We start from the raw sequence: 55915 nt of genomic DNA, 5'->3' as shown, positions 1-55915 counted from the left end.
TCAACTACATGTTTCAGCAGGATCCCTTTTCCGGCCACGTGGTGATCCGCTCCACCGACGCCGAGACGCCGGGGAGCAAGTACCGGCTGTGGACCACGCTCAAGGTTCCGCAGGGCTTTTCGCTGCGCAAGCACGCGGAGTACCTGCGCGACAAGGTGGGCGCGCACTCGTTCCGGCTCATGCCCGCCAACGCCGTCTTCACCCTGGGCGTGGGCCACGTGCGGCGCCGCGGCATGGAGCCTGGCGCCCGCAGCGAGGAACTGGGCCGCGTGCAGAACACGGCCGTGGTGGAGCTCAGCGACCTGGAGTGGCAGGTGCTGGGGCCGCTGAAGCGCGAGTTCGGCCTCGAGGAGATCGTGGATCACCCGTGGGAGGCGCGCGCGGCCGAGGCGGGCGTGCCGCTGGAGGAGTTCCTGGCCGTGGCGCGCGGGCTGAACGAGCGCGGGGTCGTGGGCCGCTTCAGCACCTTTCTGGAGCACGTCAAGCCGTCCGCGGCGGGCACGCGGGTGACGCGCTACAACGCGCTCTTCCACTGGCGGGTTCCGGTAGGGCGCGAGATGGAAGCCGGCCGCGAGGTGGGCCGCCACTACATCATGACCCATGCGTACTGGCGCGAGGGCGGGCCGGAGTTCGCCGGCGTGAACATCATGGGCGTGGCGCACGGGACGGAAAAGGAACTGGTGCTGGCCCACAAGGCCGCCATCGACGAGCACCTGCGCGAAGCCGGGATCGACGTGGACTACACCAACGTGTTCTGGGGCGGCCGCAGCGAAATCAAGCCGTCGGAGATCCTGCCGTCCGCGTACCTGGAATGGTGCGCGCGCGAGGGCGTGGACCCGGCCGCCATGCACGCGGAGTGAGCATCCGTCCGTCTGTTCCGCGGCCCCGCGCTCGCCGGGGGCCGCGGAACAGACAGGCTTCTCCCTGGAAAACTGTTTGCGATGACTATCTCGATCGATACAATTTGTCGCGTCCGTGTCGGCAAATAGATCTATTTGGATTATTTTCATCCCGAGTTACAGAAACTTGTGCAGAAACCCTTGCGGCGGCGTGCCGCGAAGCACAATCTTGATGTCCATGTCACAGCCTCTGAATGAAAAACAAGTCGATCTCCTTCGCTACCTGACCCGCCAGAGCGGGCCGGTTTCATCCGCCGACCTGGACGGCCGCATCATCCGCGCGCTCAAGTCGCGCGACTGCATCACCGAACACAACGGGCACGTGGTGGTGACGGATGCGGGGCGCGAAACGCTGCAGGGCGCGGTTGCACCCAAGGTGCGCAAGCGGAGGGTCGCCGCGCAGCAGACGGCCACGCACGCACGCGCCAAGGCCGTGCAGCGCGCCATCCAGATCCTGGAACTCGCGCTGCCGCGCGACTCCGAGGTCGCGGTGGGAAACATCTTTGCCGCCGCAGACGACGTGGTGGACGGCTTTCGCCGGTACGCCCGCGCGCTGGAAAAGAAAAAGGCCTGAGCGGATGAAAGGCGAAAAGGGGGGACGGGCGATTGCCCGTCCCCCCTTTTCTTTTTCCGCCAGCGATGTGATGTGCATGTTGCCACGCACATGCACCGTCATTCGGAATACCCGGCCCACGCGCGGGCGGCGGCCAGCGCGCGCCGCCAGCCGGCCAGCAGCGCCGCGCGCCCGCCCTCGTCGGCCGCGGGGACGAACTCCGACTCCGCGGGCCGGGCCTCCTGGAACGCTTCGGGGGACGGCCAGAAGCCCGTCGCCAGCCCCGCCAGCCCGGCCGCGCCACGGGCCGTCATCTCCACCATCGCCGGACGGCGGACGGGAATGCCCAGCACGTCCGCCTGAAACTGCATCATCCAGTCGTTGGCCGCCGCGCCGCCGTCCACGCGCAGCGCGGGAAGTGTTACGCCCGCATCGGCTTCCATCGCCTGCACCACATCGCGGGTGGAGAACGCCATCGCCTCCAGCGCGGCGCGCACCAGATGCGCCCGCGTGGTGCCGCGCGTCAGCCCCAGCAGCGTGCCGCGCGCCTCGGGCTCCCAGTGGGGCGCGCCCAGCCCGGTGAAGGCGGGGACGAAAAAGACGCCGTCGTTGCTGGCCAGCGAGGCCGCCAGTTCGCCCGTCTGCGCGGCGTCGTCCACGATCCCCAAGCCGTCACGCAGCCACTGCACCGCCGCCCCGGCGATGAAGATGGAGCCCTCCAGCGCGAACGCCCGCTCCCCGCGCGGCCCGCACGCCGCCGTGGTGAGCAGCCCGTGGCGCGAAGGGACGGGCCGGTCGCCCGTGTGCACGAGCAGAAAGGCACCCGTTCCGTACGTGTTCTTTCCCTCCCCCGCCGTGCAGCATCCATGGCCGTACAGCGCGGACTGCTGATCCCCCGCGATTCCCGCCACGGGAAGTTCGATTCCGAACGCGTCCCCGTCCGTCGTTCCGTAGACCTCGGAGCTGGCGCGGATCTCGGGGAGCACCGCCGCGGGCACGCCGAACAGCGACAGCATCTCCGCATCCCACGCGCCGGATTCCAGCCCGTACAGCAGCGTGCGCGAGGCGTTGGTGGGGTCGGTCAGGTGCAGCCGGCCGCCTGTAAGGTTCCAGACCAGCCAGCTGTCGATCGTCCCCGCCGCCAGCTCGCCCGCCTCGGCGCGACGGCGCGCGCCGGGCACGTGGTCCAGCAGCCACGACAGCTTGGTGCCGCTGAAGTACGGGTCGATGACCAGCCCGGTGCGGGCGCGGACGGCGTCCTGGTGCCCGGCATCCCGCAGCGCGCGGCAGGCCTCCGCCGTGCGCCCGTCCTGCCAGACCAGCGCGTTGTGGATGGGCTCGCCCGTCTCGCGGTCCCAGACGACGATGGTCTCGCGCTGGTTGGTGATGCCGATGCCGGTGATCCCCTCCAGACCCGCGCCGGAGTGCGCCGCGGCCACGTGCGCCACGCGCTTCGTCACCGTCCAGATCTCGCGCGCGTCGTGCTCCACCCACCCCGGCCGCGGAAAGTGCTGCGTAAACTCGCTGTACGCGCGCCCCTGCACCCGGCCCTCCCGGTCCAGCACGAGGCAGGTGGTGCCGGTGGTACCCTGGTCGATGGAGAGGATCATGGGACACGGTCGCGGGTGGCGGGAATCGTCGGAGCGCGCACGCTAACTGCGCGCTACACGATCCGCCAGACGTGCGCTCCCATCCATCGAAAACAGCCCCCGCGCGGAGGACACGGCGGAGGCGGAGGAACGCGCGGAAAACACCGAATTTCGTCACCTTTCACGCCTCCACCGTCCATCTGCCGAAATTTCGTTGCCGTTCCTATTCCCTATTCCCCATTCCCTATTCCCTGCCGCCGCCGTATCTTCGCCGCCGCACCGAAACCCCGGCCACACTTCATGCGCATCGTTCTTCAGCGCGTTCGCCGCGCCCGCGTCACCGTGCAGGACCGCGTCACCGGCCAGATCGGCGCCGGGCTGCTGCTGCTCGCCGGCTTCAAGGAGGGCGACAGCGAAGAGACGCTGGCGTGGATGGCGGAAAAGGTCACCTCCCTGCGCATCTTTACGGATGAGGAGGGAAAGATGAACCGCTCCCTGGACGACACCGGTGGTGCGCTCCTCGTGGTTTCGCAGTTCACGCTGTACGGCGACGCGCGCAAGGGACGCCGGCCCAGCTTCGTGGAGGCCGCGCGCCCGGAGATCGCCATTCCCCTGTACGAGTGGTTCGTGGAACTGCTGCGGACCGGAGGACGGACGGTGGAAACCGGGGAGTTCGGGGCGATGATGGAGGTGGAACTGGTGAACGACGGCCCCGTCACCCTCGTGCTGGAGCGCTGACCGCATGCCGGACAGGGCCTCGGCCATGCTCCGCGCGCTGGCGGGAAACTGGCGGCTGGACCCCGCGCGCCCGGAGCTGGAAGCCGTGTTCGGCGACGTGGCCCTTACCATCACCCCCGGCGGCGAGGTGCTGTACGCCATGCGCGACGGGAGCGCCGCGGTGGAGCTGCACGCCGTTGTCGTGATCGAGAACGGACGCGCGTGGATGGATGCCGGCGGGGGTGAAATGTCTCCGCTGGTGCTTACGGATGATGGATTTCTGCTGATGGACGAGGGCGAAGCGCAGGCCGCCTTTGTTCGTGCCCGCTGACCGAAAAAGACTGATGACCGAATCGCCGACTCCGCCCCCGCTGGTGCTCGCCTCGCAGTCCCCCCGCCGCGCCGAGCTCATCGGCCGCCTGGGGCTGCAGTTCGAGACGCTGCCGGCCGACATCGACGAAAGCTATTTCTCCGGCGAAACGCCGTCGCAGCACGCGGAACGCCTGTCGCGCGAAAAGGCGCAGAAGATCGCGGGCGAGCGCCCGGATGCGCTCGTGGTCGGCTCCGACACCATCGTCGTCGTGGACGGCGACGTGCTCGGCAAGCCGCGCGACGTGGAGCACGCGGTGCAGATGCTGATGCGCCTTTCCGGCCGCGAACACGAGGTGCACACGGGCGTGGCCGTGGCGCTGGGCAAGCGCGTGGAAAGCAGCCTGGAACGGGTGAAGGTGCGCTTTCGCGCGCTGGACGAGGCGGCGTGCCGCGAGTACGTGGCCACGGGTGAGCCCATGGACAAGGCCGGCGCGTACGGCATCCAGGGCTTCGGCTCGGCGCTGGTGGAGGGGATCGAGGGCGACTACTTCGCGGTGATGGGCCTGCCCGTGGTGCGCATGCTGGACATGATCGCCCGCTTCGGCTGGCGCTACGGCTTCGGCACGCTGGTGCGCGCGGAGCCGTAGCTTCGTCCGCTCCCTGACGGGAACAGGGCGGCGCTGAGGAGATGCCGCCCGTTGTGCGGGGGATGGCCTTCAGGGCACCGCCACGCCGGAATGCGCCATCGCCCGCATCACGGTGCCAGGAACCGCCGCGCGACGCGGACGTAGCGAAGATCCTGTTCGTGCTCCGGGAGCGCCTCCGCCGCGGCCAGCAGGCGGCGGACGTGCCGATGCAGCCGCGGCTCGCCCCAGCGGTAGCCGGTGGCGGATTCCGCGCTGGGCGTGTTGCCGTGGCGCGCCGCCTCCAGCAGGGCGCGCGCGGCCGCCGCGTCGAACCCGGGATCATCCCGGGGCGGCAGGCCGAAGTGACCGGGCGGCACAAAGCCGGAATCTTCTCGTACGAACGCGCGCGACATCCTCTCCTCCGCTCCGCCGTTTCTCATCCATCCCGCGACTCATCCGGGCAAGACCGCGGCCCGCGGCGCCGGAATCCCGCTTCCCGTCATCCCATGCACCCGTCTGATTCTCGCTACGCGGAAGCCGACACCCTGCGGCGGCGTATCCGCATCCTGCTATGGCTGTTCATCATCGGGCTGGTGCTGAGCGGCGTGACGGCGTTTCCGGTGCAGACGGAACTGGCGTGGCTCACCCGCCTGCTGGGCGCCGCGCCGGGAGACGCACCGGAGGCGCACGGCGTGCTGCTGCGCTGGCTCATCACCGTCCGGGAAGGTGTGGAGCAGACCAACCGCGCCTACCCCTTTCTGGCGTACGGCACCGACTGGCTGGCCTTTGCGCACCTGGTGATCGCGCTGCTGTTCGTGGGGCCGCTGCGCGATCCGGTACGCAACGAGTGGGTGGTCACGTGGGGGATGATGGCGTGCGTGGCCGTCGTGCCGCTGGCGCTCATCGCCGGACCCATCCGCGAGATCCCGTTCTGGTGGCGGTTGATCGACTGCTCCTTTGGCGTGTTCGGAATCATTCCGCTGTGGATCGCGCGCCGCTGGATCCGCGAACTGGCGCGATTGGAGTCGCGACCGGCGTGACGGGGCGATCGATGGACGCGCCTCCGTTCATCCATCATCCCGCCCGACCACCGCTGGCGGAAAACGCAAAAGCCCGCTCCGGCAGAACACCGGGGCGGGCTTTCAGCGATCCGTGGCCGAGAACGGTCAGGCGGCGCGCGGGTGCGCCACGAACAGGTGCGCGGGCAGAATGTTCAGCGGCTCGAAGCTGCGGTCCACCTTGCCGAAGAACTTCTCCAGATGCCCGCCGATGGACGGCGCGAACTGGTAGACCAGGAAGGCGCCGCCGGGGTTGAGCACGGCGTTCGTCTTCTTGAGGATTTCTGCGCGCACTTCCGGCGGCATGGTGCTGAACGGAATGCCGGAGATGGCGTAATCCATACGGTCGTGCCCCAGCTTGCGCAGCTCCGCATCCACGTCCGCCGCGGAGCCGTGCACCACGTGCAGCCGGGGATCGGGAATGTTCTCGCGCAGGTACGTCACGAAGTCGTCGTTCATCTCGATGACGATCAGCGTGGCGTCGGGCCGCATCCGCTTGAGCACGTGATGGGTGAACGTCCCCACGCCGGGGCCGTACTCCACCACCACGCGGGCGCGGTTCCAGTCCACGTGCTTGAGCAGTCCTTCAATCGTAAAGCGCGAGCTGGGGATGACGCTGCCCAGCATGCGCGGATGCTTCAGAAAGTTGCGCGCGAACAGCGCGAGTTGGCCGCGGCGCGAGCCCGACGTTTTCTGCACTCGATTCATCCTCCGGGTTGGGGAACAGGGCCCGACGTCGCTCCTGAACGCGAAGCTCCGGGACGGGCGTACTGCAAATCTGAGACTTGTTGCGCGTCAGCACCAGAACCCCCCTGTGCCCACACACCGATTCAGCCCTTCTGTTACCAGTTTGGACGCCGGAAGGTCCTTGACGCGCCGCTGGCGGGGAATGATCATCATGGCCGCTCCGCCGATCTCCCGCCGCCGCCCCGCAACGCTCCCGCCCGCCCATGACCGACCTCGCCCCTTCACGCACCCACGGCCCGCTGGGCCCGCTCGCCATCTCGCTTTCCGGTGGCGGATACCGTGCCGCCGCGTTCCACCTGGGCATGCTTCGGCTGCTGCACCGGGCGGGGCTGCTGGATGACGTCGTGGGGCTCTCCACCGTGTCCGGCGGTACGCTGGTGGGAATGAGCTGGACCGTTAGCCTGCTGGACGGAGAATCCTTTCCGGACTTTCATACGCGATTTGCGGATTGGATGCAGCGCACCAACGTGATCGCGGATGCGCTCGACAGCCTGACGGAACGGCGGTCCGAGTCGCGCGATGCATGGCCCAGCCTGATCCGCGGCGCCGCCGGCGTGTACGACCGCCCCGATCTGCTCAACGGCCGCCGCTTCGGCGAGCTGCTGGCCGCGCGGGGACTGCCGCTCCGGCAGATCATCTTCAACTCCACGGAGTTCCACACCGGCGTCGACTTCCGCTTCCGCGTGGCGGAAAGCCCGCTGGCGCGCATCGGCAACGGCAACTACCGCGTGCCGCGCACGGTGGCGGAGCACCTGCGGCTGGCCGACATCGCCGCCGCGTCGTCGTGCTTTCCCGGCGGATTCGAGCCGATCGTCTTTCCGCAGCACTTCTCGTGGCCGAAAGAGTTTCCGCTGGCCGATGCGCTCCGGGAGCTGGGCCCGTCGTACGCGTCCGGGCTTCCGCTCATGGATGGCGGGATCTACGACAACCAGGGCATCGACGCTCTGGTGCTGGCCCTGGCGCGGTCCGACGCCGAAACGCTGCTCATTTCCGACGTGAGCGCACAGCAGACGGACATCTACAACGTCCCCCCGCCTTCCCACAGCCGCGGGTACCTGACGCTGCAGTGGGTGGCGCGTCTGGGATGGGTGCTGTTTCTGCTCGCGCTGGTTTCCGCGGTCCTGCTCGGGCTGGACGCGCTGCGTGCGATCGGTGACGGAAGCTGGAGGTGGACGGACAACTTCGTCTACCTCTTCCCCGGCTTTCTGGCGGCCGGCGTGGTGGCGGGACTGGTGTGGCTGCGCCAACGGTTGCAGACAGGCGCGGCACTCGTGCAGCGGGACGTGAGTGTCAACGTGTGGGACGCGGTGCGCGGGCTCACGGTGCCGGAAGTGCAGGAGCTGGTGGCGCTCCGCGTGAGTTCGCTGCTGAGCCTGACCTCGTCCATCTTCATGAAGCGCGTGCGCGGGCTGGTGTACAAGGGCGTGTACCGGGACGACAAGTACAAGGGCCGGCGCATGGCCAGCCTGATCTACAGCCTTACGCTGGACTGGCCGCGTCTGTACGGCCAGCACCCGTGGCTGCGGCCGTCCGCGGACCTGGTCGCGCTCGCGCGGTCGGTGTCGGCAATGGGCACCACGCTGTGGTTCGACAGGGATGTGCGGTTCGAGCCGCTGGACCGCGCCGGTCAGGCGACCACGTGCTTCATCCTGCTCAAGCACATCATCGAGGATCGTCCGGAATACGACACACCCGGCACACCGCTGAACGCGCTCTTCGAGCGGCTGCGCGCCATGTGGATCGAGTACAACGGCCCCGCGCAGCCCTGAGCGATTCTGTTGGCGGTGTCGGCATCTAGATGGTCGGCTGAGCCGTTCCGAGAGGATGATACACGAACGCCGGACCGATCACGGTCCGGCGTTCACTGCATCGTCGATGACGTGAACCGTCTGCGATGGCCGCTGCATCGCGGTCCGGTACACATCCAGCGTCCGCTCGGCGGTGGTGCGCCAGGTGAGGGGCGCGACAGTCTCGGCCGCGTGGTCGCCCAGCCGGCGGCGCAGGGCGGAGTCGGCCATCAGGCGGCGGACGGCGGAGGCGACCGCGTCCGGCGAGCGCGGCGGCACAATGACACCGTTCTCGCCATCGCGGATGAGCATCGGCGCGCACCCGACCGGCGTGGCGACCACGGGGAGGCGCTGGCTCATGGCCTCCACCGTCACCATCCCGAACCCCTCGTACGTGGACGGCATCACCAGCAGGTCGTGCCGGCGATACTGCCGCATCACCTCGTCCTCCCCCGCGCGCGGGATCACGCGGACGAACGGGCGCGCCTGTGGCGGGAAAGAGCCGACGACGGCCTCCTCCGCCAGCCCGGGGCCGAGCACCGTCAGCGGCGGCGCATGACCCGCATCCGCCAGCAGTCCCCACGCGCGGGCGAGGTACGGCGAGCCCTTCACCATATCCCACGATCCGCAGAACAGCACCCCGGCTCCGCGCGGCGCGTCCCATTCCGGCACGTCGGCGAGGAAACGGGTGGATACGCCGTGCGGAACCACGTGCACGCCGGCTGGCGGCTTCCATCCCTGCTGGACCGCGAAGTCGCGGTCGCCGGGGTTGAGAACGATCAGCGCGTCCGCGAGCCGCGCGGCGGCGGCCACCTGTGGCAGGCGGACTGTTGGATAGTAAAGGCGGCGCGTCCACGGCTTCGCGATCAATCCATCCGCCGCGTCGGCAACCGTGCGGGCGTAGTTCAGGTGCTCCAGCCCGTGCGAGCGGCTGACGATGGCGGGAACCGATCCGCCGGACAGCTTTCTGCGCAACGCGAACCGCCACCCTTCCCCGCTCGCGACATCCACCACGTCGTACGGGCCGCGTTCCTGGAACGCCCGGCGGATGGCCGCATCCGTAAGCCACGCCGAAACGGTCTGCCGCACGCGCCAGTTCTCCGGCCGCGCGCCGATCTCCGGCGCCATCAGCAGGTCGCACGCGTGCCCGAGCGCGGCAAACTCTTCGCGCAGCTTGTAGTAGACCTTGGCCGACCCCAGCCGCGGGTCCGCCGGATAGTCCCCGACCAGAAGGATTCTCACGGCGCCGCCTCTCCGTCTGCCAGCAGCCGGTCCACCGTGAGCCGCATGGAGAAGTTCGCCTCGTAAAACGCCTTCGTCCGCTCGCCCATGTCGTCTCTGGGTTGCGCCAGAAGCCGGTCCAGCGCGGCGCCCGCCATGTCCTCCGGGCGCGCGGCGTCCACCAGAGCGATTGGCCCTTCCCGCCACGTCTGATCCGTAAAGCGCCCGTCCGCCGTCGCCGTGGGCACACCGTTGGCGACACAGGCCATGAGCGTCGTCCGGCGCGTGTCCGCACCGTCGGGATAGGGCTGCAGCGCGGCGTCGGCGGCCTGCAGGTGGATGGAGATCTGCTCCGCGCTCAGCCTGTCACCGGCGGTCACCACGTCCGTGGAGGCGTCCAGAGCACGCAGACGCTGGGCGAACGCAGGCGCGCCGCGCCCCAGCAGCAGGACGCGGGCGGATGGACGCCGCCGCGCGACTTCGCGCAGCGCGGCGATGAGCATCGGCGCGATCAGCTCGCCGTACGTGCCGAAATGGACGAGCAGCGGTCCCTCCCTTCCCGCCAGCAGGCGCTCGCGCGTGCGACGCACGGCGTCCGGCTGAGGAACGAACGGGATTGTGGAGGGAATCGGGAGCGTGGTGATGCGCAGGTGCCGCGGCCCGAGCGGGCGCAGCAGTGGAATCCACGCCTCCGTGGAGACGTACGCGCGTGTGCTGGCGAGAAGCAGCAGGCTCGCCATCGTACGGTTGATGGCGGCAAGCAGGTTCCGTTGCGGCCGCTGCCATCCGAAGGGAAAGTACGGCTCGTGGAACATTGCGCGAACGTCGTCCCCGGCACGGCGGCGGGCGAGGGCCCACGCGCAGAACGCCACGTTCAGACCGCGCATTCCCATCGCCTGTGGCGCGTACTGGATGAGCAGGCGTCTTGGAGCGGGCGCCGCATCCAGCCCGGCGGAGAGCAGCCGCAGCCCGGCACGGTTGAACGCGGGAATCCGGTGCACGCGTGGCGCCTTCCGGTTGCCCGCCCCACCGTTATCCGCCAGCGCGGGCGCAGGGCCGCCGTCCGGCGCGCGCCCGGAGGTCCACACATCCACCGCTTCGCCACGCTCAGCCAGCGCGGCGGCGAGAAGGCGCGTGTAGTCACCGATGCCGCCACCGCCGGGCGGATACTCGCCCGTGATCAGGTGCCAGCGGCTCACGCGCCCGCCGCCACCGCGCGGGAAAGCACGCCCTCGAGCGCCGAGACGTGCCGGTCCAGCGACATCCGTTCGGCGACAGCGCGCGCACCGGCGCGCATCCGCCGCAGCTCGTCCGGATGCTGCACGGCGTGAACGAGTCCGTCCGCCAGCTTGTCCGCGGTGGGCGGATCGCCATCGGCCAGAAACCCGTTTACGCCATCGGTGAGCCAGTCGCCGATCCCGCCGACGTCGAATGCCAGCGACGGTACCCCGAATACGCCGGCCTCCAGTCCCGTCAATCCGAACGGTTCCGGCCACACGCTCGGCACGACAACAAGGGACGCCTGCCGGAACAGGTCACCGCGCGCGTCATCCGCCACCCAGCCCGTGAACGTCGCATCCACGTCTCGGGTGATCGCAAGCCGTTCCCACGCGGCCCGCTGCGGCCCGTCGCCCGCCATCAGCAGGGGGATGCGGATGCCGGCGCGGCTCCCCGCATCCGCCACGGCGCGGATCAGCACGTCGCCGCCCTTGATCGCCGTCATCCGCCCCAGGAACAGAACGCGGAACTCCGGAGGCGGTTCCGCGGGAACGCCTTCCACGGTCGGGAAAAGCGGGATGGCGTGCACCTGGTCGGGGCGCGCGCCGTTGCGGATGTATTCGTCCCGCAGGTGGCGGCTCGGGGTGACCATCGCGGCGTACCGGGCGAACAGATCGTTCTGCTCGTGCGCCCAGGCCCACTGTTTCGCGACATAGCCGGGCCGAAGCTGGCCGCAGCGCCGCGGCCCGTAGTGCGCCAGGCAGCCCACGCCGAGTGCGCGGTTGCACGTTACCGGGCGGGGCCAGAGGTGCGCCTTCTGTCCGCTTATGCACGTGCCAAAGTACCCGTGCATCATCTTGACGACGGGCACCGCCTCGGCGAGCCGCGCGTCGATCTCCAGCGGCCGCATGTTGTGGATGAATGCCAGCGATGGCTTCCACGCCAGCGCCGCGGCGATCGCGGCGTCCGCGCCTAGTTCATCGATGCAGAAATGCGGCGTTCCCGCGGGCGCGGGAGAGGGCTCGCCCGGGCGAAGGCGGTCCAGGTGCAGGAGCGCGAGTTCATGCCCTCGCGCCGCCATCGCGGGCATGACGGCGGCCAAGTAGTTCTGCACGCCGCCCGCGTCGCCGATGCCATCGTTTGCAAAGAGAATCCGCACGATCAGCGACCCGTGCCCGTGACGCGCGGGCCCACCATTCCCGTCCACCGTGGCACGAGGAGAAGCGACGGCACGCCGGGACCATCGCTGTCGTGAAGCGTGCGATACATCACGAGACGCGGACCAGGCGCAGGCACTCGCCTTCCAGCGCCCATGCGTCGGGAACCGTGCGAAGGGGCTCGGCGCGCAGACCCTGGATCCGCAGTTCCTCCATCAAGTCGGCGGGGGCCATGCCGCGCTCGCGCCACACCGTGGGGTGCATCTCCACGAAGAGTTCGAGCGGGTCCATGCGCGCGATCGTTTCGCGGGCACCGCGCAGCACCTCCAGTTCAAAGCCCTCGACATCGATCTTGATGAGCGTCGGCGATATGCGCTGCGTAGCGCAGAAAGAATCGATGGTCACCGTATCCACCGTCTCCGTCCCCCGCTCCCCCGCGGCGGCCAGGCGGCTGGTGCCGTGGTGCCCCGCCCCGATCAGCGCCGCCGTTCCGCCCTGGTCCGAAGCGGCTGCGCGCACGGGAGTTACCACATCGGACAAGCCGTTCAGCGCCACGTGCCGGCTGAGCCCGTCGAACGCCGCGGGCGACGGCTCGAACGCGAACACGCGCCCGCCGGGACGCATCCACTGCCCCATCAGCAGCGCGTATGCACCGGCGTTCGCGCCCACGTCCAGCGCCACGCCACCAGGGCGCGCGGCGGCGCGAAAGGCGGAGTATTCCACCGCGTTCCACGTCACGAAGCGGTACTCCGGCAGCACGCGCACCACCTCGCCGCCGGGGAGCGTGGACGACACGCCCCGCGATCCGCCCAGCGCCGCGTGGTAGGCGGAGCGTAGCCAGCGGCGCGGCCCGCTTTCGGGAACGAGCCGCGCCAGCGCCGCCCCGACCGCCTCCAGGGGCGAGCGGCGCCGGTATGCGCTGGATTCCGCGGTGTCGATCTCGGTCATAAGGGCAGTGCGAAAGTGCGAAAGTGCGAAAGTGCGAAAGTGCGAAAGTGCGAAAGTGCGAAAGTGCGAGAGTGGCTCTGTGACGGGAGACGGTGGAGGCGACTATCCCTTGGCGTCAGCGGACGCGCTTTCCGGGACCTGCTTCGCGGCTTCGTGCAGGATCGCGGAGAGGCGGGATGCGTATGTCTCCATCGACCCCACGCGCTGGATCCGGGCGCGCGCCGCCGTCCCCAGCCGCTGCCGGAGCGCCGCGTCGCCGATCAACCGGTCCAGCGACTGCACGAGCGCGCGGCCGTCCTCCGGATCCACCAGGAGCCCCGTTGCGGCGTGCTGCACCAGTTCCGGGATCGCGTTGATGCGCGTGCCGATGGCCGGAAGGCCCGCGGCCGCCGCCTCCTGATAGACCATTCCGAACGCCTCGCCGCGCGTAGGCATCACGAACACATCCGCGTCCCGCCACCGCTGGAACCACTCCGGCGTGTAGGCACGCACGCCGCGATGCACCCGCACCCCGCCCGCGTCCAGCGCGGAAACACCGGGCCAGTCCGTTACCAGGTCCAGCACGGCGCGCTCGGCGAAACCGCCCGCGCGCCACGCATCGAGCAGTTCCGGACCGCCCTTGCGCACCCAGTCCCCGCCGATGAACAGCACGCGCACCGCTGCGTTCGCTGGCCGGGCCGCGCGCTCGGCAGTCCATCCCGCGTCAAAGCCATCCAGCGGAACGGGATACGGCATCACGTGCACGCGACTGGCAAGCGCCGGCTGCGCACGGATTACGTCATCCGCGGCCCAGCGCGAAGTGGCGATCACGGCCGACGAGGCGCGAAAGACGGCCCGGTCCCATGCGGCGTTCGGCGCGTAATCCATCCGCGCGATGCCGGCCGGAACTTCGGCGCTCGCGAGGCGCTGGGTGATGTCGATGGACACCACCGACGGCGTGCGGCGCATCCGTCGCAGGCTGGCGTACGCGGCGGCCTGCGTGTGGAAGTGCATCACATCCCACCCCGCTCCCGCCACCTCGCGTGCACGGATGCGGCGCGCCGCGAGTACGCCCGCGTGCAGTTCGTGCCTCAGGCGCGCGCCGGTGAGCGCCCCCGCCGCGGACCCGGGTGCCGGTCCCACGCACATGACGCGACGGATGATCCGTTCGCGCGGCGTGAGGTCCGCGCTCAGGTCAAGGTGCTCCGCGGTGAGGGACTCGTCGCGCGCCGCGGCCTCGCGAATGAGCCGCGCGACCGAGGCGTGGCCAAGGATTCCGGAGTTGACGAAGAGGGCGCGGAGGGGCGGCATGGAGGGAAGATCGTGCGGGAACAGGGAATAGGGAATAGGGAATGGGGAATAGAGGGATTACAGGAGACTGTCGGAGCGGCGTTGGGAGCGGCGTAGCGTGTTGTGCGCGTTGGGGTTGAGACGCCGGACCCGATCCGCGGGAGACGCGTTCGGCACATCCGATTGTTTCGATGCGCGTCCGCGGCGGGGGCCCTCACCCCGCGTGCTGCGCACGACGACCCTCTCCCACGAACGGATGTGGGAGAGGGAGCACACACCCGTGTCGTGTGGGCCCCGAATGCAGTTGAAGCCCCAAACGGCGCCTGTGGGCGTCGTGTCGGGGGTTCCCGCTGTTTGAGCGGCGGATTCATTCGCTCAACAGACTGTGCCTCGGCCGATACTTTGCACGCCGCGCGGAACTCTCTTCCGCCCTGATCGTTCCCATTTCTACAGATCCGCCTTCGACAATGAAAAAAGGGCCGACACTCTCGTGTCAGCCCTTTCCCTTCCCGCCTCCGTTGTTCCCGCGCTCCCTGGGCCCCTTCTCCTGCCCGCGCCCCCGGCTGCGTCCATTTCCGTTTCCGTTGCCGCGGCCGTTTCCGTGGAGTGCGGGCGGGCGCGCGATGGGAACGTTGGGCCGGGGAACCACCAGCGGTTCGCGCGGCGCCGATGCGGGCATCGAGGGCAGCCGCGCGACCGGCACGTTCGCTGGGGACGGAGAAGGCGCGGCGGACGTGGACGGCGCCGACGTGGACGGCGCCGACGTGGACGGCGCCGAGGTAGACTGCCCCAGCGAGGAGGTGCGGCTTTCTCCACCGCCCCCGTCCTCCTCCGGGGAGTCATCGCGGGCGGCGACATCGGAGCCCTCCGACGCACCCGCCGCGGCCGAAAACTTCGCGGGAACCACCAGGCGCGTGGCCATGACGTGCCCGTTCCGCACCGGGCCCTGCACCGTGACGGAATCGCCCGGACCCAGCATGCGCGCGTCGCCCGCGCCGCCGTTCGCGTCCTCCACCACCGTCTCCGGGCCCACCACCACGCGCAGGTCGGGGAGAGCGGCGTCCGCCGGGCGCAGCAGGAGCGCGCCGGACTTGGCGAACCATCCCAGCACCGCCCCGTCCGCATCTATCCGGGCCGGAACGCGGTCCGCCGACGCCATCCGCAGCCCGTTCACCATCAGCACGTCGGCGCCCTCCAGCTCCACGGAACGCGGAAAGGCGAGCCCGGTGGACGGATCCACCCGCAACCCGGCAAGAACCGCCCGCGCGCCGTCCGGAAGGCTGCCCAGGTTCAGCGCGCCCACGGTGTCGCCGCCGCGCACCAGGCGCATCTGCACCGGGCCCGACGACAGGTCGCGCACGCGAAACCCGGCGCTGTCCGCCGGCTCGCTGCGCTGCGACTCCACGATCCACACCCCGTCGGGCACCGCCGCGCCCGGGGCGAAGGTGCCTTCCACCGTCGCTCCGCCCCCGCCGCCGCACCCCGCCAGCGCCGCCGCCAGCACCACACCATGCATTCGCATGACGGCATGGCGGGCAGCAATCGTGCCGGTTACGAGCCCGCCTCGTTGCGCGTGGCGAACCACGGCGCCGGCGTGCGCTCCATCCGGCTCAGCACCAGGTGGTACGCGTCCAGCATCCCCCGCTCAAACCCGTCCACGCACCCCCACAGGTACAGGCGGAACAGGCGGTACACCGGCTCGCCCCAGCGCTGAATCACCATCTCGCGGTTGTTGTCCAGGTTGCGCGCCCAGTGCCGCGTGGTCAGCGCGTAGTTCCAGCGGTCGTTGACCACGAGCTCCGCCTCGAACGGCGAGCCCGCCACCGCCTCCATGTACTCGTGCAGGCACATCAGCGAGCCGTTGCCGCGGTAGATGTGCTTTTCCAGAAAGGTGGATACGGAGTGCTTGATGCGGTGCGCGCTGGCATCCAGGTACACCTTGCCGCCGGGCTTGAGCAGCGTGTCGTAGTGCTTGAGGGTGCGCGGATAATCGGGCAGGTGCTCCGTCACACCCAGGTTGACGATGGCGTCGTACTTTTCCGCGGGATTGTGCTCGAAGAAGTGCTCCATCCGCACCTCGCACGGCAGCTGCTGCGCGTCGATGATCCCCTGGATGAAGGCCCGCGACGGCTCCGATATCGTCAGCGAGGTCAGGCGGATGCCGCGCCGGCCGGCGTGCTCCGTCATCGCCCCCCAGCCCCCGCCGATGTCCAACACCCGGGACCCCGCACGCGCGCCCACGGCCTCCAGCGCAAAGTCCAGCTTGCGCGTGATGGCGTCTTCCAGCGACTCGTCGTCATGGCTGAAAAAGCCGTGCGAATAGCAGCGGTGCCGCCGGTCCATGAAGGCCAGAAAGAAGGCGGGATCTCTGTCGTAGTGCTCCGGCACCAGCGCCCGGTCTGCCTTCACCTGCCCCATCGTGAGCGGGCGCAGGAACCGCATCACGTACTGCAGCGGGTGCTTGTCGCCAAAGGCGTGGCGGACGGGAAGGACGCGGAGCAGGTCGCCTTCCACGTCCAAGTCGTTGCGCACGTACGCCTCAGCGATCGCCGTGTGGTCCATCGACGCGAGCGCGGCCATCCCCTGCCCGTTGCGGATCACCAGCGTGGCCTCGGGCTCGCCGGTGCCGAACACGCGCAGCGGGCCCTCCGCCGTGCGCAGCGCCAGCGGCGGGCGGCGCTCCTCGGGAAGCGCGGCATACCGTTGCTGCAGTCCGGAAATCATGCGGTCGAACGTACGCGCCATGCACTCCTCCTGGGGATGCGAGGTCGGCCGACGGGATCGGCCATGTAGCAGGGACCGGGCGGGCGCCCGGCGGTGCGACCAAGATAATCAGCCAGAGCTGGATTGGAGAGAGTCTTGTCGGCGAACGTGTATGGTTTTCTCCACGCTGGCGTGAACTGCACCCTCCGCATCCACCAGATCGACGTGATAGACGCGGTCCGTGGTGGCGGATTCCGTGAGCGCCGCGCGGATGGCGTCGAGTTCGGCGTCGTCGATGACGAAGCGGGCATGCAGCGTGGTGCGGCCGGGGCGGCGGAAGCGGATGGACGCGGCCTTGTCCCACACCACGTAGCCCGGCCCCAGCGCGCGGATCAGCATGATCATGTAGATGGGGTCCACCGCGCCGTACATGCTGCCGCCGAAGATCGTCCCCACGTAGTTGCGGGTGCGCCAGTTGAGCGGCAGGCGCAGGCGGATCTCGCGCCAGTCATGGGAGATGTGGGTGATGCGCCCGCCCGTTCCGCGATAGGCGGGAAACAGGTTGAATCCCCAGCGCGTCACGCGCGTGCGCATCGACTCAGGCATCCGCGACGATATTCAACCGCTGCAGTGCATTGCGAAGCGCGACCTCAAACGACCCGAGGTGAGAAAGCGTGTAGAGCCCGTCGATATCTTCCGAATCCCATAGCGCGTGAATGCGGCGGAGATCCGCTTTGCGGTTCCGCCACCCGATACCATCGACGACCGCAAAGACGTACTGCCGAGGCGCCCGGACGGCAGCCATCCGGGCAATCTCGGTCACTGCGTCAGTCAACTTGCTGCCGGTAGAGTTGAAGCCCTTCATCGCGACCACAATCTGTGCGCCGGCACCACCGTGCGGGATGGCGAGGTCGCATGGCGCATCTTCGCCACTGCGGCCGACGAAGCGCGTCCGCACGGCATACGGTACCCCGATCCGCTTGATGACTGCTTCTACCTCATCCTCAACCCCGCGGCCCCGCCCGACCGCACTGGTCGCCGTTCGTCGAGACCACAGGAACCGCTCCACAAGCACATCCGCGAAGGTCCATGGGCGAGAGAGCTGAGCTTGCAGCTGCGTTACGAGCCCGAACTCGCCGTCCAGAAATGCGATCAGTTCCGCCGGTCGGGTCCGGGCCAGGGTCACCCATCCTGAAGTATCCAGCCGATGGGAGAGCTGGTTCTTGAACTGCTCCTGCGTCAATCCAACACAGGTCGCCAGAATGGGGACTGAATCCGGATACGTCTGTACGAACGCGCCCAGCGATTCCCGCGTCAGCGGCCCGATCTCTCGCAGACGCTCCACGAGTTCGGTGATCTGCTGCTGCATGACCGCGTCTTCGCGGACAGGACGGCTGAGGCTCTGGAGTGCGGCCACGAACTCGTTGAAAGGAAGCGGAGCCGCCATTCATCTACCTTGCGACAAAGATGTACTCATCCACCGAACGCCGTTGGGCAGCCGCGTGCGTTCCGAATGAATAGGTGTGTGGAATCGAATACACATCCACATGTGCTTTCTCAGCTCTGAGAAGAGACATGATCTCATCCGGCCCCGGGACTGAATTCGAGCTGTACGACAGCACCAGAGTTCCCCGGCGGAAGTGATTGAACGTGGCGCGCAGAGCCTCCCGGATCGTACGCTTTGATCCAAAAGGAGTATGCTTCTTCTCGATCTTCTTGGTCGCCGTGTGCTGCATGATGGTCTGCCCTTCCCAGTAGACGGACAGCCCTTCAAGAAAGTGGTACCGCTTGATGTAGTCGTTGTCGTCCTTGGGCGGCGCATACGGCGGGTCCAGGTACACCAGATCGAACCCGTCAGGGTCCAAATCGAACACATCTCCGCAACGTGCCTGATTCCGCTTCCCATTATCAAAAACGGCGGAATTGTAGTCCGCCACCGCCGTCACGAACTGCTCCCGCAGGGGTGTTCGAAGACTCTTCCGGCCATCGTCATACCGGAAGTCAGTGACGGTGAATACTCCGCGGGGCTGCTTTCGAGCAGCCGCGAGACAAAGGGCGGATATTGCGACTGCGCGCTTGTACGGCGGAAGCGTATGCAGATGGGACCACACGGAGTCGAGAAACGCGTGGTCTTCGGCCGGGAAATAGAGCCCGTTGAACGTCCGCTGGATAAAATCGCGCCCGTCCGCGTTTGGTGCGAGCAGCGACGCAATATCAGCGGGATTCAACGTGGCCTCCTGATTCTCCACGAGCGCCCTGGCCACCGTCGATGGAAAGGAAAGGAAGTCGTTGGTGACGACCTCCACTCCCATTTCCTTGAGTGCATAGCCGACCACTCCGCTGCCGCTGAAGGCGTCGAGCGCTCGGCTGAATTCCAGGCGCGAGAAGATGCGCGACAGGTGAGGAATAACCTTGTATTTGGAGCCCATGTACCGCAGCCGGGGATACGCCCGCGAGCGCGGAAGCGCTCTCTCGGCAATGCCCAGATCGAGTTGCAGTGTGGGGACCATGGTACCGCCGGGAGAGAGAGTCAGGGTCGCGGATCAGAGGTGTGACCCGACGCAGCACTCAAAGCTGACAGCGTGCTCCGATCCCGGCAATCCCTTGCGCTAAACTGGTCCGCGAGGTGGCGCGTCAGTCTCGATGGACTGCGGCTCCTCGTCCGCGGGGGGAAGTGAATCCATCCCTTCCAGCCGCTGCACGAACACGCGTCGCACCCGCTCCACCATGGCGTCGGTGTTTTCGCCGCGCGTCACTTCCACCGGCGCCTCGAAGTACACGTCGATGGTCGCCGGGCGCACGATGAAGGTGTCGGGCCGCATGATGTCGTAGCTCCCCGTCACCACCGTGGGGATGATGGGAATCCCCGTTTCCTGCGCCAGCACGAACGCCCCCTTCTTGAACGGCTGTAGCCGCCCGCTGCGCGACCGCGTTCCTTCGGCGAAGATGACGACGACGCTGTTCTCGCGCCGCATCTGCTCCCCCGCCCTGCGCAGACTTTCCACCGCGCGCTCGCGGTTGCTGCGGTCGATGCTGATGTGCCCCGCCGCCCGCCACGCCCGCCCGAAGATGGGCACCTTCTCCAGCTCCTTCTTGGCGACGAAGTGGAAGTCCACTTCCAGCAGCACGGAGATGGCGAAGATGTCGAACCACGACACGTGGTTGGCCGCCAGGATGAACGGCTGCCCGGGCTTCAGGTTTTCCGTTCCGTGCGCCACCGCGCGGCATCCGCTGGCCCACATGGCCACGCGCGCCCACTGCCGCGACCAGCGGACGAACAGCCGCCCCTTCACGCCGAACAGGCTCAGGATGATGGCCGAACCGCCGTACAGGATGGTGGCCCAGAAGGTCCAGAAGACCATCCACAGGGCCCGGATCACGCCAAGGATCATGCTTCCCCCCGAAAGTGCTGCCAGCCGCCGAGTTCCATGGGCGTGCGGTGCCCCTCCGCGTCCACCCACCACACGCCGTCGCCGCCGCCCGTGCGCCCCACGCAGGTGAGCGCCACCCCGAACGCGGCGTGAAACGCATCCGCGTGCGGCGCTACCGCGCCCGTGGGCGCCGTCAGGCAGAGCTCGTAGTCTTCGCCACCGGTGAGGGCGGCGCGGACGGTGCGCGGGCGCGAGCGGCTGCGGGCGGCGGGGTGCACGGGAAGCAGTTCGGGAACGAGGAGAACCGCCAGCCCGCTGGCGGCCGCGATGTGCGCGGCGTCGCCGGCCAGGCCGTCGGACAGGTCGATCATCGCCGTGGGGCCCACGCGCTCCGCCAGCCAGCGCGCCTCGCGCACGCGCGGCAGCGGCCGGGCGAACCGCTCGCGCGCGCCGCGGCGGGGCTCCTCCCCCGCGAGCATGGCGGACACGAACGCCGCCGCGCCCCCCAGCTGCCCCGTGACCCACACTTCGTCGCCCATGCGCGCGCCGGAGCGCAGGACGGGATTCGGCGCCTCCCCCACCACCGTCACGTCGATCACCACGGGCCCGGGCGAACGCGTCAGGTCGCCCCCCAGCAGTGTCCCGCCGACGGACTCCACCGCCTCGCGGCACCCGGCCATCAGCGCCGGCGCCAGCGCATCCGCCTCCTCCGCCGGGACAGCGAGGGACACGAGGATGCCGATGGGCCGCGCGGCCACCGCGGCCAGGTCGCTGAGCGCCGCCGCCGCCGCGCGCCATCCAATCTCCGCCGGCGACAGCCATTCGCGGCGAAAGTGCACGCCTTCCACGCTCATGTCGGTGCTGAGCGCGATGCCGTCTCCCGCCACCACGGCGCAGTCGTCCCCCGGCCCCACGCGCACGTCCGGCCGCACGGCCGAGCCGCCCGCCAGAAAGCCGCGGATGAGGTCAAACTCGGGCCCGGGCGCCAGCGGCGCCGCGGCGGCCCTGCCAGGAGGGCGGGAATCGCGCATGACGGGGAAGATAAGTGCGAACGTGCGAAACGAAAGTGCGTGAGTGCTGGGTGCGTGAGTGCGTGAGTGCGCCGGCGCCGGCGAGACGGAGCCGCCGGAGCGCGCCCCCCCGTCCGCGTATCCGCGGGACGAAAAAGGTGCGGGAGCGCGAAGAACCCTTCGCGCCCCCGCATCCACTACCGCACTAACGCACCCAGCACTAACGCACTTCCCGTCCTCAGTACGCCGGGGGATCGCTGGCCGGGAAGCTCTCGATGGAGCCTTCCGTCACCTTGCCCTCGTTGGTCTTGTGCGACGACGGCGTCACCGCGCCGGCGGGCAGCGCGCCTTCCACCGCCTCCGGCTTGTCGTGGCCGCCCAGAAGCTGGCGCAGCACGTACTGCAGAATGCCGCCGTGGCGGTAGTACAGCACCTCCTGCGGCGTGTCGATGCGCACCAGCGCCTGGAACTCGCGCACCGCGCCGTCCTCGCCCGTGGCGCGAACGGTGACTTCGCGCTGCGCCAAGTTGGTGCGGATCACTTCCGTCACGCCCACGATGTCGAAGTGCTCGCGGCCGGTCAGCTTCAGGCTCTGCACGCTCTCGCCCGGCATGAACTGCAGGGGAAGAATGCCCATCCCCACCAGGTTGCTGCGGTGGATGCGCTCGTAGCTTTCCGCGATCGCAGCCTTGATCCCCTGCAGGTACGGCCCCTTGGCCGCCCAGTCGCGCGACGATCCGCTGCCGTACTCCTTGCCGGCCAGCACCACCAGCGGCGTGCCGTCCGCCTGGTAGCGCATGGCCGCGTCGTAGATCGTGGTGATCTCTTCGTCGGGGAAGTACGTGGTGAAGCCGCCTTCCGTCCCCGGCGCCAGCTCGTTGCGGATGCGCACGTTGGCGAAGGTGCCGCGCACCATCGTCTCGTGGTTGCCGCGCCGCGCGCCGTAGCTGTTGAAGTCTCTGGGATCTACCCCGTGCTCGATCAGGTACCGGCCCGCGGGCGAGTCCTTCTTGATCGATCCCGCGGGAGAGATGTGGTCCGTCGTCACCGAGTCGCCCAGCAGCGCCACCGCCCGTGCGCCGGTGATGTCGTTCACCGACTCCGGCGGCTCCTTGGACATGTTCTCAAAGTACGGCGGCTGGCGCACGTACGTGCTGTCGTCCGCCCACTCGAAGCGGTTGCCCGCGGGCACCGGCATGCTCTGCCAGCGCGCGTCGCCCTCGAACACGCCCTCGTAGCTGCCGCTGTACATGGCGCTGTCGATGGACGACTGAATGGCGGCCTGCACCTCCGTCATGGTGGGCCAGATGTCCTTGAGGAACACCGAGCGCCCCTGCGGATCCGTGCCGATGGGCTCGTTGTACGGATCCCAGTCCACCCGGCCCGCGATCGCGTACGCCACGACGAGCGGGGGCGACATCAGGAAGTTGGCGCGCACGTCGGAGTTGATGCGCCCCTCGAAGTTGCGGTTGCCGCTCAGCACCGAGCAGGCGACCAGGCCGCCCTTCTGGATCGCCTCGCTGATCTGCTGCGGCAGCGGTCCGCTGTTGCCGATGCAGGTGGTGCAGCCGTAGCCCACGGTCTGGAAGCCCAGCTTGTCCAGGTACTCCGTCAGCCCCGCCTTGTCGTAGTACGCGGTCACCACCTTGCTGCCCGGGGCCAGCGACGTCTTGACCCACGGCTTGCGGGTCAGGCCGTGCTCCACCGCCTTCTTGGCCAGCAGCCCGGCGGCCATCATCACCGAGGGATTGCTGGTGTTGGTGCAGCTGGTGATGGCGGCGATCACGACGGAGCCGTGGTCCAGCACCGCCTCGGCGTCCTCGATCAGCACGCGCTGCGCGTCGGGCGATGCGTCGCTGCCCTCGCCCCACACGCCCACCTTGTCCGCGCCCTCGCCGCTGTCCGCGTTGGCCGCGTCCTTGTGGCTGTCCGCCGTCCCCTTGTTGGGCTTCAGCGAGGGAAGCACGTCCTTGAACGCCTTCTTGGCCTTGCTGAGCGGAATGCGGTCCTGCGGGCGGCGCGGGCCGGCGATGCTGGGCTCGACGGTGTTCAGGTCCAGCGTCAGCGTGTCGGTAAACACCGGCTCCGGCGAATCCGACGTATGGAAGAGCCCCTGCTCCTTCATGTACGCTTCCACCAGCGCGATGCGCTCGGCGGGGCGGCCGGTGAAGCGCAGGTACTCCAGCGTCACCTGGTCCGGCGGGAAGATGGCGCAGGTGGCGCCGTATTCCGGGCTCATGTTGCCGATGGTGGCGCGGTCCGCCAGCGCCAGGCTGGCGATGCCGGGGCCGTAGAACTCCACGAACTTTCCGACGACGCCCTTCTTGCGCAGCATCTCGGTCACGGTCAGCACCAGGTCGGTGGCCGTGGCGCCTTCCGGCAGCTCGCCCTCCAGCTTGAAGCCGATCACTTCCGGAATCAGCATGCTGATGGGCTGGCCCAGCATGGCCGCCTCGGCCTCGATGCCGCCCACGCCCCACGCCAGCACGCCCAGGCCGTTCACCATCGGCGTGTGGCTGTCCGTTCCCACGCAGGTGTCCGGGTACGCCTGCGGAAGCCCGCCGGTGCCCAGGTTGGGATTTTCATCCGTCGAAAACACCACGCGCGACAGGAACTCCAGGTTCACCTGGTGCACGATGCCGGTGTTGGGCGGCACCACCTGGAAGTTCTGAAACGCCTGCTGGCCCCAGCGAAGAAAGGCGTAGCGCTCGGCGTTGCGCTCGTAGTCCAGCTCCACGTTCTGCTCAAAGGCCTCGGCCGTGCCGAACGCGTCCACCTGAATGGAGTGGTCGATGACCAGTTCCACCGGCTGCAGCGGGTTGATCTTGGACGGATCGCCGCCCAGCGTGGCCATGGCGTCGCGCATGGCCGCCAGATCCACGACGCAGGGCACGCCGGTGAAGTCCTGGAGGACGACGCGCGCCGGGGTGTAGGCGATTTCGCGGTCCGGCGGCGTGCGCGGGTCCCACGCGGCCAGCGCGGCGATGTCGTCGCGCGTGACGGTGATGCCGTCTTCGGTGCGCAGCAGGTTTTCCAGCAGAATGCGGAGCGAGTATGGCAGGCGCGAAACGTCGATCGCTTCGCGGCTCAGCGCGTCCAGGCGAAAGATCTCGTATTCGCGCTCGCCAACGGTAAGCGTTGAGCGGGCGCCGAAGCTGTCGGACATCACGGTCTCCTGAGTGGAATCCGGAAAAATTCCCCGTTGAGTGGGGTGCGCCCCGCCGCCCTGGTCATCCGGCCGTGCGTTCTGTACGGCGGAGCGCATTCCGGCGACAGTTTAGCCCCATCCGCACCCGCCCGAAAGACGTGGCCGGGCCTGATTTTCACACGATGCGGAGCGGAGCGTGCGCGCCGTGTCGCAAGCCGGGTTCCAGCGCTCCCGCTCCGGCGTCCCAGGCACGGCGCGTGAGCCCGCGCGCGCCACCCCCACTGCCCGGTCGTCAGCACAGTTCGCCTCGTCCGGAGCGGAGGAAAATCCGTCCACTGCCCTCACGCGGGGGTCGCGGAGGTTCGCGGAGGGACGCGGGGAATTGAGGGGAACGGCGGAATGCAGGTTGATGGATGATGGGACAGCGGATGGAAAAGCTGCGGGCAATCGACCGAATCCGGGTTGGTGGATGGCGTTGGAGTCCGTGGATGCGGGGCGGTCGGGTGCGCGATGGGGCCCGACGCATTATCGTTGGGGCGGCGGCGGGCACGGGTCCGGCGCGCCGCAGTGCCAACCTTTCTGGATGAAGAGATCTGGATGAGCCGTGAAGTGATCCTGATCGGGGACAAGGTCCTGATCAAGCCGGAAGAGGACAACGCGCAGACGCCGTCGGGGCTGTTTCTGCCGCAGGGGGTCGCGCAGAAGGAGCAGGTTGCGTCCGGCACCGTCGTCAACACGGGCCCCGGCTATCCGCTGGGCGAGGCCGCCGCCGAGGGCGAATCGTGGACCGGCCGCACGCGCACGGACCTGCGCTACGTGCCGCTGCAGGCGCAGAATGGCGACCACGCCATCTTTCTCAAGACGACGGCGGTGGAGGTGGAGATTGACGGGGGCAAGTACCAGATCGTCCCCCACAACGCCATCCTCCTCCTCATCCGCGACCGCATCCCGCTGCCGTAGGTCTGCGCGTTCGTTCCGGTTGATGCAAGGCCGGCCTCCCGCGCGGGCACTAAGGTCCGGCGCCGGATGAGGTCGGCGCGGACCCGGTCGGTGCGCGACCGAGATCGGCGCGGATGACGTGCATGGGTCCAGATGGAACGCGGGATTCCGAGCGTGAGGAGAAGACGAGGCGAGCGGCGGCCTCTCGTCCGGCGGTTGAAACCGCGCCTCGAAAGACACGAAGTCCGCCTCCGCGGACTGCGTCGGCAGTTATGATGCGAAAGTGGCCGCTCCCCGTAAGGGAGTGGCCTTTCGTCGTACCAGAACCACCTGTGTCCGGATGTGTGTCGGCGTTGACAGCACAGAGTGGACGGGGTAAACTGGACGGCATGGAAGCGGGTTCTGTTGCGGGGCAGCGAGCCTCGTCCCGGCGGTTGAAACCGCGCCTCGAAAAACACGAAGTCCGCCTTCGCGGACTGCGGGGCGGACTCTGAACGGTGAGGAGAAGGGGCGATGCGCGACCGCTACTCACGGATTTACGTGCACCTGATATGGGCGACGTGGGACCGGCTCTCTCTCATCAATGCGGAGATCCGCGCGCCGATCTACAAAGCGATTGCCGAGCAGGCACGCCGGGCGGGGTGTGAGGCCATGGCCGTCGGTGGAACGGCGGACCACGTGCACGTCCTTCTGAGTCTTTCTACCGCGGTGTCGATCGCGGATGTCGTGAAGAGCATGAAGGGCGGCTCCTCGCACCTCGCCTCGCGAGTGCTGCGTCCGGGAACATTCTTCAAATGGCAGGGCAGCTACGGATCGTTCTCCATCTCGCAGACACACGTTCCGGCGGTCTCGGCGTACATCCACAACCAGGAACGCCACCATCGCGAAAACCGCCTGAGCCGCGTATTGGAACGCCTCCCATCCCGCTGACGCCCACCTCCGGGCCGGCGCACTGTCCGCCCCGCCCCGCCCAGTCCGCGAAGGCGGATTTCGTGTTTTTCGAGGCGCGGTTTCAACCGCCGGGATCGATCTGCGGGCTCGCTCCGAACCGAAACTCACGCAAAACCTTCCGCTCTGACCATCCGCGCTCCACGCGCGTTGCGGCCCCGCTGCACCCTCCGCCCCCGCAGTCCGCGCAGGCGGACTTCGTGTTTTTCGAGGCGCGGTTTCAACCGCCGGATTCTACGTGGGGGCCGCCCGCGAACTCCGCCCTTCACCTCCGACCGTTGTCCGCTTACGCCCCCGCCAGCGCCGCGCAGGTGTGCTCCTCGAACTGCCTCGGCTCGATCTGGATGGTCAGGTGGTGCAGGCCGAAGCGGTCATGCAGCATGCAGTGCAGATCATACAGAATCTCCGACGCCGGCCGCCGCCCCGCCACGTCGTTCACCACCGCGTGCGCGCTCAGCGCATCCATCCCGCTCGTGATGGTCCACACGTGCAGGTCGTGCACGTCCTCCACCCCCGCCACCTCCATCATGGCCCCGCGCACCGCGTTGACGTCGATGTGGCCCGGCGCCCCCTCCAGCAGCACCGACACGCTCTCCTTGAGCAGGTCCCACGAGGAGTACAGGACCAGGATGGCGATGGCGACCGACACCGCCGGGTCCGCCCACCTCCACCCGAATGCCCAGATCAGCGCGCCGCCCGCGATGGCGCCCACGCTCCCGAGCGCGTCCGTCATCAGGTGCAGCCACGCGCCGCGGATGTTCATGCTCTGGTCGCGGCCGCCGTGCAGAATCACCATTCCCGCCAGGTTCACGATCAGCCCGCCCACCGCGATCCACATCACCGTCACGCCCATCACCGGCTCGGGATGCCGGAACCGCTGGATCGCCTCCGCGAAGATGAACAGCGACACGCCGATCAGCGTGGCCGAGTTGGCCAGCGCGGCCAGGATCTCCGTGCGGTAGTAGCCGTACGTGCGCCGCGCCGTCGCCGGCTTCTGCGCCATCCACATGGCGAAGAGCGACAGCGCCAGCGCGCCCACGTCGCTCAGCATGTGCCCCGCGTCCGCCAGCAGCGCCAGCGAGTTGGCCACGATCCCGCCCACCACCTCCGCAACCAGGTACCCGGCCGCCAGCACCAGCGTAAGCTTCAGCCGGCGCGTGTTGGCGCCCGCCGCATGGCTGTGCGAGTGGCCTCCGTGCGAGTGGCCCCCATGCGAGTGGCCGCCGCCGTGATCGTGTCCTGCGCCCATCGGTGTCGTGAGGTGTTGGGGTGTGGTGGATGATCGTCGTCCGGTGCCGCAACGAAAAAGGCGCGCCGAAGCGCGCCTTCGCAAGCCGGATCAGACCATCGTCGCTCGTGGCGTGGAACGTACGTGGCGTACCCCGCGGATGACCAGAAACAGCCCGATGCCGATCATCACCATGCTCAGCGTCTGCCCCATGGTGAGCGGGCCCAGCACCGTGCCCAGCTTGTCGCCGCTGTCCGTGAACTGCGCGTCCGGCTGGCGGAACAGCTCCACGAACGAGCGGAACAGGCCGTACCCCAGCAGAAACATCCCCCCGATCGTCCCGTCCGGCAGAAGGATTCCCCGCCGGCGCGTCCAGGTGAAGACGCCCCACAGAATCAGTCCCAGGACCAGCCCTTCCAGCAGCCCCTCGTACAGCTGCGAGGGATGGCGGAGCGGCACCTGCGACCGCACCTGGTCCCACAGTCCGGAATCGTACGCGGCCTCCAGCGCCTGCTCCCGCGCCCGCAGCCCCCGCGCGTTCTCCGCGCCCAGCAGCTTGCGGGCGACCGGATCCGTGGGAAAGCGCATGGCCCAGGGCACCGCGTCCGTCGTCACCCGGCCGTACAGCTCGCCGTTGATGAAGTTGGCCATCCGCACGGACAGAATCCCCGGCGTGGCCACCAGCGACAGCCCGTCTCCCAGCCGCAGCAGCGGAATTCCGTGCTTGCGCCCGAAGTACGCCAGCGCCGCCACCGCGCCCGCCAGCCCGCCGTGAAACGACAGGCCGCCCTCCCAGATGCGGATGATGCGCTCCGGATGCGCGGCGAAGTTGGGAAACTCGTAGAACAGCACGTACCCCAGCCGGCCGCCCAGAATCACGCCCACGATCAGCGCAAAGAGCAGGTCGCCCACTTGGTCCGCCGTCAGCTTTACGAAGCCCCGCGCGGCCAGGCGGCGCATGAGCCAGTACCCGGCGCCGAATGCCACCATGAAGCTGATCCCGTACCACCGGACCGCCAACCCGAACGGCAGCTGAAGCGCCACCGGGTCAACGTGGGGATACGGGATCTCGATCAGGCCCAGCAGGGCCGCCGCCTTCATGGGAGCGAAAGCGGCCGCGGTCAGCGGCCGCCTGCCCGCGCCTGGGCTTCGGTCAGGCGCATCTGCAGCACGGTGGCCTGGGGCGAGCCTTCGTCCGCGTCCGCCAGCAGGCGGGTGTAGATGGCGGCGGCGCCCTTGAAGTCGTTGTTCTGCTCGTGCATCAGCGCGGCCTGGCCCAGCGCTTCCACGCGCTGGTACGGCAGCGGCGCGGTTTCGGCGGCCTTCTCGAACGCCTTGATGGCGGCGGCGCGGTCGCCGGCCTGCGCGTGCGCGGCGCCCAGCATCATGGCGCCCTGCGCGGCCATGGGGCCATCCTTTTCCGTCAGGGGCAGCAGCGCCTCCACGGCCTGCTTGGGCTGGCCGGCGTTCATGCGGATCTCGGCCAGCAGCATGCGCGCTTCGTCGGCTTCCTGGCTGCCCCCGTGCTTCTTGATGAACTCCTGCACCTGCGAGGCGCCGGCGGCCGTGGCCACCGTGGGGTTCTGGCTGAGGGCAAGGTACGCGGCGGCGGCCTCACTGCCGCGGCGCGCGCGGTCCATGCGGTAGTACACGTAGCCGATGACCAGCACGGCCACGATCCCGGCGATGGTAAGAACCACCTTCGCGTTGCGGCGCGCCCACTGGGCCAGCTCGGCCGCGCGAAGCGCCGCGGCGTCGTCGGAGTTCAGCGAGTTCTGCAGCTTGCGGGAACGGGCGGCGGTGGACGAAGCCATGCGGGGACCCTCTGAGTCGATTGGGAGGACGGGACGGCGGCGGGCCGCATGATCCCGGACTGGACGCGAAACAGGTCCGCGCACGCCGTCGGGGCGCGCGCGGAATCGCGTAAACCTATCGCGGGGCTCGCGGTTGGTCAACCATCGTTCCACACCGGTTTGTCGTGTGTGGACGAGGGTCGGCGAGGCGCTGCCTGTGGATTCGCGCCACCCCTGTTCCCTGCTCTCCCCGACGGCGTCAGCGGCCGGTGGGATCGAGAAACCCCCATGATATTCTAGCACAGATCTGCCCTACGGACGGCTCACGCCGCGAGGCGTCATCCTGAGAAGGCGCCAGACGATGCAGCCTACCCGCCGAACTCTGGCGCCGACGAAGGATCTGCTTTCCCCGCCAGAACGGGCGTGCGTGTCGCGGGGTTGGCTCGGCGGATGGTAGATCCTTCGGTCGCGCAGGGTTCGGCGTTATGGAGAGGCCGGCGCACGCTCTCTCAGGATGACATGGCTGGGCGTGGCAACTGATATCCCTGCAACAACATGTCATCCTGCGGAATGGCGGCGGGCGCGGGTTCTGGACGACACACGGGCTGCGGTTGATGATCGCCTCCCGTTTTCGCATATCACAAAGGCGCGGATGACGGTCGAGAGGGCGACGACTCCGCCCGAATCTGACGATCACCTTCCGCCACCACGGAGGTCGCCAGCCGGAATTCTTCCGCTCGTCACCGACAGATCGACCGTGACGACGGACGATTATCACCCGAACGCGCGTGCAGGCGTTGATCGCGGGACGGGGGATGCGTACGTTGGCGGCTCCCATGGCCTACACCCCGGACAGGCGCAACGGTTGAAGATCCTGGTGGTTGGAAACGGCGGGCGCGAGCACGCGCTCCTGTGGAAGCTGCGGCGCGACGCGCCCGATGCGGAACTGTTCATCACCGGCGGAAACGGCGGCACGGACGCGCTGGCGCAGGCCATCCCCCTCGCCCCGGCGGAGATGCAGTCGCTGGCCGGCTGGGCGGAGCAGAACGCCATCGACCTCACCATCATCGGCCCCGAGGCGCCGCTGGCGGAAGGGATCGCGGACCATTTCGCCAACCACGGCCTGGCGGTCTTCGGCCCGTCGCGCGAGGCCGCGCGCATCGAATCGTCCAAGGCGTTCGCCAAGGGGCTCATGGCGCGCCACGGCATTCCCACCGCCGATTTCCGCGTCTTCGAGAGCCTGGCCGAAGCGGAAACGTACGTGCGCGCGCTCGGCGGGCCCGTGGTGGTCAAGGCGTCCGGGCTGGCCGCCGGCAAGGGCGTCATCGTGTGCGACAACGCCGAGGAAGCCGCCGCCGCGCTGCGCGAAACCATGGCGGAGGGCGCGTTCGGAGCCGCGGGCGAGCAGGTCGTGGTCGAAGAGCGGATGACCGGCGAGGAGCTCAGCGTCTTTGCCCTGACGGATGGCGAAAACGTGATCGCCATGCTCCCCGCGCAGGACCACAAGCGCGTGGGCGAGGGCGAAACGGGCCCCAACACCGGCGGAATGGGCGCCTACGCCCCCGTCTCGCTCGCCACGCCGGAGCTGATGGAGCAGGTGGAGCGCGAGATCCTGCGCCCCACGGTCGCCGCGATGGCGGAGGAAGGATATCCGTTCCGCGGCCTCCTGTACGCGGGGCTGATGCTGACGCCGACCGGTCCGCGCGTGGTGGAGTTCAACTGCCGCTTCGGCGATCCGGAAACGCAGGTGGTGCTTCCCCTGCTCCGCTCGTCGCTGCTGGAGCCCATGCTGGCCATCGCCCGCGGCCAGCCCATCGCGGGAATGACGCTCGACTGGCACCCCGGCGCGGCGGCCACCACGGTGCTCGCCAGCGGCGGCTATCCCGGCGACTACCGGACCGGCGTTCCCATCCGCATCCCGCCCGAGGTGGACGGGATGGAGGACGTCGTCGTCTTTCACGCCGGCACCCGGCGCGAGGCGGACGGCACGCTGGTGACCTCCGGCGGACGGGTGATGGCCGTCACCGCCATCGCACCCACGGTCTCGCAGGCGGCCGCACGCAGCCGCGAGGCCGCGGAAACCATTCACTACGACGGCCGGCTGCTGCGCCGCGACATCGGCTGGCGCGAGGCCGCACGCGGAGGGACTGATGCCTGAGCTTCCGGAAGTCGAGACCATCGTCCGCGACCTGTCGCACCTGCTTCCCGGCGCCAAGGTGCGCGGCGTCACCGTCCTGCGCCCGGACCTCATCGAAGGCGAATCGGCGGACGAGTTCGCCGCGCGCCTCAAGGGGAAGAAGATCCGCGGGGTGACGCGGCGCGCCAAGAACATCGTCACCGACCTGGGCGGCGAGCGCCTGCTCGTCAACCTGGGGATGACGGGCCGCCTGCTCGTGGCGCGCGAGGGCGAGGAAGAGACGGGCCACCTGGGCGTGCGCATCGCGCTGGACGGCGGGCGCGAACTGCGCTACCACGACGCGCGCCGCTTTGGCCGGCTGTGGATCGTGGGCGAGGACGCCTGGCGCGCGTGGGACGGCGAACTGGGCGTGGAGCCGCTGTCGGACGACTTCACGGCGGAGTGGCTGCTGGAGAAGGCGGCGCGCTCGCGCGTTGCGGTAAAGACGTGGCTGATGGACCAGGCACGTGTCGTGGGCGTGGGAAACATCTACGCCAGCGAAGGGCTGTTCCGCGCCGGGGTGGATCCGCGCCGTCCCGCCAACTCGCTCACCGCGGACGAGGCGGAGCGCGTGGTGGCCGGCGTGCGCCGCGTGCTGGGCGACGCCATCGAGCACCGCGGCACCACCTTTCTGGACTACCGCGACGCGCGGGGCGAGCGCGGCGGCTTTGCGGCGCGGCTGCAGGTGTACGACCAGGAGGGCGAACCCTGCCCCGTCTGCGCCGCGCCGATCGAGCGGATCGTGCAGGGCGGACGCTCCACTTTCTTCTGCGGCGCCTGCCAGAGTTGATGCGCGTCCAGGGCCGGAGTTGATGCACGGAGGACGCAGGAGGGGGATGGATGCCGGAATCCAGAGAGGATGAACATCGACTACTTTCACGCCATCGTGTGGCGTATCACTGGCTTTTTTGAACTGCTACATTATAATTCGACAAATCTTCGTCGGTGACCCTCCCCTCCCCCCGCCAGACCATCATGCAAGAACGCAAATTCCGGGTTCCTCGCCGCAAGACCCAGCGTCGGTGGCGCGTTCCGCCCGCGCTCAAGCGCGGCGACGAGGTGTTTGAAGGATTGGGCGTTCTGGACGAGGTTTCGGGGGAAAGGGGACTGCTGCTCTGGCAGTCCCTGCGCGACGCCCTTCTGTGGGCGGAAGCACCGGAAGAAGAAAGGGGCGCACTGTTCGCGCCGGAAGCGGAGCCGCAGCGCATGGCCATGGTGATGGCCTGCGCGCCGGACCCGGAACTGGAAGAAGCCCTCACGGTCCTTGCCCGCATGCTGGGCGAGCCCACCCGCATCCCCGAGGAAACGGTCGCCCTCGCCTGCCGCGGCATCGCGCAGTGGGCGGATGAGCAGGGGCTGCTCACCACGGCGCTCTCCTTTTCGCAGGCCGCCTCCACCGTGACGCCGGCCGATCCGGTCATCGCGTTCGCCGTGGGCAAGCTGGCCCGCCGCCGCGCGGAGTACGCGCGCGCCGAAACGTGGTTCCGCCGCGCCGTGGCCCTTTCGCGCCAGATCGGCGACTGGGCCACCTACGCCGAGTCGTTCGTGGGCCTGGGCCGGCTCAACATGCAGCGGGGCAACCTGCCGGGCGCGCGCCGGTTCCTGCTGCGCGCGGTGCGGGCAGCCCAGCGCAACAGCCTGCACGCCATCGAGGGCGTGGGGCTGCACGACCTGTTCGCCGTCATGGTGGAAGCCAACCGCCCCGACGACGCGCAGCAGCTTGCCCGGGCCGCGTTCGAGGCGTACGGCCCCCGCAACTCCAAGCAGCTGCGCCTGGCGCAGGACGTGGCGTACTGGTGGATCACGCAGGGGCACTTTGCCCGCGCGGTGCCCGTGCTTACCTCGCTCCTCCCCCATCTGCCCGAGCCGTCGGACCGTCTGACGGTGCTGGGAAGCCTTGCCCGCGCCACCGGCGGCATGGGTGACCGCAACGGCTTCCGCGAGGCGTGGGACGGATGCCACGACCTGCTCGAGAACCAGCAGGTGGATGACCGCGCCGCGCAGGGGATGCTGGACCTGGCGCACGGCGCCGCCAGCCTCGCGCTGTGGGAAAAGGCCGAAACCGCTGCCCGCGAGGCGCTGGAGATCGGATCGCGCCGCCAGGAAGGCAAGGTGCGGCTTACCGCCGAAGCGCTGCTGGATTCGGTGCGCCACCATCGCGACGTGGAGGTGCGGCGCCGGTCTCCCTCGGTGTCCGAGCCGTCCATCGCGCTCGCCGAAGACCTGGTCCGGACGCTCACCACCGCGCTGGTGTAGCCGGCCGGCTGGCAGGAATGCAAGAAGGGCGGGGCCTCGCGGCCCCGCCCTTCTTTCGTACCAGCCACCCGCGACTCAGCCCACTCCGGACCCGAGAAGGCCGTTGTCGCGCTCGGCCGGGGCGGTGGTCGCCGCATCGGAGTTCACGCGAAGCGCCGGCACGGGCGCCGCGGTGGTGTCCTGAGGCGCGGTGGCCGGCGCGGAGATGATGCTCCGCGATCCGCGGCCATCGGCGCCGGCGCTGGGAGCGGTCGGGCTGCTGCCGCAGGCACCCAGCACGGCGAGCAACGATGCGCCGAGCAGAATTCGGTACGTCTTCATCTGGCGAAACTCCTGGAACGGATGGGGCGGATGACCGTCATGGGGGTTAGGGCAATGTAATGCGTCCGGGCCTCGTCCACTATGCCCCCGTGCGCAAGCCGTCGCTCCGTTGGCGACTTCCCTCACTCCGGACCGCGCAAACACTCGCCCGGACGCCACGAAATCCTTCTTTTTGCCCCGTTGCGTCCCGAAGCCCGTCGCGGGCTGCGCTCAAGGCACGCTATCCTTATCCGCCTTAAATATTGGATCAAGTGTTCCGGACCGCGCCGGGCCGTGCTCCCGCTGGCCGGGACAGGCGCAGGCGTATGCGGCTCTTTCGCTTGGGCACGATTGAGACTAGCTTTGGCGGGATTCGGTTTTTGTTCTCCGCCGCACCCCCTCTGCAGGTGAAGTCCACCCCCGTTCATCCGCTGCGCACCGTGGCGCGCGAGGCCCGCAACATTCCCGGCGTGTACCGCTGGCTGGGAACGGACGGCGAGGTCCTGTACGTGGGCAAGAGCAAGACGCTGCGCACGCGCCTGCTCACCTACTTTCGCGCCCAGCGCGGCGACAAGCAGCACCGCATCGTCGAAGGCGCGCACTCGCTCACGTGGGACTACGAGCCCAGCGAGTTCGCGGCGCTTCTGCGCGAGCTGGAGATGATCAAGCGCTTCCGCCCGCGGATGAACGTGCAGCACAAACGCGACGGGCGGTACTCGTTCCTCAAGATCGCCGGCGTCAGCGCGCCGCGGCTGTACGTCGTGAGCGCCGTGAGCGACGATGCGGCCAGCTACTACGGGCCGTTCCGCGGCGGCCGGCGGGTGGAAGAGGCCGTCCGCGAGTTGAACGACCTGCTGGGCCTGCGCGACTGCCCCGTCAACACGCCCATCCGCTTCGCCGACCAGCCGGACCTGTTTTCGTGGGAGCACACGCCGCGCTGCCACCGCTTTGACCTGAAGCTGTGCCTGGGCCCCTGTGCCGGCCGCTGCGCCGAGACGGAGTACATGCGCCGGGTGGACCTGGCCCGCGCCTTTCTGGACGGCAAGGCCGACGAACCGCTGCGCTGGCTCAACGAGCGGATGACCGCTGCCGCCGAGCGCTGGGAGTACGAGTACGCGGGAATGCTGCGCGACCGGCTGCAGCGGCTGGAGGCGCTGCGCGACGAGTTCGCCCGGCTGCGCGAGGCGCTGGACGGGCTCACCTTTCTGTACTGCGTGCCCGGCGTGGACCAGGACGACCGCGTGTATCTGGTGCGCCGCGGCACCGTGCGCGCCGCCGTCACGGCCCCGAAGTCGGCGGCGGAGCGGCGGCGGCTGGAGCGGTTGTGCGACGAGCACTTCGGCCTTCCCGAGCCCACCAGTACTCTCGTTCAGCGCCACCAGGTGGATGAAATTCTGCTGATCGCGCGCTGGTTCCGCGGGCGGCCGGACCAGATGGAGAACACCGTTCCGCCCGCCCGGCTGGAGGCGCTTCCCCTGAGCGCCTGACGGCGATCCGGGGCCGTGCGCGGGCGTGGCATGGCCGTTGCGCCCGCCGGGCGCGGGCACCTGCCCCAGAACCACGCGCGCACGCAACCCCCGACGGAGCTGTTGATGCGGAGGTCCATCCGCCCTTTCCTGCTTGTTGCCGCCGCCATCGCGGTTTCCGCCTGCGGCCGCGGCCCGTCCGGCGCCGCCGACCGGGCCATCGACGACGACACCGCGACCGCTGTTCCCTCCAACTCGCCGTACGGGGCGCGGGCGGGCGACATCGTCCGCGTGACCCCGGTGGAGATCGAGGTCATCGACCTTCCCGACGGGTGGAACGGAATGCGGATCGCCGCGCTTTCCGACTTTCACCTGGGGATGTGGCCCGACAACGTGAACGTGGCGCGGGCCGCCATGGAGCGCGCCGTCGCCGAGCGCCCCGACCTGATCGTGCTGCTGGGCGACTACGTGGGGCGCGGCGGCGACTTCGCGGCGCTGGACCGCGTGCTGGAGCCGGCCAAGGGACGCCCGGTGTACGCGGTGCTGGGCAACGAGGACATGGCCGAAAGCACCGAGGGCGAGCCGGACAGCATGGCCATCCTCACCCGCCAGGCGCTGGAGCGCAACGGCGTGCGCGTGCTGATGAACCAGCGCGTCGCGTTCGGCCGCAACGGCGACACGGCGTACATCGCGGGGATTGATCCGTACACCGCGCGCCGGCCGGACTGGCGCCGCGCGGAGACGTACGGCGGCATCCCCGGCGGCGGGCGCACGCCGGTGATGCTGGCGCACATGCCCGTCTCCGCGGCTACGCTGCCCACGGACAAGTATCCGTCCATGATCTCCGGCCACACCTTCTGCGGCGGGCTGGAAGTGCCGGGAACGCCGCGGCTGAGCTGGGTGAACACGGAGCTGTTTCCGCAGGAGACGGGCGTGGGCACCAACCGCATCTACCGCATTCGCGGCAGCACGCTGTTCATCACCTGCGGCGTGGGCTTCTCGTTCGTTCCCGTGCGCTTCGGGGCACCGCCGGAGGTGGCCATGATCACGCTGCGCCCGGTGGGCGGCGCGGTGAAGCGCGACACCGCCTCGGCGGCCGCGACGGTGAATGTGGACTCGCTGATCCAGCAGTTCACGCCGGAGGCCGACACGGTCAGGCGCGACACCGTTCCGGGCGAGGAAGAAGCGTAGGGCCCTCACCCCGCGCGCTGCGCGCGGCGACCCTCTCCCACGAACCGATGTGGGAGAGGGAGCACACCCCAGACCGGCGCGGCAGCCGGGTTTGGCGGAGAAGCCGCGTTCGGTGCGGGAGCGCGAGTCGGCGGAGAAGAAAGGTTTCGGAGCGGCGGCGGGTTGGGGGAGGCAGGCGATTTCCGCCCGGCGGTTGAAACCGCGCCTCGAAAAACACGAAGTCCGCCTGCGCGGACTGGACCGCGCCGCGATCGATCATCTCGATGCTGTTGAAGCCCCGAACGGCGCCTGTGGGCGCCGTGTCGGGGCTTACCGCTTCTGGAGCGGCGGATTCATTCGCTCAGGATACCCTCGCCCGCGCGAAAATTCCGCTTCCCACACCTGACCATCGGCCGCCCCTCAACCCTCCCCCAGTATTTTTTGGGGGAGGGTGGGCCGGTGGTGCCGGCCCGGGTGGGGGCCGCCCGTGAACTCCGCCCCCCACACCGAACCGTCTGTCATCAAACAAAAAGAGCCCCCGCCCGGCGCAGTGCCGGGCGGGGGCTCTTCCATCAACCATCAACCGATCAGCGCGTGCTCTGGGCGGCGCTGCGGAAGGGGGCCGTGCAGGCGGGCCAGGAGCCCGGCTGCCCGGTCTGCTGGTTCACCGGGAAGTCGGTGCGCTGCGTGCGCGGCAGCGGCGCCTGCTCCTGGTCGGCCAGGTACACGAGCATGGCCACCATCATGGCGTTCCGCTGCACGTCATCCCACGAGATCTTGTCGTAGGTGTCGCGGTTGGTGTGCCACGTGTACGAGCCGTAATCCCACGACAGCGATCCCAGCATGAACGCCGGCGCGCCGTGGCACACGAACGACGCGTGGTCGGACCCGCCGCCGCCCGGGGCGCCCGGATCGTCGATCTGCACGCTGTCCGTCACGAACGCCGGCATGGCGGCCAGCCAGCGGCGCCACACGGGAGCCGTCTGCGTAAAGCCCTGCATGGGGATGTTGCGCACGCGCCCAGTGCCGTTGTCCTGGTTGAACAGCACGTGCAGCCCGCGAACCACGTCCGGATGGTCCTCGGCAAAGGCGCGCGACCCTACGAGGCCCAGCTCTTCGCCGCTCCAGTGGCCGGAAAGAATGGTGCGGTTGGGGCGCGGATACACCTTCTGCAGGATGCGCATCGCCTCCATCATCACCAGCGTGCCGGTGCCGTTGTCCGTGGCGCCCGATCCGCCGTCCCACGAGTCGAAGTGGGCGCTCAGCATGATGTACTCGTTGGGCTTGCGGCGGCCGCGAACCTCGGCCACCACGTTGCTCACCGGCACTTCCTCGCCCGTGAACTCCGCCTCGGCTTCCATGCGCAGCGTGGGCGCGTCGCCGTTCATCGACAGGCGCCACACCAGGCCGTAGTCCTCGCAGCTCAGGTCCACCGTGGGCACCTGGCGGGTGCGGGCGTTGAAGATCTTGTCCACGCCCCACCCCTGCGACCACAGGCTGGTCACCACGCCCACCGCGCCGGCCTGCTCCAGCTTCGTGGGAAGGTCGCGCCCGTTGGTGCCGGCGCGCGCCAGCCGCTGGTTGAACGCCGTCATCTCGGCCGTGCGGGCCGCGCGGTAGCGCTCCCAGTCCGCGGCCACCGCCCAGCGCGCCCAGTTGTCATCTGGGCGGCAGGTGGGCTGCGCGAACGAGGTCATCACGAACTTGCCGCGCACCGTGGGCAGCCACGCCGCGAACGCCGTGGAATCCGCGAAGTCCGGCAGGGTGACGACGCCGGCCGTCACCGGCCCGCGGGTGCCCGGGCTCCACGACAGCATCTGCCCTTCCAGCGAGCGCACGCGCGGCGTCATCAGGTCGATGTGGGTGATGCCGCGCCGCCAGCCGCGCCACGTGCCGTAGCGCTCCGTGCGCGCGGTGATCCCCCACTGCGCGTACTGGGCGATGGCCCAGCGCTGCGCCGCCTCCATCCCCGGCGACGCGGTGAGCCGCGGGCCGATGGAGTCCATCAGCGCCTGCCCCAGCGTCTGCAGCTGCGAACGCTGCATCTCTTCTTCCCAGATGGCGCGCAGCACGGGGTCCGTGGTGGTCCACTGCGGCTGCGCGGCCGCCGGGGCGGACAGCACCGCCGCGGCGGCAAGTGCCGCGAGTACGGTTCGTTTCATCAATCGTCTCCAGGGGTGGAAATGCCGGATGGTCCGGCGGGCGCCGCACGGGGCGGCGGTTGGGTACGGCCTTCTACTGCACGGCGCGCTGCGGGGCCTGGCAGGCGGGCCACTGCCCCGCCGCGCCGGCCGCGTTGGCCGGCATCTCGCGCCGGGTGCGGGGGACGCGCTCGTCTTCCGCGGCCTGCCACGCCAGCATGGCGATGGTGATGGCGTTCCGGCGCACGTCGTCGAACACGACCTTGTCATACGTGTCGCGGTCGGTGTGCCAGGTATACGTCCCGTAATCCCACGATTTGGAAAGCAGCCAGAACCCCGGCGCGCCGCGGCACACGAACGACGAGTGGTCGCTGGAGCCCGCGCTGGGCAGGCCGGGATCGTCCAGCTCGATTCCGTCCGCCACGTCGCGCGGCAGGGCGGCCAGCCAGCGGCGCCAGAACGGCCCCGCGCCGCTGAACCCCTGCAGCGACACGCGCTCGATGCGCCCCGTGCCCGTGTCCTGGTTCAGCAGCGCCTGCAGACCGTCCACGATCTCGGGATGATCTTCGGCGAACGCGCGCGAGCCGTTCAATCCCTGCTCCTCGCTCCCCCACAGGCCGATGACGATGGTCCGCTTGGGCCGGGGATAGACGGTGCGCAGGATGCGCGCGGCCTCCATCATGGTCAGCACGCCGGTGCCGTTGTCCGTGGCGCCCGATCCCGCGTCCCAGCTGTCGAAGTGCGCGCTCAGCACCACGTACTCGTTCGGAAGCTGGCGGCCGGGAAGGGTGGCGATGGTGTTGGCGGCGGGCGCGGCGGTGTCGGTAAAGGCGGCGGTGCTCGCCACGCGGATGCGCGGACCCTGCCCGCGGCGCGCCAGGCGGGAAAGGAGGCCGAAGTCCTCGCAGGTAACGTCCAGCACCGGCGCGCCCGCGCCAAAGGTGTAGTGGACGCGCTGCGTGCCCCATCCGCCCGTCCAGTCACTGGTGAGCACGCCCGCCGCGCCGGACTGGCTCAATCCACCCACCAGCTCCGCCGAGGTCAGGCGCAGGCGCCGCAGCATGCCGTTCCATGCGCTGTCCGCCAGCGCCGTCCGCCGCGCCAGGTCGGCCAGCCCCTCCGGCCGCGCCCACTGCTGCCAGTTCTCCACCGGGCGGCAGCTGGCCGGCTCCGCCGCGGCCAGGACGAACTTGCCGCGGATGGTCGGCAGCCACGCACGCAGTGCGTCCACGTTCTGCAGTTCAGGGATGGCGATGACCTCGCCCGTGACCGCGCCGCTGGTTCCCGGGCTCCAGGAGAGCGAGCGCGCTTCCAGCGACTTCACCCGCGGCGCCAGCAGGTCGGCGTGCAGCGTTCCGCGGTCCCACCCCACCCAGGTGCCGTACGGCTCCGTGCGCGCGTCGATCCCCCATCCGCGAAACTGCTCCACGGCCCACCGGTGCGCCGCGGCCTGCCCCGCGCTTCCCGTCAGCCGCGGGCCGATGGAGTCGAACAGCGCCTGCGCCATGGGCTCCAGCCGCGACCGCGCCGTCCCTTCTTCCTGGATGGCGCGCAGCACGCGGTCCGCATTGCGGTTCTGCGCGGATGCGGGAACGGCGGCGAGCAGGGCCGCCGCGGCGGCGAGCAGGCAAAGGCGCACGGACAGATCGGGCGTGGGATGAGGAAGGGGACGGCTCAGCGCCGGTCGGGATCCAGGTGGACGAGCCGGGCCGTGACCGTTCCGCCCGCGATCTCCGCGAGCGCGACGGTGACCGGATCGGCGAAGCGGCGGCGGCCGGCGCTGCCGGGATTGACGGCCAGTGTCCGCCCCACCCGCTCGATCAGCGGCCGGTGCGAGTGGCCGAAGACGACCAGCTCCGCGTCCGGGTACTCTCGGACGAGCTTTTCGGGCGATGGCGAGCCGAACTGCATTCCGTGGACGACGACGATGGAAACGCCGCCGAGTTCGATCCGTGCGACTTCGGGCACACGAGCGCGGATGTCCATCGTATCCACGTTCCCCCACACGCCCGTGACCGGCGCGAACGTGGCGAGTTCGGTGAGGATGTCCAGATCGCCGATGTCGCCGGCGTGGAGGATGTGGTCCACTCCCTCGAAGACCGTGAACACCTCGGCCCGCAGCATTCCGTGCGTGTCGCTGATGATTCCCAGCTTCACGGTCGCGTCGTCGGTCATCGCAGCGGAGGGTGATGATGTGGAGGAGCGCTTGAAGGTCGTCCGGACCGGGTGCGGACTCCCGTAGATCAACTGCCCCGGGCGGTCGCCGCGTCCGTCAGGGAGATGACACGCAGCCGGGCAGAAACCGCGAGCACGCCGCCGTTCAACGGATCGCCGCAGCCGCCGGTGTGGGCGGCCGCGGCGACGGCGGATGCGATCAACCAGCGGCGATTGCCGTCATCCACAGCGGAGGACGGAAGTCCATCACCGCAGCGGAATGCTGGTGTGGTGAAAGTCTGTCGCCTTGTAGCTGCCGTCCGCCTGCCGGTCCAGCCGGTAGCGGGTCAGCACCGCCTCGCGGTCGCCCCGGTCGTAGCCGACGATCTGGTTGTAGCCCAGCCGGACCGCGGTTCCCGGCGCGACACCGGTGCACGTGTCCGGCTTGGCGCAGGGAATCCAGTCCACGTACGCCTGGGCCTCGCGCTCCACCAGAAAATAGTAGACCGGCTCGTCGCCTCCGTTGGCCAGGGTGATGACACCCAGCTTGGTGGAAATCGCGAACGAGGGCGCGGAGCCGGAATCCAGCGGAGAATCGCAGCCAGTGGTGAGGGCGGCGGCAAGGGCGAGGGCGGTCAGTCTGCGGCGCATGGGTCTGTCGCGGGCGGGTGAACGGGGATGGGTGTCATCACTGCAACGATCATGGGTCCCGTCCACTGACAGGTCACGCGTCCTCCACCGGGCGTTCCCCGCTCTTCCACCGCGCGCCCAGCGTGTGCGGCACGTCCAGATGGTCCAGAATGCGCGCCGCCACGAAGTCCACCAGGTCGTCGATGGACCGCGGGCGATGGTAGAACCCGGGCGCGGCGGGCATGATGGTGGCCCCGGCCCTCGTCAGCCGCGTCATGTTTTCCAGGTGGATCAGCGACAGCGGCGTCTCGCGCGGTACGAGGATCAGCGGGCGCCGCTCCTTGAGCGCCACGTCCGCCGAGCGCTCCACGAGGTTGCGCGACGTCCCCGCGGCGATGGAGGCCAGCGTCCCCATCGAGCACGGGCAGACCACCATGCCGCGCGACGGAGCGGAGCCGGAGGCCGGCGTGGCGCCGCGGTCCAGCGAGTCGTAGAACTCCACCCGCGACCAGTCGCCCGTGGCCGCGCGCAGCCCATCGATGCCGTCGATCCCGCACTCCTCCGCCAGCAGCCGCAGCCCGTAGCCGCTGATGATCAGCCGCACCGGCGTGCCGCTCTCGTTGAGCGCGCGCAGGGCGGCCACGGCGTACGGTGCGCCCGACGCGCCGGTGATGCCAAATGTGACGGGCGCGTCCGCGGCGACTCTCACTGGAACAGCCGCTCGCCGAGTACGATCAGCAGAAACACCACGCTGATCGCGCCGTTCACGTTGAAGAACGCCGCATCGATCTTCGAGAAATCGTCGCTGCGCACCAGGCTCTGCTCGTACGCCAGCATCAGCGCGATCACGGCGCACCCCACGAAGTACGCGGCGCCCAGTTCCGGCAGCAGCAGGCCCAGGGTGATGAACAGCCCGGCGGACAGAAGATGGAGCACGCGCGAGAACGCCAGCGCACCGCTCGCGCCCAGCTTGGAGGGGATGGAGTGCAGCCCCTGCTCGCGGTCAAAGTCCATGTCCTGCAGCGAGTACAGGATGTCGAACCCCGCCACCCAGCACAGCACGCCCCCCGCCAGGGCCAGCAGCGCCCCCACAGGCCGGCTCCACGCGCCCGCGATGGCCAGGTACGCCCCCACCGGCGCGATCGCCAGCGAGAAGCCCAGAACCAGGTGCGCGTAGCGGGTGAAGCGCTTGGTGTACGAGTAGAACAGGATGATGGCCAGCGCGGCCGGCGCCAGGTACAGGCACAGGCGGTTGAGCATGGCCGCGCAGGCAAAGAAGATGACGCTGGCGATGATCACCGCCGCGGTCGCCTGCCCCACGGACAGCTTGCCGGCGGGAATCTCGCGCATCTGCGTGCGCGGGTTGCGCGCGTCGATGGCACGGTCGGCGATGCGGTTGAAGCCCATCGCCGCGAACCGCGCGCTGGTGAACGCCACCAGAATCAGCACGATGTCCAGCGCGTGCACGGTGTAGCGGTAGCTCGCCAGCGTGGCGCCCACGAGCGCGAACGGCATGGCGAAAACGGTGTGCGGCAGCTTCACCAGATTGCTGTAGTCCGCCAGCCGCCCCCGCCCCCCGATGTGCTGCCCTTCCAGTCTATGCGTCGTCACTGCGATTTCCTTCCAGGTCTGTCGGTACTCCGATCAGCGCTTCGGTCCGTGGTTGGTACACCACACGCGCCGATTCCAGAATCGCCTTCCGGCGATATGGATTCTCGCTCCGCTCCACGCCACGCCGGCTGCTGACGTCCACGCGGCGCCCGAACGCCGCTTCCAGTTCGTCCTGCATGTCCACGAAATCGAACAGCGACACGCCGGAATCCGGACCGAACGTAAGCAGTACGTCCACGTCGCTGTCCGGACGGAAGTCGTCGCGCAGCACGGAGCCGAAGAGCGCGAATTCCGTCACGCTCCACTTCCGGCAGAACTCAGCGATCCTGTCCTCGGGAAAATCCAGCTTCATCGCCGTTCTTCTCCCGTGTGAGCCGTGCCGGTCAGTCCCCTGCCGGACGGGCGGCCTCGCTTCCCCTGCCGTCCCCGCACCAGGCCGGCGGCGCAGAGGGCGAAACCCACGCCCGTGCTCGCCAAGTTATGCAGCGGATACCAGGGGCCGGCTTCACTCAGGATCGCCGGGCCGACGTACGGATCGGCCAGTTCCAGTCGCACCCCCCATCCCAGCAACGCGATCAGCAGGCCCAGCACGATGGGCCACAGCACGGACCGGCGGCCCAGCAGCAGCCCGGCGCCGCCGAGCAGGAGCGCGGCGGCCCACATCCCCGGGATGGACGCCTCCTTGTCCATCACCTCCAGCAGCGCGAGGCCGAGCATCACCTCAATCGATGGGGCGGATGCCGAGGAGCGGCCAGATGCGGTCGATGCGCTCCTTGATCTCCGGCGACATCTCGATCATCTCCGGCCACGGGCGAACGAATCCCTCCGTCGCCCACTTCTTGGTCCCGTCGATCCCCATCTTGCTGCCGAACGACGGGATCTGCGAGGCGTGGTCCAGGTCGTCCACCGGGCCCTTGGCGATGCGCACGTCGCGCTCCGGGTCGATGTTGCCCAGCGCGTACCACCACGCCTCCTGCGTGTTGCGCACGTCGATCCACTCGTCTACGACCACAATCACCTTGGCCAGCGACATCAGCCCCAGCCCCCACAGGCCGTTCATCACCTTGTACGCCTGCCCCGGATACTCCTTGCGGATGCTGACGAACACCAGGTTGTGGAACACGCCCTCCGGCGGCATGTGGTAGTCCACGATCTCGGGGATCGTGAGCCGGGCCAGCGGCAGAAACATGCGCTCCGTGGCGCCGCCCAGGTACACGTCCTCCACCGGCGGCCGGCCCACCAGCGTGGCCGGATAGACCGGGTCCGCGCGCATCGTCACCGTGGTGACGTGAAAGACGGGATACAGCTCTTCCAGCGTGTAGAAGCCGGTGTGATCGCCGAACGGGCCCTCGATGGTGAGGTCTTCGTCCGTGTCGACGTAGCCTTCCAGCACGATTTCCGCCTGCGCCGGAATGGTCAGGTCGCAGGTGATTGCCTTGGCGGTGTACACCGGCTCGCGGCGCAGAAAGCCGCCGAACAGGTACTCGTCGATGCCCGGCGGTAGCGGCGCGCTGGGCGTGTACATGGTCGCCGGGTCCCCGCCGATCGCCACGACCACGGGCATGCGCCCGCCCGGCCCGCGCTTCCACGCGCGGTAGTGCCCCGCCCCACCCTTGTGCTGCTGCCAGTGCATTCCCGTGGTCGTGGGCCCGAACACCTGCATGCGGTACATGCCGATGTTCTGAATCCCCGTTTCCGGGTCCGAGGTGATCACCATCGGCAGGGTGATGAACGGCCCGCCGTCGTCCGGCCACGTCTTGAGCACCGGCAGCTTGGTAAGGTCGAACTCGCCTTCGCGCAGGATGACTTCCTGGCACGGCGGATCGCCCTTGAACGGCCGCGGCGGCACCTTGGTGAGCTCGACGAGCTTGGGCAGCATCTGCATCTTGCCCCACAGCCCCTTGGGGATCTCGGGCTTGATGAGGTCGGCGATGCGGGCGGCGTGCTCTTCCACGTCGCGCACGCCCAGCGCCGCCGCCATCCGCTTCCACGAGCCGAAGACGTTGATGGCCACGGGGATGTCGCTTTCCGTGCCGTCCATCAGCACCGGCCGCTCAAAGAACAGCGCCGGGCCGCCGCCGGGAAGCTTCATGGCGCGGTCGGTGATCTCCGCCATCTCCAGATCCACCGACACCGGCTCGCGCACGCGCACCAGCTGGCCGGTGCGGTCTAGGTAGCGCAGAAACTCGCGCAGGTTCTGAAAGACCATCGTCACTGCCTCATATCGAGAACCGCCCGCGAGAGATCGGACGGGATTCCGTTGAAAACGCGAATCCGCCTTCCGCGCGGCGGAAGGCGGACCGGACTACTGCCCCATCATCACCGCGCCCACGCGGCGGACGATCACGAACGACACGAACGATACGCCGCCCAGGATAAGCATCAGCCGGGCGAGCTTCATCTGCCGGATGCCGATTTCGTTGAGGCGGCCCTCCGGCTTCCACACGCCGGCCACCGTGGGCCCCTGCGCGGGGTCGGCGGGATGGCGCCAGGCCGCCAGCTGCAGGAAGGCGGATGCCACGCAGCAGCCGAAGAAGCTGAGCAGCAGCGTGGACGCCAGGACCTTGAAAAGAACGCTCATCGGCGCGTACCGTGGTGAAGGGCGGCGATTCCCCCGCTGAGCGTGGTCCACTGCACCCCGTCAAACCCTGCGTCCGCCATCCGCCGCGCCAGCTCCTTCGGCGCGGGGAACTGCACCACGGACTCGGGGAGGTAGTTGTACGCGGACGGGTGGCTGCTGATCATGCGGCCGATGCGGGGCAGCACGTGCATGCTGTACATGCGGTACAGCGTGCGGAACGGCTCCCAGGTGGGATTGGTGAACTCCAGGATCACGAGCTTCGCGCCCGGCTTGAGCACGCGCGCCATCTCCCGCAATCCGGCGTCCAGGTCCGCCAGGTTGCGCACGCCGAAGCCGACCGTGGCGCCGTCGAAAGTGGCGTCCGCGTAGGGAAGCGCGAGAGCGTCGGCGCAGGCGGGGCGCACGGGGACGGTGCGGGTCTTTCCCGCGTCCACGCCGCGCTCCAGCATCTCGTACGTAAAGTCGCTGCCCACGACGCGGCCGCGGAATCCGCCGCGCCCGGCCAACGCCACGGCCAAGTCCAGCGTGCCGGCGCAGTTGTCCAGGTAGGTGCCGTCCGGAACCCGCTGCCAGTTCAGCCGGCGCACGGCCAGGCGGCGCCACAGCCGGTCGATGTTCATCGACAGAACGTGGTTCAGCAGGTCGTAGCGCGGCGCGATGGCGCCGAACATGTCGCGCACGTGCGCCGCTTTCTGGGCCGGCGCGGGAAGCGCGGTGGGCCGCGCGTTGCTCTCTGGCATACCGTAAACCGCTTGCGTCGCTTAGAATGGAGCCGCTGAAACTAGCCCCTGCCCCGAGGCGCGAGCAAGACTGCGCCCCGGACTGAAACTTCGCCGGCCCGCCCGTCGTACGGTCCCGCACGTCTGATCTCAGGCCCCGAATCCAAGCGGTGAACGCAACTCAGGTCTCCGACCACGAACTGGTCACCCGCGCCCAGCAGGGCAGCGAAAAGGCCTATCGGGAACTCCTCGGCCGCTACGAGCGCCCGGTGTTTTCCATCATCTATCGCATGATCCGCGACCGCGAACAGGCCGAAGACCTGGCGCAGGAAACGTTCGTGCGCGTGTTCAACCACATCGACAGGTACGATCCCAAGTACAAGTTCAGCAGCTGGATCTTCAAGATCGCCACCAACCTTACGATCGACCACATCCGTCGTAAGGAGCTGAACACGGTTTCCATCGACGGATCGCGCAACGCCACCACGGCGGAGCAGATCGAGGCCACGGCCATCACCATCATCTCGCCGGATGAAAATCCCGAGGAGCTGCTGGAGGCCAAGGAGCTGGGCGAGGAGATCGAGGAGGCCATCGGCAGGCTGCGCCCGGAGTACCGGGCGGCCATCCTGCTGCGTCACGTGGAAGGGCGCGAGTACCAGGAAATCGCCGAAATCATGGCGCTGCCCCTGGGCACCGTAAAGACCTACATCCACCGCGGGCGCAACGAGCTGCGCGAAACGCTGCAGCATCTGAAAGTCTGATGTCTCTGGCCCCGCGGGGCATGCTGAAACTCCGGAGCCGCCGGCTTCGTACCAAACTGAACCATGACCACGACGCGACCCTGAGGACCACGTGATGGACGCAAACGGACACCTGCCTTACTGGACGCTGGAGCAGCTCGTGGACGGCGCCCTTTCCCACGTGGAACGGAGCCTTGCCGAGCAGCACCTGTCACGCTGCGCGCACTGCACCGCGGAGCTGAAGGAGGCGCGGGCGCTGGTGGCCTCGCTGGAGGCCTTTCCCGCCCTGGCTCCCTCGCCCCGCTTTGCCGACGCGGTAATGGCGCGGGTGAACATCGCCCCGGCGGCCGCCGCGGAGCCGGCCGCGATTCCGGTTCGCGCCGGTTCGCGCAGGTGGAAGACGCTGGTGGGGATGGTACTTGCCCCGCTGGCGATTCTGGCGGCGTGGTTCGGCGGGGCGGCCACGGGAATGGGCGGGCTGTGGAGCGCGGTGAGCGGGTGGTCGCGCGACGTGTCGTGGAACCTGCTGTCCGAGGGGACGGAAACGCTGATCCGCACGGGGATGTTCCAGTGGGGCGCCGATACGCTGGCCTCCATTCCCGGGCCCACGCTGGCCGGGCTCCCCGTGATTCTGCTTGTGCTGGCCGCCGCGGTTCCCGCCGCGGCATGGACGATGGCGCGCATGCTGCGCGCCCCGGCGACCGGGATGACCCATGCGTAACACGACTCGAGCCGCGCTGCTTGCGGCACTGTTCCTGGCCGGTCCTCTTGCCGCGCAGCCGCGGCACGACCACACCGGCCTTTCCGACGGGCGGGAGCTGCACCAAGGCGACCGCGTGTGGTTTCGCGGCCAGCACGCCGTGGGCGCCGACGAGGTGATCGAGGGCGACGTAGTCGTCGCCAGCGGCTCGCTGGTCGTTCGCGGCGAGGTGCACGGCGACGCGGTGGTGGGCGGGGGCGACCTGGTAGTGGAGCGCGGCGCCCTCATCTACGGCGACGCGGTGGTGACCGGCGGCAAGCTGGTGAACCGCGGCGGCAGCGTGCTGGGCAAGGTGCAGGAAGGCTCGCAGCAGGCCAAGACGACGGGGGCCATGCACATCCGGCGCGGGTGGCTGGGATCACTGCAGAGCGGGTTCAGCGGCATTCTGCAGACGATCGCGCTGGGGATTCTGCTGGCCGGTGTGGGCGTGGCGCTCACCTTCTACGGCCGCCCGCATCTGAACCGCGCGGTGGACGTGCTCCGCCGCACGCCGGGCAACGCGGTGGGGATCGGGGCCGCGGCCAACGTGCTGGCGCTTCCCGTCTTCCTGGCCGGGCTGGTGCTGCTGACGGTGACCATCATCGGCATTCCCCTGCTGCTGCTCTTCATCCCCCTGTTCTGGGCGATGCTGGCGGCGCTGGCGGGGCTGGGGCTGATCGTGGTGGCGCAGGTGGTGGGACGGCGCACGGCGGAGCAGGCCGGCGAGTTCGCCTCGCTGCAGAACGAGCCCTTCATGCCGCTGTTCACGGGCCTGGCCGTGCTGCTGGCTCCGCGGCTGGTGGCGCACCTGCTGGAGCTGACGCCCTTTCTGAACGTGATGGCGGATCTGGTGGGCCTGCTTGCCTCGGTGCTGCTGTGGGCGGCGGCCAGCGTGGGCGCGGGCGCGGTGCTGATCGTGGCGGTGAGCCTGTGGAACGAGCGCGGCTACCGCGGCGAGGGCCGGCCGATGGGGATGGACGACCTGGGAACCAGCGGCGCGCACGTGGCCTGATTGCGCGGCGGTGGGTGAAGGATGGAGGGTCCGCGGGCCTGAAGGGGCTCGCGGAGCGGATGGAAAAACAAAGGAGAGCGACCGATGCTGGCGACGCTGCTGGTGGTTCTGGGAATAGCCGTGCTGGGGATCGTGGTGATCGGGGTTACGCTGGCGGTGGTGGGCGCCGTTGTGGGGCTGGTGTTCGGGCTTCTGGCGCTGGCCGTAAAAGCGATTCCGCTGCTGCTGGCGGGCCTGATCGTGGTGAAGCTGGTGCGCGCGAGCGAGCGCCGGCGGCTGGGTGTGTACGCCGCGGACCAGCGCTGGCTGGACAGCTGAACAGAAGGGCATCACACAGAGACGCAGAGCAGCAGAGAACAACAAAACGCGTCTCTCACGGAGGCCGCGAAGGGGGCACGGAGGTCACGGAGGGGATTCCCTCCGGCCTGCGTGCCCCCTTCCTGTTTTCCCGCGCTGTCCCGCTCATCCACGGCGCGACTGATATGAGATTCCGGGATATCAGGTCAAGCCTCAGGATTCCTGGCTACCCATGATTCAAATCCCCCCTCTTCCTGCTGCTCTGCTGCTCTGCTGCTCTGCTGCTCTGCTGCTCTGCGTGAGATCATCTGTTGCTCTTCCTCCGTGACCTCCGTGCATCCTCCGTGGCCTCCGTGTGAAACGGCTGTCGAGGAACTTCAGGAAACAAAAGGGACGGCTCCCCGCGCGGGAAGCCGTCCCTTTCCGCATCCGAAAAGAAACAGATCGCGCGCGGAAACTTCAGTTAACGGCGGCAAGTGGGACAGTGCATCCTCGGAACGCGGGGAGTTTGCGTCCCAGCGAATTGCGGATATGGAGCGGCATCAGCCGCGTATCAGAACGCAAGGCATGGTAGCGCAATGAATTACGCATTCATGGCACACCGGTACGTGCTTTGCCGACAATGGCCTCCAGATTCCGGCCGCGTCCCCGGAAAGCGCCCGCGTTCCAAGCCCCCGGCGCGAACGGAATCCCGCAGTTCCCGGCTACGCTCCTTTTCCGGCATCCTCCGGCGAAAGACACACAGCCGACGGCCCCTCCGGGCCGGCCGCACGCACGGCCCATCGCCGTGCCCGCGGTGCTCGATTCGTCCGGGCGCCACGCCCGCCGCGGCCGCCGCCCCACGGGGGCGGGGCGGCGAACACCCCATCCTTTGCGGAGGAACCCCCCGATGCCGTCCGTGCTGAGCTACCCAGGCGTCTACGTGGAGGAAGTCCCAAGTGGAGTGCGCACCATCACAGGCGTCAGCACGTCGGTGACGGCATTCGCGGGCGCCGCCCGGCGCGGCCCGCTGAACCGCGCCGTCCGCGTGCAGAGCTTTGCCGACTACGAGCGCGCGTTTGGCGGGCTGGTGTCGGAGTACGAGCTGGGCTACGCCGTGCGCCAGTTCTTTCAGAACGGCGGCGGCGAGGCCTGGGTCATCCGCCTGGCCAAGAACGCCTCCGCCGCCTTTGCCGACCTGCCCGGCGCCACCGGCGCGTCGCTGCGGCTGACCGCGCGGGACGAAGGCGCGGCCGGCAACGCCATCCAGGTGCAGGTGAGCCACGACACGGCCACCCCCGGCAGCACCTTCACCCTCTCGCTGCAGTACACCTCCGCCAACGCCACGGAAAACCGCGGCGAAACGTTCGCCGACCTCAGCATGAACTCGTCGGACGCGCGCTACGTGCTGGACGTGGTGAACGACGGCTCCGCGCTGGTGACGGCCGAGGTGACCGCCCCCGCCAACGCGCTCTCCGCGGTGAAGGGCGCCAGCTACAGCGGCGTGGTGGGCGACGTGGCCACGCTGGTGACGCCGACCGCGAACCGCCTGCAGGTGGTGGTGAACGGCGACGCGCCGGTGGAGGTGGTGCTGGACCCGGCCACCGACGTGGCCGGCGCCGACCCCGCCGCGCGGCTGGCCACGCTGGCCGGCGCCATTGCCGGCGCCGTGCCCTCCATCACCTGCACCCCCGACGCGGGGCGGCTCAAGCTGGAGTCCAAGCAGACGGGCGAGCGCTCCAGCGTGCGCGTGCTGCCGGGCGCGGGCAACGACGCCTCCGCCGCGCTCAAGCTGGGGAGCGTGAACGGCGGCACCGAGGTGGACGCGGCCGCCGCCATCCGCCCTGCGGAGCAGCCCGGCGGCGCCGCCGTCACCAGCGACACGCTGGCGCTGGCGGACGTGACCGCGCCGGCGCCGGGGGCCGAAAAGGTGAGCGTGAGCGTGGACGGATACGGGCCGGATACGGTGACGCTGGCCTACTCGGCCGCGGCGCCGGGGCTGGCGGACCGCCTGGCCGCGGTCGCCGCCGAGATCCAGGCCAAGGTGCGCGCGCTCAAGCCCGCCAACGCGGCGTACGCGGGCTTCACGGCCACGGTGGAAGGCGGCACCAAGCTGCGCATGCGCTCCGGCACCCGCGGACCCGGCTCCGCCGTGCAGTTGGCGGCCGCGTCGGGCGACACGCTCGCCACGGCGCTCAAGCTCGTCGGGAGCAGCGCGCCCGTGCAGGAAGCCACGCTGGGCGGCGGCGGCGAGACGGCGTACGGCCCGGCGGACGCCTACAACCTGTTCATCGGCGACCGGGCGGCGCGCAGGGGGATCTACGCGCTGGAGGCGGTGGACATCTTCAACCTGATGTGCCTGCCGGGGGTGACGGACGCGGGGATTCTGGCAGACGCCAGCGCCTACTGCCGCGAGCGCCGCGCCTTTCTGATCGTGGACGCGCCCCGCAACGCCGTGACGCCCGACGCCATGGCCACGCTGGCGCTGGGGTCCGCGCTCCCCAAGACGGACCGCGCCGCCGTCTACTTTCCCTGGGTGTACGTGGCCGACCCGCTCAAGGGGGGCAAGCCGCGCCTCTCCGCGCCGTCGGGGACCATCGCGGGGCTGTACGCGCGCACCGATGCCTCGCGCGGCGTGTGGAAGGCGCCCGCGGGTACCGAGGCATCGCTGCTGGGCGTGCAGAAGACGGACTACCACCTGACGGACGGCGAGAACGGCGTGCTGAACCCGCGCGGGGTGAACGCCATCCGCACCTTTCCCGGCGTGGGCCCGGTGGCGTGGGGCGCCCGCACGCTGCGCGGCGACGACAAGCTGGCGGACGAGTGGAAGTACGTGCCGGTGCGCCGCCTGGCGCTGTACATCGAAGAAAGCCTGTACCGCGGAACGCAGTGGGTGGTGTTCGAGCCCAACGACGAGCCGCTGTGGGCGCAGATCCGGCTGAACCTCGGCGCCTTCATGCACAACCTGTTTCGCCAGGGCGCGTTCCAGGGCAAGACGCCGGCGCAGGCGTACCTGGTGAAGTGCGACGCCGACACCACCACGCAGAACGACATCAACCTGGGCGTGGTGAACATTCTGGTGGGTTTCGCGCCGCTGAAGCCGGCGGAGTTCGTCATCATCCGGCTGCAGCAGAAGGCCGGGCAGACCGCGTCCTGAGGAGACCCCGAACATGGCACAGTTCAGCGTAAACGCCCAGCGCTTCGATCCCTACAAGAACTTCAAGTTCCGCGTGCGCTGGGACGGCCGCTACGTGGCCGGCGTAAGCAAGGTGGGCGCGCTCAAGCGCAGCACCGAGGTGGTGAAGCACCGCGAAGGCGGCGACCCCAGCAGCAGCCGCAAGAGCCCGGGGCGCACGGAGTACGACGCCATCACTCTGGAGCGCGGGGTGACGCACGACCCGGAGTTCGAGCGCTGGGCCAACAAGGTGTGGAACTACGGCTCCGGCCTGGGCGCGGAGGTCTCGCTCAAGGACTTTCGCAAGGACGTCATCATCGAGCTGTACAACGAGGCGGGGCAGCTGGCCATTGCCTACAAGGTGTTCCGCTGCTGGGTGAGCGAGTTCACGGCCCAGCCGGACCTGGACGCCAACGCCAACGCCGTGGCCATCCAGACGATCAAGCTGGAAAACGAAGGCTGGGAGCGCGACTACGACGTCGTGGAGCCCGCTGAGCCTTCGTTCGCCGAGCCGGCCTGACGCGCGTGACGCCGCTTTCCGCGCGGGCGCTGCTGGGGGCGTGGGAGGCGGGTGCCGCGCAGCACCCGCTGGACCGCGCCCTCACCGTGCTGCTGGCCGCGGGGACCGCGGAGTCCCGGGCAGAGCTCGCCGCCCTGCCGCTGGCCGAGCGCGACGCGCGGCTGCTGGGGCTGCGGGCGGAGATGGTGGGTCCGGATCTGTCGGCGTTCACCACCTGCGGCCAGTGCGGGGAGCGGCTGGAGTTTTCGCTGGATACGGCGGTGCTGGCCGCTTCGCGCGGTGCCGCGCTGGGCGAGCACGAGGCCCGGGCGGAGGGGTGGCGGGTGCGGTTTCGCCTTCCCGACAGCCGGGACGCGGCGTTGGCGGCCCGGACGCGCGGCGTGGACGAGGCACGCCGGCTGCTGGCCGAGCGGTGCCTGCTTGAGATCGACGGTCCCGACGGCCCGGCGGAGGCGGACGACCTGCCGGAGCCGGTACGGGCGGCGGTGGGCGAAGCGATGGCGGCCGCGGCGCCCACGGCCGAGGTGGACCTGGAGCTGGCGTGCCCCGCGTGCGGGGCCGAGTGGCGCTCGGTGCTGGACGTGCCCGGCTTTTTCTGGACGGAGCTGGCGGCGCGCGCGCGGCGATTGTTGGGCGAGGTGCACACGCTGGCCCGCGCGTACCACTGGAGCGAGAACGAGATCCTGTCGATGACGCCGCGGCGGCGGCGGGCGTACCTGGACCTGGTGGAAGGATGAGCGACTTCTTTACGCGGCAGGCGGAGCGCGTCCTGGGCGTGGCGCACGCCATTGAACCCCTGATGGCCTCGCGGTTCGCCGAATCGGCGTTCGCGGAGGGCGAGCCGGGGTTCCAGGAAGTGCATGCGGAGGTGGAACGCGGCCGGGAAACCGTCCGCGCATCCCGCCCCGCCGCGCCGCGCATCGACTCGCCGCGTATCGATCCGCCGCACGGCCCCGTCGCCGCGGGGCACGCCGATTCGCCGCCGTCCTCCACGGCGCCCGTGCTGCGCCGCTTCGTCGATACGGGCGACAGGTCCGGGGTAGCCGCGCAGCATGTCGCGGGCACGATGGATTCCGGGCGAGCGGCCGATCCGGCTGATCACGCGAGCTTATCGCGTCCGGCTGTGTCGGATTCGGGATGGGATCGCGATCCGGATTCGGTCGATCAGAATCATCCCGACGCGCTGCTGATGGACCACGCAGCCGCTTTCCGCGATGCGGTGAGCCCTGCATCGGCAAACGGCGATTCAGGTCGCGAGCGCGCACGCACGACGAGAGTCGCCGCCGAAGCGGAGTCTCCCGGTCCACATCGCGAATTCGTGCCGCATGCGGGGTCCGATCACCGGGACGGGGCAACGGATCGCGCAGCGGTGGATCATCCGCACGACCATACCGCTGTGCGCGGCGCGACCGCGGATGACGGCCTGCTCTTTTCCGCTGATCGCGATCGGGAGAAGCCTGCGCTGCACGGGGATCGAGGGCGGGCGACGCAGGCCGGCGCGGAGCAATTTGCCGCGTCCACTTCCCGGATCGGTGCTTCGGATGCGAGTGGACGATCGGAATCCACGGTGGCGAAGAGTGCGTCATCGCCCGATCGAATTGGCGGACGGGAATCATCGACCGACCGCGTGAATGCGCGGAGCAGCGCGGCTGACGAGGGCAACGCGGGCGGCTCATCCAGCAGAGACGCGCGGACAACCGGATTGAACGCCGCCGATCCGTCATCGACCGAACTGCTGATACCGGTCAACGGAAGTGAGCCCGGGCGCGGGGGTGGCGTGGCCCGCGGTGCGACGGCGGATTCGGGATCGCGATCCGGTGAGACGTTTGAATCGCGAGCAGGAAACGGGTTGGTGGATGCGGAGTTCGCGGCCGATTCGGGCGCGGCATCGACCTCAGCATCGGCCCCGCCATCTGACCCAGCAGCAGCATCGACCGCGACGGAAAAGGCGCGGCGGAACGGGGCGGAGCGCGCGGGGCTGCTGCTTCCGCCGACGCGGCGGGTGTCGCGGCGGACGGCTGATCCGGCCGCAGCGGAGGCGCGTGGGGAGGCGGCGGAGGACCGATCGGGAGCGGTGGAGGATGGCCCGTCATCGACCGAACGCTCCTCGGCAGCGGCGGAGCGGAGGCCGCATGCGGCTACGCGGCTGACCCTGCTTCCGCCTGCCCGCAACGCGCGGAGCCAGGCCGCGCCGCCCGCGGCCAAAGCCGACCCTGAGCGGCCGGCGGTGACGGTAAGCATCGGGCGGATCGAGGTGCGGCCCGCGCCCGCACCCGCGCCGGAGCCGGTGGTTCAGCCCGCGGCGCCGGGGTGGCGCGCGCCCGTGCTCTCGCTGAACGACTATCTGAACAAGGGCGGGCGATGAGCAACTACCTGGCGATCGCCGCCGCCACAGCCGCCCTGCGCGCCCTGCTGGAGGACGTGGTGGCCGGCGTGGTGGCCGGTTCCGAGGCCACCGTCGCGCGCCCCGGCGACACGCCCGACATGACCCCGGCCGTGGGCGCCAACGTCTTTCTGTACGGCATCACGCCGAACGCGGCGTGGCGCAACGCGGACCTTCCCGCGCGGCGGGCGGGCGGCGACGTGGCGCAGCGCCCGGCGGCCGCGCTGGACCTGCACTACCTGATCTCCTTCTACGGCGACGACCGCCTGCTGGAAACGCACCGCATGCTGGGCGCCGTCGTCCGGACGCTGCACGCGCGCCCCGTGCTGCCCCGCGAACTGCTGCGCCAGGTGGCCCAGTCCACCGCGTCGCTGAACGCCGCGGATCTGTCTGAAGCGCCGGAGCCCGTGCGGCTTACGCCGGTGCTGCTGAACCTGGAGGAGCTTTCCAAGCTGTGGTCGGTGCTGTTCCAGGTGCCGTACGCGCTGTCGGTGGCGTACCAGGCATCGGTGGTGACTCTGGAGGCGGAGGAAACGCCCGCGCCGCGGCTTCCCGTGGCGGCTCGCGGCATTCACGTAGTGCAGTTCGGCGAGCCGGTGGTGGAATCCGTAGAACCGGAGACGGG

The 55915-nt window shown here is 69.4% G+C and carries 56 protein-coding genes (2 of these 56 cut by a window edge); 24 read left to right on the top strand and 32 right to left on the bottom strand.

Annotated features, from left to right (window positions below):
• Both HNQ61_RS04870 and HNQ61_RS04865 read left to right on the top strand, forming a co-directional pair.
• Nucleotides 1-860, top strand: partial view of an Lrp/AsnC family transcriptional regulator gene (locus HNQ61_RS04870; RefSeq protein WP_170037797.1) — the 3' portion only. 295 nt of this gene lie to the left of the window's left edge; 860 of the gene's 1155 nt are visible here — the last part of the coding sequence; its start codon lies beyond the left edge, outside the window; the stop codon is at nucleotides 858-860.
• A gap of 217 nt (nucleotides 861-1077) precedes the next feature.
• Nucleotides 1078-1473, top strand: coding sequence for a hypothetical protein (locus HNQ61_RS04865; protein ID WP_170037799.1), 396 nt, complete (start codon nucleotides 1078-1080; stop codon nucleotides 1471-1473).
• A gap of 98 nt (nucleotides 1474-1571) precedes the next feature.
• Here HNQ61_RS04865 and glpK read toward each other — a convergent pair whose 3' ends face one another.
• Nucleotides 1572-3062, bottom strand: coding sequence for a glycerol kinase GlpK (gene glpK, locus HNQ61_RS04860; RefSeq protein ID WP_170037800.1), 1491 nt, complete (start codon nucleotides 3060-3062; stop codon nucleotides 1572-1574).
• 279 nt (nucleotides 3063-3341) lie between these two features.
• On the opposite strand from glpK, the gene dtd reads away from it, so the two are divergent.
• From dtd to HNQ61_RS04845, 3 genes are read left to right on the top strand one after another with little or no spacing between them, the layout of a single operon-like run.
• Nucleotides 3342-3779: a D-aminoacyl-tRNA deacylase gene (gene dtd / locus HNQ61_RS04855; RefSeq protein WP_170037801.1), complete on the top strand. Its 438-nt coding sequence runs from the start codon at nucleotides 3342-3344 to the stop codon at nucleotides 3777-3779.
• A gap of 4 nt (nucleotides 3780-3783) precedes the next feature.
• Complete coding sequence (locus tag HNQ61_RS04850) at nucleotides 3784-4089, top strand: hypothetical protein (RefSeq protein ID WP_170037802.1); 306 nt, start codon at nucleotides 3784-3786, stop codon at nucleotides 4087-4089.
• A gap of 13 nt (nucleotides 4090-4102) precedes the next feature.
• Nucleotides 4103-4717, top strand: a complete 615-nt coding sequence (locus tag HNQ61_RS04845; RefSeq protein WP_170037803.1) for a Maf family protein — start codon at nucleotides 4103-4105, stop codon at nucleotides 4715-4717.
• A 107-nt stretch (nucleotides 4718-4824) separates the two neighbouring features.
• Here HNQ61_RS04845 and HNQ61_RS04840 read toward each other — a convergent pair whose 3' ends face one another.
• A complete protein-coding gene (locus tag HNQ61_RS04840) occupies nucleotides 4825-5109 on the bottom strand; it encodes a hypothetical protein (RefSeq protein WP_170037804.1) in 285 nt (94 codons plus the stop codon).
• A 93-nt stretch (nucleotides 5110-5202) separates the two neighbouring features.
• Here HNQ61_RS04840 and HNQ61_RS04835 point away from each other — a divergent pair, with 93 nt between their 5' ends.
• A complete protein-coding gene (locus HNQ61_RS04835) occupies nucleotides 5203-5736 on the top strand; it encodes a hypothetical protein (RefSeq protein ID WP_170037805.1) in 534 nt (177 codons plus the stop codon).
• A 126-nt stretch (nucleotides 5737-5862) separates the two neighbouring features.
• Here the strand turns inward: HNQ61_RS04835 and HNQ61_RS04830 are convergent, their stop codons facing one another.
• On the bottom strand, nucleotides 5863-6462 hold the full coding sequence (locus tag HNQ61_RS04830) for a class I SAM-dependent methyltransferase (RefSeq protein WP_170037806.1): 600 nt from the start codon (nucleotides 6460-6462) through the stop codon (nucleotides 5863-5865).
• 242 nt (nucleotides 6463-6704) lie between these two features.
• Between HNQ61_RS04830 and HNQ61_RS04825 the strand changes: the two genes are divergently transcribed.
• Nucleotides 6705-8270, top strand: coding sequence for a patatin-like phospholipase family protein (locus tag HNQ61_RS04825; protein WP_170037807.1), 1566 nt, complete (start codon nucleotides 6705-6707; stop codon nucleotides 8268-8270).
• Between the two features lie 78 nt (nucleotides 8271-8348).
• On the opposite strand, the gene HNQ61_RS29150 is transcribed toward HNQ61_RS04825, so the two are convergent.
• The 13 genes from HNQ61_RS29150 to acnA form a co-directional block, all read right to left on the bottom strand.
• Nucleotides 8349-9530 carry a glycosyltransferase gene (locus HNQ61_RS29150; RefSeq protein ID WP_170037808.1) on the bottom strand — a complete coding sequence of 394 codons (1182 nt, stop codon included), beginning with the start codon at nucleotides 9528-9530 and terminating at the stop codon, nucleotides 8349-8351.
• The gene (locus HNQ61_RS04815; RefSeq protein ID WP_170037809.1) at nucleotides 9527-10708 is read right to left on the bottom strand and encodes a glycosyltransferase; all 1182 of its coding nucleotides are present in this window, start codon (nucleotides 10706-10708) and stop codon (nucleotides 9527-9529) included. Before HNQ61_RS04815 ends, HNQ61_RS29150 begins: the two co-directional genes overlap by 4 nt.
• Nucleotides 10705-11886, bottom strand: coding sequence for a glycosyltransferase (locus tag HNQ61_RS29485; protein ID WP_170037810.1), 1182 nt, complete (start codon nucleotides 11884-11886; stop codon nucleotides 10705-10707). Before HNQ61_RS29485 ends, HNQ61_RS04815 begins: the two co-directional genes overlap by 4 nt.
• Nucleotides 11887-11995: 109 nt before the next feature.
• Nucleotides 11996-12832, bottom strand: a complete 837-nt coding sequence (locus tag HNQ61_RS04805) for an FkbM family methyltransferase (RefSeq protein ID WP_170037811.1) — start codon at nucleotides 12830-12832, stop codon at nucleotides 11996-11998.
• 102 nt (nucleotides 12833-12934) lie between these two features.
• Nucleotides 12935-14122 (bottom strand): glycosyltransferase family 4 protein, encoded by a 1188-nt coding sequence (locus HNQ61_RS04800; protein WP_170037812.1) that lies wholly within the window; start codon nucleotides 14120-14122, stop codon nucleotides 12935-12937.
• 472 nt (nucleotides 14123-14594) lie between these two features.
• Nucleotides 14595-15623, bottom strand: coding sequence for a hypothetical protein (locus HNQ61_RS04795; protein ID WP_170037813.1), 1029 nt, complete (start codon nucleotides 15621-15623; stop codon nucleotides 14595-14597).
• A gap of 29 nt (nucleotides 15624-15652) precedes the next feature.
• The gene (locus HNQ61_RS04790; protein ID WP_170037814.1) at nucleotides 15653-16846 is read right to left on the bottom strand and encodes a class I SAM-dependent methyltransferase; all 1194 of its coding nucleotides are present in this window, start codon (nucleotides 16844-16846) and stop codon (nucleotides 15653-15655) included.
• A gap of 87 nt (nucleotides 16847-16933) precedes the next feature.
• Entirely contained in the window at nucleotides 16934-17410 is a 477-nt protein-coding gene (locus HNQ61_RS04785; protein WP_170037815.1) for a DUF4442 domain-containing protein, read from the bottom strand.
• Nucleotides 17403-18251, bottom strand: coding sequence for a hypothetical protein (locus HNQ61_RS04780; protein ID WP_183685521.1), 849 nt, complete (start codon nucleotides 18249-18251; stop codon nucleotides 17403-17405). The genes HNQ61_RS04785 and HNQ61_RS04780 overlap by 8 nt, the downstream gene beginning before the upstream one ends.
• Nucleotides 18252-18255: 4 nt before the next feature.
• Nucleotides 18256-19314: a DNA adenine methylase gene (locus HNQ61_RS04775; protein WP_170037816.1), complete on the bottom strand. Its 1059-nt coding sequence runs from the start codon at nucleotides 19312-19314 to the stop codon at nucleotides 18256-18258.
• Between the two features lie 99 nt (nucleotides 19315-19413).
• Nucleotides 19414-20196 (bottom strand): lysophospholipid acyltransferase family protein, encoded by a 783-nt coding sequence (locus HNQ61_RS04770; RefSeq protein ID WP_184430705.1) that lies wholly within the window; start codon nucleotides 20194-20196, stop codon nucleotides 19414-19416.
• Nucleotides 20193-21206 (bottom strand): thiamine-phosphate kinase, encoded by a 1014-nt coding sequence (gene thiL, locus HNQ61_RS04765; RefSeq protein ID WP_170037818.1) that lies wholly within the window; start codon nucleotides 21204-21206, stop codon nucleotides 20193-20195. The genes HNQ61_RS04770 and thiL overlap by 4 nt, the downstream gene beginning before the upstream one ends.
• 217 nt (nucleotides 21207-21423) lie before the next feature.
• Nucleotides 21424-24351, bottom strand: a complete 2928-nt coding sequence (gene acnA / locus HNQ61_RS04760) for an aconitate hydratase AcnA (protein ID WP_170037819.1) — start codon at nucleotides 24349-24351, stop codon at nucleotides 21424-21426.
• 579 nt (nucleotides 24352-24930) lie between these two features.
• Between acnA and HNQ61_RS04755 the strand changes: the two genes are divergently transcribed.
• Both HNQ61_RS04755 and tnpA read left to right on the top strand, forming a co-directional pair.
• Nucleotides 24931-25293 carry a co-chaperone GroES gene (locus tag HNQ61_RS04755; protein ID WP_170037820.1) on the top strand — a complete coding sequence of 121 codons (363 nt, stop codon included), beginning with the start codon at nucleotides 24931-24933 and terminating at the stop codon, nucleotides 25291-25293.
• Nucleotides 25294-25785: 492 nt separating this feature from the next.
• Nucleotides 25786-26202 (top strand): IS200/IS605 family transposase, encoded by a 417-nt coding sequence (gene tnpA, locus HNQ61_RS04750; RefSeq protein ID WP_170037821.1) that lies wholly within the window; start codon nucleotides 25786-25788, stop codon nucleotides 26200-26202.
• Nucleotides 26203-26506: 304 nt separating this feature from the next.
• On the opposite strand, the gene HNQ61_RS04745 is transcribed toward tnpA, so the two are convergent.
• The 3 genes from HNQ61_RS04745 to HNQ61_RS04735 all read right to left on the bottom strand — a co-directional run bounded on the left by HNQ61_RS04745 (nucleotide 26507) and on the right by HNQ61_RS04735 (nucleotide 29262).
• Entirely contained in the window at nucleotides 26507-27469 is a 963-nt protein-coding gene (locus HNQ61_RS04745; RefSeq protein WP_170037823.1) for a cation diffusion facilitator family transporter, read from the bottom strand.
• Nucleotides 27470-27559: 90 nt separating this feature from the next.
• Nucleotides 27560-28549: a prolipoprotein diacylglyceryl transferase gene (gene lgt / locus HNQ61_RS04740; RefSeq protein WP_170037825.1), complete on the bottom strand. Its 990-nt coding sequence runs from the start codon at nucleotides 28547-28549 to the stop codon at nucleotides 27560-27562.
• Nucleotides 28550-28569: 20 nt separating this feature from the next.
• Nucleotides 28570-29262, bottom strand: a complete 693-nt coding sequence (locus HNQ61_RS04735) for a tetratricopeptide repeat protein (RefSeq protein WP_170037827.1) — start codon at nucleotides 29260-29262, stop codon at nucleotides 28570-28572.
• 844 nt (nucleotides 29263-30106) lie between these two features.
• Between HNQ61_RS04735 and purD the strand changes: the two genes are divergently transcribed.
• From purD to HNQ61_RS04720, 3 genes are all read left to right on the top strand, one after another.
• Nucleotides 30107-31399, top strand: a complete 1293-nt coding sequence (gene purD, locus HNQ61_RS04730; RefSeq protein ID WP_170037829.1) for a phosphoribosylamine--glycine ligase — start codon at nucleotides 30107-30109, stop codon at nucleotides 31397-31399.
• Nucleotides 31392-32207 (top strand): bifunctional DNA-formamidopyrimidine glycosylase/DNA-(apurinic or apyrimidinic site) lyase, encoded by an 816-nt coding sequence (mutM, locus tag HNQ61_RS04725; RefSeq protein ID WP_170037831.1) that lies wholly within the window; start codon nucleotides 31392-31394, stop codon nucleotides 32205-32207. The genes purD and mutM overlap by 8 nt, the downstream gene beginning before the upstream one ends.
• A 185-nt stretch (nucleotides 32208-32392) precedes the next feature.
• Nucleotides 32393-33673, top strand: coding sequence for a hypothetical protein (locus HNQ61_RS04720; protein ID WP_170037833.1), 1281 nt, complete (start codon nucleotides 32393-32395; stop codon nucleotides 33671-33673).
• A 75-nt stretch (nucleotides 33674-33748) separates the two neighbouring features.
• Here HNQ61_RS04720 and HNQ61_RS04715 read toward each other — a convergent pair whose 3' ends face one another.
• Nucleotides 33749-33994, bottom strand: coding sequence for a hypothetical protein (locus tag HNQ61_RS04715; RefSeq protein WP_170037835.1), 246 nt, complete (start codon nucleotides 33992-33994; stop codon nucleotides 33749-33751).
• A gap of 386 nt (nucleotides 33995-34380) precedes the next feature.
• Between HNQ61_RS04715 and HNQ61_RS04710 the strand changes: the two genes are divergently transcribed.
• From HNQ61_RS04710 to HNQ61_RS04700, 3 genes are all read left to right on the top strand, one after another.
• Nucleotides 34381-35460: a GIY-YIG nuclease family protein gene (locus HNQ61_RS04710; RefSeq protein ID WP_205761928.1), complete on the top strand. Its 1080-nt coding sequence runs from the start codon at nucleotides 34381-34383 to the stop codon at nucleotides 35458-35460.
• Between the two features lie 105 nt (nucleotides 35461-35565).
• On the top strand, nucleotides 35566-36630 hold the full coding sequence (locus HNQ61_RS04705; protein WP_170037839.1) for a metallophosphoesterase: 1065 nt from the start codon (nucleotides 35566-35568) through the stop codon (nucleotides 36628-36630).
• Between the two features lie 91 nt (nucleotides 36631-36721).
• Nucleotides 36722-37015: a hypothetical protein gene (locus tag HNQ61_RS04700; RefSeq protein ID WP_170037841.1), complete on the top strand. Its 294-nt coding sequence runs from the start codon at nucleotides 36722-36724 to the stop codon at nucleotides 37013-37015.
• 181 nt (nucleotides 37016-37196) lie between these two features.
• Here HNQ61_RS04700 and HNQ61_RS04695 read toward each other — a convergent pair whose 3' ends face one another.
• The 12 genes from HNQ61_RS04695 to HNQ61_RS04640 form a co-directional block, all read right to left on the bottom strand.
• Nucleotides 37197-38771 carry a M20/M25/M40 family metallo-hydrolase gene (locus HNQ61_RS04695; RefSeq protein WP_170037843.1) on the bottom strand — a complete coding sequence of 525 codons (1575 nt, stop codon included), beginning with the start codon at nucleotides 38769-38771 and terminating at the stop codon, nucleotides 37197-37199.
• A 73-nt stretch (nucleotides 38772-38844) separates the two neighbouring features.
• A complete protein-coding gene (locus HNQ61_RS29480; protein WP_170037844.1) occupies nucleotides 38845-40389 on the bottom strand; it encodes a M20/M25/M40 family metallo-hydrolase in 1545 nt (514 codons plus the stop codon).
• 35 nt (nucleotides 40390-40424) lie between these two features.
• Complete coding sequence (locus HNQ61_RS04685) at nucleotides 40425-40925, bottom strand: metallophosphoesterase family protein (RefSeq protein ID WP_205761930.1); 501 nt, start codon at nucleotides 40923-40925, stop codon at nucleotides 40425-40427.
• 68 nt (nucleotides 40926-40993) lie between these two features.
• A complete protein-coding gene (locus HNQ61_RS04680) occupies nucleotides 40994-41152 on the bottom strand; it encodes a hypothetical protein (protein WP_170037845.1) in 159 nt (52 codons plus the stop codon).
• 19 nt (nucleotides 41153-41171) lie between these two features.
• Nucleotides 41172-41555 carry a hypothetical protein gene (locus tag HNQ61_RS04675; RefSeq protein WP_170037846.1) on the bottom strand — a complete coding sequence of 128 codons (384 nt, stop codon included), beginning with the start codon at nucleotides 41553-41555 and terminating at the stop codon, nucleotides 41172-41174.
• 73 nt (nucleotides 41556-41628) lie between these two features.
• Nucleotides 41629-42243: a UbiX family flavin prenyltransferase gene (locus tag HNQ61_RS04670; protein WP_170037847.1), complete on the bottom strand. Its 615-nt coding sequence runs from the start codon at nucleotides 42241-42243 to the stop codon at nucleotides 41629-41631.
• The gene (locus tag HNQ61_RS04665; protein WP_205761932.1) at nucleotides 42240-43145 is read right to left on the bottom strand and encodes a UbiA-like polyprenyltransferase; all 906 of its coding nucleotides are present in this window, start codon (nucleotides 43143-43145) and stop codon (nucleotides 42240-42242) included. Before HNQ61_RS04665 ends, HNQ61_RS04670 begins: the two co-directional genes overlap by 4 nt.
• Complete coding sequence (locus HNQ61_RS04660) at nucleotides 43132-43497, bottom strand: nucleotidyltransferase family protein (protein ID WP_170037848.1); 366 nt, start codon at nucleotides 43495-43497, stop codon at nucleotides 43132-43134. The genes HNQ61_RS04665 and HNQ61_RS04660 overlap by 14 nt, the downstream gene beginning before the upstream one ends.
• The gene (locus HNQ61_RS04655) at nucleotides 43494-43865 is read right to left on the bottom strand and encodes a hypothetical protein (RefSeq protein ID WP_184430704.1); all 372 of its coding nucleotides are present in this window, start codon (nucleotides 43863-43865) and stop codon (nucleotides 43494-43496) included. Before HNQ61_RS04655 ends, HNQ61_RS04660 begins: the two co-directional genes overlap by 4 nt.
• A 1-nt stretch (nucleotide 43866) precedes the next feature.
• On the bottom strand, nucleotides 43867-45354 hold the full coding sequence (locus tag HNQ61_RS04650) for a menaquinone biosynthesis decarboxylase (RefSeq protein ID WP_170040381.1): 1488 nt from the start codon (nucleotides 45352-45354) through the stop codon (nucleotides 43867-43869).
• A gap of 96 nt (nucleotides 45355-45450) precedes the next feature.
• Nucleotides 45451-45726 (bottom strand): hypothetical protein, encoded by a 276-nt coding sequence (locus tag HNQ61_RS04645; RefSeq protein ID WP_170037850.1) that lies wholly within the window; start codon nucleotides 45724-45726, stop codon nucleotides 45451-45453.
• The gene (locus HNQ61_RS04640) at nucleotides 45723-46466 is read right to left on the bottom strand and encodes a class I SAM-dependent methyltransferase (protein ID WP_170037851.1); all 744 of its coding nucleotides are present in this window, start codon (nucleotides 46464-46466) and stop codon (nucleotides 45723-45725) included. The genes HNQ61_RS04645 and HNQ61_RS04640 overlap by 4 nt, the downstream gene beginning before the upstream one ends.
• A 149-nt stretch (nucleotides 46467-46615) precedes the next feature.
• Between HNQ61_RS04640 and HNQ61_RS04635 the strand changes: the two genes are divergently transcribed.
• From HNQ61_RS04635 to HNQ61_RS04595, 9 genes are all read left to right on the top strand, one after another.
• Nucleotides 46616-47206: a sigma-70 family RNA polymerase sigma factor gene (locus HNQ61_RS04635; protein WP_170037852.1), complete on the top strand. Its 591-nt coding sequence runs from the start codon at nucleotides 46616-46618 to the stop codon at nucleotides 47204-47206.
• 94 nt (nucleotides 47207-47300) lie between these two features.
• Nucleotides 47301-47906, top strand: a complete 606-nt coding sequence (locus HNQ61_RS04630) for a cupin domain-containing protein (RefSeq protein WP_170037853.1) — start codon at nucleotides 47301-47303, stop codon at nucleotides 47904-47906.
• Nucleotides 47899-48936, top strand: coding sequence for a bactofilin family protein (locus HNQ61_RS04625; protein WP_170037854.1), 1038 nt, complete (start codon nucleotides 47899-47901; stop codon nucleotides 48934-48936). Before HNQ61_RS04630 ends, HNQ61_RS04625 begins: the two co-directional genes overlap by 8 nt.
• Nucleotides 48937-49020: 84 nt before the next feature.
• Nucleotides 49021-49254 carry a hypothetical protein gene (locus HNQ61_RS04620; protein ID WP_170037856.1) on the top strand — a complete coding sequence of 78 codons (234 nt, stop codon included), beginning with the start codon at nucleotides 49021-49023 and terminating at the stop codon, nucleotides 49252-49254.
• Nucleotides 49255-50122: 868 nt separating this feature from the next.
• The gene (locus HNQ61_RS04615; protein WP_170037858.1) at nucleotides 50123-52369 is read left to right on the top strand and encodes a phage tail sheath C-terminal domain-containing protein; all 2247 of its coding nucleotides are present in this window, start codon (nucleotides 50123-50125) and stop codon (nucleotides 52367-52369) included.
• Nucleotides 52370-52382: 13 nt separating this feature from the next.
• Nucleotides 52383-52907: a phage tail protein gene (locus HNQ61_RS04610; RefSeq protein WP_170037860.1), complete on the top strand. Its 525-nt coding sequence runs from the start codon at nucleotides 52383-52385 to the stop codon at nucleotides 52905-52907.
• Between the two features lie 5 nt (nucleotides 52908-52912).
• Nucleotides 52913-53644 carry a T4 family baseplate hub assembly chaperone gene (locus tag HNQ61_RS04605; protein WP_170037862.1) on the top strand — a complete coding sequence of 244 codons (732 nt, stop codon included), beginning with the start codon at nucleotides 52913-52915 and terminating at the stop codon, nucleotides 53642-53644.
• A complete protein-coding gene (locus tag HNQ61_RS04600; RefSeq protein ID WP_170037864.1) occupies nucleotides 53641-55272 on the top strand; it encodes a hypothetical protein in 1632 nt (543 codons plus the stop codon). The genes HNQ61_RS04605 and HNQ61_RS04600 overlap by 4 nt, the downstream gene beginning before the upstream one ends.
• Nucleotides 55269-55915: the 5' portion of a Pvc16 family protein gene (locus HNQ61_RS04595; RefSeq protein ID WP_170037866.1), read on the top strand. Its footprint extends 598 nt past the window's final position; the window shows 647 of its 1245 coding nt (coding positions 1-647); it begins with the start codon at nucleotides 55269-55271; its stop codon lies beyond the right edge, outside the window. The genes HNQ61_RS04600 and HNQ61_RS04595 overlap by 4 nt, the downstream gene beginning before the upstream one ends.

Source organism: Longimicrobium terrae (assembly GCF_014202995.1).
Taxonomy (GTDB): domain Bacteria; phylum Gemmatimonadota; class Gemmatimonadetes; order Longimicrobiales; family Longimicrobiaceae; genus Longimicrobium; species Longimicrobium terrae.
The sequence above is the reverse complement of the archived record's forward strand: the minus strand, read 5'-3'. Positions and strand labels throughout refer to the sequence as shown.

Bases quoted from the DNA above. Each gene is read 5' to 3' on its own strand.
- HNQ61_RS04755 (WP_170037820.1), top strand. From the start codon at position 24,931: ATGAGCCGTGAAGTGATCCTGATCGGGGACAAGGTCCTGATCAAGCCG.
- HNQ61_RS04775 (WP_170037816.1), bottom strand. From the start codon at position 19,314: ATGGTCCCCACACTGCAACTCGATCTGGGCATTGCCGAGAGAGCGCTT.
- HNQ61_RS04770 (WP_184430705.1), bottom strand. From the start codon at position 20,196: ATGATCCTTGGCGTGATCCGGGCCCTGTGGATGGTCTTCTGGACCTTC.
- HNQ61_RS04625 (WP_170037854.1), top strand. From the start codon at position 47,899: ATGCGTAACACGACTCGAGCCGCGCTGCTTGCGGCACTGTTCCTGGCC.
- HNQ61_RS04695 (WP_170037843.1), bottom strand. From the start codon at position 38,771: ATGAAACGAACCGTACTCGCGGCACTTGCCGCCGCGGCGGTGCTGTCC.
- HNQ61_RS04650 (WP_170040381.1), bottom strand. From the start codon at position 45,354: ATGGTCTTTCAGAACCTGCGCGAGTTTCTGCGCTACCTAGACCGCACC.
- mutM (WP_170037831.1), top strand. From the start codon at position 31,392: ATGCCTGAGCTTCCGGAAGTCGAGACCATCGTCCGCGACCTGTCGCAC.
- HNQ61_RS04785 (WP_170037815.1), bottom strand. From the start codon at position 17,410: ATGCCTGAGTCGATGCGCACGCGCGTGACGCGCTGGGGATTCAACCTG.
- HNQ61_RS04825 (WP_170037807.1), top strand. From the start codon at position 6,705: ATGACCGACCTCGCCCCTTCACGCACCCACGGCCCGCTGGGCCCGCTC.
- HNQ61_RS04630 (WP_170037853.1), top strand. From the start codon at position 47,301: ATGGACGCAAACGGACACCTGCCTTACTGGACGCTGGAGCAGCTCGTG.
- HNQ61_RS04795 (WP_170037813.1), bottom strand. From the start codon at position 15,623: ATGCGAATGCATGGTGTGGTGCTGGCGGCGGCGCTGGCGGGGTGCGGC.
- HNQ61_RS04715 (WP_170037835.1), bottom strand. From the start codon at position 33,994: ATGAAGACGTACCGAATTCTGCTCGGCGCATCGTTGCTCGCCGTGCTG.
- HNQ61_RS04790 (WP_170037814.1), bottom strand. From the start codon at position 16,846: ATGGCGCGTACGTTCGACCGCATGATTTCCGGACTGCAGCAACGGTAT.
- HNQ61_RS04675 (WP_170037846.1), bottom strand. From the start codon at position 41,555: ATGCGCCGCAGACTGACCGCCCTCGCCCTTGCCGCCGCCCTCACCACT.
- HNQ61_RS04600 (WP_170037864.1), top strand. From the start codon at position 53,641: ATGAGCGACTTCTTTACGCGGCAGGCGGAGCGCGTCCTGGGCGTGGCG.
- HNQ61_RS04705 (WP_170037839.1), top strand. From the start codon at position 35,566: ATGCGGAGGTCCATCCGCCCTTTCCTGCTTGTTGCCGCCGCCATCGCG.
- HNQ61_RS04850 (WP_170037802.1), top strand. From the start codon at position 3,784: ATGCCGGACAGGGCCTCGGCCATGCTCCGCGCGCTGGCGGGAAACTGG.
- HNQ61_RS04610 (WP_170037860.1), top strand. From the start codon at position 52,383: ATGGCACAGTTCAGCGTAAACGCCCAGCGCTTCGATCCCTACAAGAAC.
- HNQ61_RS04865 (WP_170037799.1), top strand. From the start codon at position 1,078: ATGTCACAGCCTCTGAATGAAAAACAAGTCGATCTCCTTCGCTACCTG.
- HNQ61_RS04840 (WP_170037804.1), bottom strand. From the start codon at position 5,109: ATGTCGCGCGCGTTCGTACGAGAAGATTCCGGCTTTGTGCCGCCCGGT.
- HNQ61_RS04685 (WP_205761930.1), bottom strand. From the start codon at position 40,925: ATGACCGACGACGCGACCGTGAAGCTGGGAATCATCAGCGACACGCAC.
- HNQ61_RS04830 (WP_170037806.1), bottom strand. From the start codon at position 6,462: ATGAATCGAGTGCAGAAAACGTCGGGCTCGCGCCGCGGCCAACTCGCG.
- HNQ61_RS04645 (WP_170037850.1), bottom strand. From the start codon at position 45,726: ATGAGCGTTCTTTTCAAGGTCCTGGCGTCCACGCTGCTGCTCAGCTTC.
- HNQ61_RS04845 (WP_170037803.1), top strand. From the start codon at position 4,103: ATGACCGAATCGCCGACTCCGCCCCCGCTGGTGCTCGCCTCGCAGTCC.
- acnA (WP_170037819.1), bottom strand. From the start codon at position 24,351: ATGTCCGACAGCTTCGGCGCCCGCTCAACGCTTACCGTTGGCGAGCGC.
- HNQ61_RS04835 (WP_170037805.1), top strand. From the start codon at position 5,203: ATGCACCCGTCTGATTCTCGCTACGCGGAAGCCGACACCCTGCGGCGG.
- HNQ61_RS04660 (WP_170037848.1), bottom strand. From the start codon at position 43,497: ATGAAGCTGGATTTTCCCGAGGACAGGATCGCTGAGTTCTGCCGGAAG.
- HNQ61_RS04640 (WP_170037851.1), bottom strand. From the start codon at position 46,466: ATGCCAGAGAGCAACGCGCGGCCCACCGCGCTTCCCGCGCCGGCCCAG.
- HNQ61_RS04615 (WP_170037858.1), top strand. From the start codon at position 50,123: ATGCCGTCCGTGCTGAGCTACCCAGGCGTCTACGTGGAGGAAGTCCCA.
- glpK (WP_170037800.1), bottom strand. From the start codon at position 3,062: ATGATCCTCTCCATCGACCAGGGTACCACCGGCACCACCTGCCTCGTG.
- lgt (WP_170037825.1), bottom strand. From the start codon at position 28,549: ATGAAGGCGGCGGCCCTGCTGGGCCTGATCGAGATCCCGTATCCCCAC.
- HNQ61_RS04620 (WP_170037856.1), top strand. From the start codon at position 49,021: ATGCTGGCGACGCTGCTGGTGGTTCTGGGAATAGCCGTGCTGGGGATC.
- HNQ61_RS04800 (WP_170037812.1), bottom strand. From the start codon at position 14,122: ATGCCGCCCCTCCGCGCCCTCTTCGTCAACTCCGGAATCCTTGGCCAC.
- HNQ61_RS04720 (WP_170037833.1), top strand. From the start codon at position 32,393: ATGCAAGAACGCAAATTCCGGGTTCCTCGCCGCAAGACCCAGCGTCGG.
- HNQ61_RS04735 (WP_170037827.1), bottom strand. From the start codon at position 29,262: ATGGCTTCGTCCACCGCCGCCCGTTCCCGCAAGCTGCAGAACTCGCTG.
- thiL (WP_170037818.1), bottom strand. From the start codon at position 21,206: ATGCGCGATTCCCGCCCTCCTGGCAGGGCCGCCGCGGCGCCGCTGGCG.
- HNQ61_RS04780 (WP_183685521.1), bottom strand. From the start codon at position 18,251: ATGGCGGCTCCGCTTCCTTTCAACGAGTTCGTGGCCGCACTCCAGAGC.
- dtd (WP_170037801.1), top strand. From the start codon at position 3,342: ATGCGCATCGTTCTTCAGCGCGTTCGCCGCGCCCGCGTCACCGTGCAG.
- HNQ61_RS04805 (WP_170037811.1), bottom strand. From the start codon at position 12,832: ATGACCGAGATCGACACCGCGGAATCCAGCGCATACCGGCGCCGCTCG.
- HNQ61_RS04745 (WP_170037823.1), bottom strand. From the start codon at position 27,469: ATGGGCGCAGGACACGATCACGGCGGCGGCCACTCGCATGGGGGCCAC.
- tnpA (WP_170037821.1), top strand. From the start codon at position 25,786: ATGCGCGACCGCTACTCACGGATTTACGTGCACCTGATATGGGCGACG.